The sequence below is a fragment of the Lawsonibacter faecis genome (assembly GCF_014287675.1).
GTDB classification, from domain to species: Bacteria; Bacillota; Clostridia; order Oscillospirales; family Oscillospiraceae; genus Pseudoflavonifractor; species Pseudoflavonifractor faecis.
This window is the reverse complement of the sequence record NZ_JACOPQ010000012.1, coordinates 56708-114378: the sequence shown is the minus strand read 5'-3', so window position 1 is coordinate 114378 and position 57671 is coordinate 56708. Positions and strand designations below refer to the sequence as shown.

Genomic DNA, 57671 nt, shown 5'->3' with positions numbered 1-57671 from the left:
CTTCTTGGGCATCACCTTACCGGCGGCGGCGAACTGCGCCACCTGGCCGATGTTGGAGGACTTGGAGGCCTGCCCGCCGGTGTTGGAATACACCTCGGTGTCGAAGACCATCACGTTGATGTCCTCGCCGGAGGCCAGGACATGGTCCAGACCGCCGAAGCCGATGTCGTAGGCCCAGCCGTCGCCGCCGAAGATCCACACGGACTTCTTGGAGAGGTATTCCTTGTTGGCCAGAATCTCGGCCGCCAGGGTGCAGGCCTCGCAGTCGCAGTGGGCAGCGCCCGCGGCTTTGAGGGACTCGGCGTGGGCCTTCATCTCACCCAGCTTGTCGCCGAAGACGCCGGGGGCGGCGGGGCTGGCCAGGAACGCCAGGCACTCGTCCACGGACATAATGGAGTCCTCAAGGACGGCGACGTACTTCTTGGTGGCCTCGGCGTTGGCAGTGCCGTCCTCCATGGTATCCAGCCACTCCTGAGCGGCGGCCTTCAGCTCGGGCACGGCGTAGTCAACGGCGATAAGGGCGCGGGTCTTGTCAGCCAGGCTCTCGCGGACGGCCTTCTGGCCCAGGTACATACCCAGGCCGTGCTCGGCGTTGTCCTCGAAGAGGGAGTTGGCCCAGGCGGGGCCGTGGCCGCACTTGTCCACGGTGTAGGGGGAGGTAGCGGCGGGGCCGCCCCAGATGGAGGAGCAGCCGGTGGCGTTGGAGATGTACATCCTGTCGCCGCAGACCTGGGTAATGAGACGGCCGTAAGCGGTCTCGGCGCAGCCGGCGCAGGAGCCGGAGAACTCAAGCAGAGGCTGCTTGAACTGACTGCCCTTGACGGTCTTGATATCGGCCACGTCGTCCTTGACGGAGACCTTGGCGACCATGTAATCGAACACGTCCTGCTCGGCGGCCTGGGACTCCTGGGGCACCATGGTCAGGGCCTGCACCGGGCAGACCTTGGCGCAGACGGAGCAGCCCATGCAGTCCAGGGGGCTGACGGCGATGGCAAACTCGTACTTGCCCTTGCCGGCGCCGGCCTTGAAGGGGACCTTCTTGGTCTGGGCGGGGGCATTGGCGGCCTCGGTCTCGTCCAGCGCGTAGGCGCGGATGGTGGCGTGGGGGCAGACATAGGAGCACTGGTTGCACTGGATGCACTTGTTCTCGTCCCAGGTGGGAACGCTGACGGCCACGCCGCGCTTCTCGTAGGCGCTGGCGCCCTGCTCAAAGGTACCGTCCACATGGTCCACGAAAGCGGAGACGGGGAGGCTGTCGCCGTCCATCTTGGAGACGGGCTCCAGGATGTTCTGCACCATCTTCACGGTGCCGGCGCGGCCCTCCAGCTCCACGCTCTTCGCCTCGTCCTCGGCAGTGGCCCAGGAGGCGGGAACGTCGAACTTCTTGAAGGCGGAGACGCCCAGATCAATGGCCTTGTGGTTCATATCCACCACGTCCTGGCCCTTCTTCAGGTAGGAGTGGGTGGCGGCGTCCTTCATGTAGCCGATGGCCTCAGCCTCGGGCATGACCTTCGCCAGCTTGAAGAAAGCGGACTGGAGAATGGTGTTGGTGCGCTTGCCCATGCCGATCTCGGCGGCCAGGTCGATGGCGTTGATGGTGTAGACCTGGATGTTGTGCTCGGCAATATAGCGCTTGGCCACGGCGGGCATGTGGTGATCCAGCTCCTCGTCGGACCACTGGCAGTTGATGAGGAACACGCCGCCGTCCTTCACGTCGCGGACCATGGGGAAGCCCTTGACGATGTAGGAGGGCACGTGGCAGGCCACAAAGTCGGCCTTGTTGATGTAGTAGGGGCTCTTGATGGGCTTGTCGCCGAAGCGCAGGTGGCTGATGGTCACGCCGCCGGTCTTCTTGGAGTCGTACTGGAAGTACGCCTGGACAAACTTATCGGTGTGGTCGCCGATGATCTTGATGGAGTTCTTGTTGGCGCCGACGGTACCGTCGCCGCCCAGGCCCCAGAACTTGCACTCGATGGTGCCCTCGGCCGCGGTGTTGGGGGACTTGTGCTCGGGCAGAGAGGTGCCGGTCACGTCGTCCACGATGCCGATGGTGAACTGGCGCTTGGGCTGGTCCTTCTGGAGCTCCTCATACACGGCGAAGACGCTGCGGGGGGGCGTGTCCTTGGAGCCCAGGCCGTAGCGGCCGCCCACGATGGTGGCCTGACGGCCGGCGTTGGCGAACGCGGTGACCACGTCCAGGTACAGGGGGTCGCCCTGGCTGCCGGGCTCCTTGGTGCGGTCCAGGACGGCGATCTTCTTCGCGGTCTCGGGGATGGCGGCCAGGAGCTTGTCGGCGCAGAAGGGGCGGTACAGGCGGACCTTCACCAGGCCGACCTTCTCACCGTGGGCGTTGAGGTAGTCGATGACCTCCTCGGTCACGTCGTTGATGGAGCCCATGGCGATGATGACGCGGTCGGCGTCGGGAGCGCCATAGTAGTTGAAGGGCTTGTAGTTGGTGCCCAGCTTGGCGTTGACCTTGTCCATGTACTCCTCGACGATGGCGGGGAGGGCGTCGTAGTACTTGTTGCAGGCCTCGCGGTGCTGGAAGAAGATGTCGCCGTTCTCGTGGGAGCCGCGCATCACGGGACGCTCGGGGTTCAGCGCGCGCTTGCGGAACGCCTCGACGGCGTCCATATCCACCATATCGGCCAGATCCTCGTTGTCCCAGATCTGGATCTTCTGGATCTCGTGGGAGGTCCGGAAGCCGTCAAAGAAGTTCACGAAGGGCACGCGGCCTTTGATGGAGGCCAGATGGGCGACGGCGCCCAGGTCCATAACCTCCTGGGGATTGGTCTCGGCCAGCATGGCAAAGCCGGTCTGGCGGCAGGCCATCACGTCGGAGTGGTCGCCGAAGATGTTCAGGGACTGGGTGGCCACGGTACGGGCGGACACGTGGAACACGCAGGGGAGCAGCTCGCCGGCGATCTTGTACATGTTGGGGATCATCAGCAGCAGGCCCTGGGAAGCGGTGTAAGTAGTGGTCAGGGCGCCCGCGTTCAGGGAGCCGTGGACCGTGCCGGCGGCGCCGGCCTCGGACTGCATCTCGATAACCTTCACGGTGTTACCGAAGATGTTCTTGCGGCCCGCGGCGGCCCACTGGTCGACGCTGTCCGCCATGGGGCTGGACGGAGTGATGGGGTAGATGCCCGCCACCTCGGTGAACGCGTACGATACGTGCGCGGCCGCGGTGTTACCGTCCATTGTCTTGAGTTTTCTCGCCATTTTGAACGATTCCTCCTTATGTCAACTTGTGCGAGGTGAAATACCGATTCAGCTATGGTATTTTATCACTAATGGTTCACTTTGTAAATTGAATCTTGCACCATTCGAGGTTTTTTTTAATACTTTTTTCGTTACTCTTGCCTTTAACCCATCATTAAAAAGGTATGAAAGTCAAATAATGGCCTTTCTCTCGTTGAAAAGCAGGCTCTCATGGACTATAATAATAAAATTACAGGTCCGTAATTTGGAAATCGCTTATTCAGCGCCGGCCTACCTTTTTTGCCGCTATCTGGAATAAACCAGCAAGCTTACGGATGCCCGCCCGCACATCCCCCGTCCCCGCACCTCAGTCAAGGAAGGAGGCCCGCCCATGGTCATCAAAATTCGTTCCCTCGGTCTCACCGGCGTGGAGGGGTACGAGGTCGCCGCTGAGTGCGACCTCTCCGGCGGACTGCCGGCCTTCGACATCGTGGGCCTGCCCGACGCGGCGGTGAAGGAGGCCCGGGAGCGGGTCCGCGCCGCCATCAAGAACTGCGGCTTCGCCTTCCCCGTCTCCCGCATCACGGTGAATCTGGCCCCCGCCGCGAGGCGAAAGGCCGGCACAGTGTACGACCTGCCCATCCTGGTGGGCATTCTGGCCGCCGGGGGCCAGCTCAGGGGAGATTTCTCCCGGGCCGCCTTCGTGGGGGAATTGTCCCTGGCTGGCGAACTGCGCTCCGTGGCCGGGATGCTCCCCATGGCCATGGCCGCCCGTCGCGTCGGGGTGGAGGAGCTCTATGTTCCGTCCGACAGCGCCGCCGAGGCCACCCTGGCCGGGGGGCTGAAGGTCTACGGTGTGTCCACTGTGGAGGAACTTGTCAAGCATCTCACCGGGGAGGAACGCCTCTCCCCCGCGTCCCCCTGGTCCCCGTCCGGGGACACCCCCGCCGCCCCCGACTTCGCCGATGTGAAGGGCCAGGAGCATGTGAAGCGGGCCCTGGAGATCGCCGCCGCCGGGGGACATAATATCTGCATGGTGGGCCCTCCCGGATCGGGTAAGTCCATGCTGGCCCGGCGGCTGCCCTCCATCCTGCCCGGCATGACGGAGCGGGAGGCCCTGGAGAGCACCGAGGTCCACTCGGTCATGGGCCTCACCACCCGGGAGCACCCGCTGCTGACGGAGCGTCCCTTCCGTGCGCCCCACCATACCGTCTCCCCCATGGGCATGGCGGGGGGCGGCTCCAACCCCCGGCCCGGCGAGATCTCCCTGGCCCATAACGGCGTCCTCTTCCTGGATGAGCTGCCCGAGTTCCAGTCCGACGTGCTGGAGGTCCTGCGCCAGCCCCTGGAGGAGGGACAGGTCACCATCTCCCGGGCGTCGGGCAGCGTGAGCTACCCCGCCCGCTTCATGCTGGTATGCGCCATGAACCCCTGCAAATGCGGCTGGTACGGCCACCCGTCCGGACGGTGCCGCTGCTCCGAGCCGGCGGTGGAGAGGTACCAGAGCCGTATCTCCGGCCCTCTGCTGGACCGGATCGACCTCCATGTGGAGGTACCGCCCCTGGAGTATGACGAGCTTTCCCGCCCGGCCCGCAGCGAATCCTCGGCGGACATCCGGGCCCGGGTCAACGCCGCCCGGGCGGTCCAGACCGCCCGCTTCGGCCCGGCCGGCCCGGCCTGCAATGCCCGGATGGACCAGAAGGAGCTGCGCGCATACTGCCGTCTGGACGACGCCTGCCAGTCGCTGATGAAGGGGGCCTTTGAGCGCATGGGCCTCACCGCCCGCAGCTACGACCGCATCCTCCGCGTGGGACGCACCATCGCCGACCTCGACGGCAGCGCGGACATCCAGGTTCGCCACCTGGCCGAGGCCCTCCAGTACCGTGCGTCGGACTATCTGAAAGGGTAGCCTCGCCGGGGAAAGGCCCTTTGCGTTGGAAGCGCCCCGCCATTCGCCCACGCACCTCTGCCGCCCTGTCGGGCGGCTCCCTCCGTTGCCGCCGCTTCATTGCGGACCGCCTGCGCGGCATGGCAACCCGCATCCTGTTTCTTCAAATATTCTAATTTTTCTGTCTTTGAGGAGGTTACCCCATGGTCACCCTGGCACAGCGTATTGAAGCGCTCCGCACCGAGGCGAATTTGAGCCGTCCCGCCCTCGCCGCCGCCCTACATTTTCCCAAGGGCGCCCTTGAAAAGTTTGAGACCGGCCGCCAGACGCCCACCAAGGAGCAGCAGGCCAAAATCGCCGCCTATTTCGGCGTGTCCCTGTTCTATCTCCGGGGCGAGAGCAACGACCGCACCCGCCAGGAGGATTGGATGGACATGGACGCGGGGGAGAAGGGCTTCGTCCCCGCCCCCGCAGCCGCGCCAAAGACGCCCAAGAGCACCGAGGCCCCGCAGGCTACCCTGCTGGACACCTTCCTGGCCGGGAAGCAGGCCCAGGACGCCCTGCGTACGATGGCTCTGGAGGTGCTTAAATCCCCCGAGGGTCAGGAAATTATTACCAATGTTGTCAAAAAGGAGCTGGCCCGCCGGGGCCTGTAGCAAGGCCGCCCATCCGATGCGCCCCGGCCTCCCCGCAGCCGGAGTTCGTCCCCGTATCCTTCAGGGCCGCGCCCCGCCGCCGTTTCCCCGTGGGAAAGGCCCTCTGCCGCGGGTGCAGGGTGAAGCGCGCGGCCCGCTGTCCTCTCTGCTTATTTATTTTTCTACAATGTTTAAGGGGTTTTTTATTTTGAACGAGATCATACTCATGAAGCTGGGCGAGCTGGTCCTGAAGGGCCTGAACCGCCGTTCCTTTGAGGATAAGCTCATCTCCAACGCCATGCGCCGGCTGAGGCCCCACGGGGCGTTCCGGGTGTACTCCAAGCAGTCCACCATGTACGTGGAGCCCAGGGATGACTCCTGCGACATGGACGGAGCGTGGGAGGCCATGAAGAAGCTCTTCGGCGTGGTGGGCCTCAGCCGCGCCCGGGCCTGCGGCAAGGACAAGCATGAGATGCTGGAGACCGCCAAGACCTACCTCTGCGACCAGCTCATGGCGGCCAGGTCCTTCAAGGTGGAGGCCAAGCGGGCGGACAAGTCCTTCCCCATGACCAGTATCCAGCTGGCCCAGTACGTTGGCGGCGAGCTGCACGACGCCTTTCCCCATCTCACCGCCGACATGCACCACCCCGACCTCACCGTCCACCTGGAGGTCCGGGACTACGCCGCTTTTGTCCACGCCGACCCGGAGCCCGGGGCGGGCGGCCTGCCGGTAGGCATCGGCGGCCGGGCGGTGAGCCTCCTCTCCGGCGGCATCGACTCCCCGGTGGCCTCCTGGATGATCGCCAAGCGGGGCATCGCCCTGGAGATGGTCCACTTCTACTCCTACCCCTACACCTCCCCCGAGGCGAAGGACAAGGTCATTGAGCTGGCCCGGCTCATCACCCCCTGGTGCGGCAAGCTGACCGTCCATGTGGTCCCATTTACCAAAATTCAGGAGGAGCTGCGCCGCGCCTGTCCGGAGGAGCTGTTCACCCTGCTCATGCGCCGCTTCATGATGCGCATCGCCCTCAGGGTGGCGGACCGGGTGAAGGCCGGGGCCATCGTCACCGGCGAGAGCCTGGGCCAGGTGGCCAGCCAGACGATGGAGGCCATGCGCCTCACCGGAGCGGTCTGCGATCTGCCGGTCCTCCGCCCGGTGGTGGGCATGGACAAGGAGGAGATTGTCCGCATTGCCCGGAAAATCGGCACCTTCGAGACCTCCATCCTCCCCTATGAGGACTGCTGCACGGTCTTCACCCCCCGGCACCCCCGCCTGCGCCCCCTCCCCGGCGAAATTGAGGAGGCCGAGGCCGTGCTGGACATCGACGCCCTGGTCCAGGAGGCGTACGACGGCATTGAGCGGATTCAGGTCAATATGAGCGAGGCATAAAGGGGACGAAGTGCAATTCCTGATTGCGCGGGGCCCCTGCCTATTTTATTTTATCGCCGGGGCGGAGTGAATCCGCCCCCGGCTCCGGCGCACCCGCGCCGGGGTCAGTATTGGCGGTTTGGAGGTCTTTACCATGTCCCACAACGCAGAACTGATCGCAGTCGGTACGCAGCTGCTCCTCGGCAATATCGCCAATGCCCCGTGCAATTCCTGATTGCCCGGGGGCCCCCGTCTATTTTATTTTATCGCCGGGGCGGAGTGAATCCGCCTCCGGCTCCGGCGCACCCGCGCCGGGGTCAGTATTGGCGGTTTGGAGGTCTTTACCATGTCCCACAACGCAGAACTGATCGCAGTCGGTACGGAACTGCTCCTCGGCAATATCGCCAATACTGACGCGCAGATGCTCTCCAAGGGCCTCTCGGCCCTGGGCATCAACGTCTTTTACCACACGGTGGTGGGCGACAACCCGGAGCGGCTCAAGGCCGCCGTGGCCCTCGCCAAGACCCGCGCGGACATCATCATCACCACCGGCGGCCTGGGCCCCACCTGCGACGACCTGACGAAGAACGTTCTGGCCGAGTGCTTCGGCAAAAAGCTGGTCTATGACGAGGAGTCCGCCGCACGCATCCGGGCCTACTTCGACCGGCTCCACACCAACCGCCCCATGACGGAGAACAACCTCCAGCAGGCATATCTCCCAGAGGGCTGCACCATCCTCTCCAACGACTGGGGCACCGCCCCCGGCTGCGCGTTCGAAGCGGACGGCGTCCACGTCATTATGCTCCCCGGCCCCCCCAGCGAGTGCGCGCCCATGTTCGAGCACCGGGCCGCCCCCTACCTCCGCTCCCTGTCCGACGGCACCATCGCCTCCCGCACCCTGCGGATTTTCGGCATGGGCGAGTCCTCGGTGGAGGCCCGGCTCCGGGACAGGATGAACTCCATGCAAAACCCCACCCTGGCCCCCTACGCCAAGACCGGCGAGGTGGAGCTGCGCATCACCGCCAAGGCGGATACCCTGGGCGAAGCCCAGGCCCTCATCGCCCCGGTGGAGAAGGAGCTGTGCGAGATGTTCGGCCCCCTGGTCTACGGGGCCGACGTGGACAGTTTGGAGCAGGTGGTGGCCATGCACCTCAAGCTCAAGGGCCTCACCCTGGGCTGCGCCGAGTCCTGCACAGGCGGGCTGGCGGCGAAGCGCATGACCGACCTGCCGGGCGCGTCCGCCGTCTTCAAGGGAGGCGTGGTGAGCTACACGAACGAGGTCAAGCAAAACGTCCTGGGTGTGCCCCAGGCGCTGCTGGAGGAGTACGGCGCGGTGAGCGAACAGGTGGCCGCCGCCATGGCCCGGGGCGCGCGGAAGGTCCTGGGCTGCGACCTGGCGCTTGCCGTCACCGGCGTGGCCGGGCCCGACCCGGACGACCGGGGCAACCCCGTGGGCCTCGTCTACGTGGCCCTGGCCGCCCCCGACGGCGTGCGCGTGCGCACCCTGCACCAGGGCATGGGCCGGGAGCGCATCCGTATCACCTCAGCCTCCCACGCCTTCGACATGGCCCGCCGCTGGCTCACCGGATTGCCTGACGGGGAATAATCCATAAGTCGCGGACGACAAAATAAATTCTAAATCTGTCATTTCCGGGGACATGCGCCCCAGAATTGACGCTTCTCATGACGGATGGGGCGGCTTTTTGCCAAGAATTGAGCCCCATCCGTCATGCAGCCTTCTGTCAAAGAAGCCTCGAAGGGCTTCTTTGACAAGCTCAAACGAGCGGCCTCCCCGGCAGGGGAGGCCGCTCGTTGATACTGTATGGAAAAATCTCGCTTACCCGCCCAGATACGCCTTCTTCACGCTCTCGTCCTCCAGCAGGTCTGCTCCCGTCCCGGTGGTGACGATTCGCCCGGTCTCCAGCACATATCCCCTGTCGGCCACGCTGAGCGCCATCTGGGCGTTCTGCTCCACCAGAAGGATGGTGGTACCGGCCTGGTGCATGGTGCGGATGATGTCGAAGATCTGCTCCACCAGGATGGGCGCGAGGCCCATGGACGGCTCGTCGAGCATGAGGAGCCTGGGCTTGGACATGAGGGCCCTGCCCATGGCCAGCATCTGCTGCTCGCCGCCGGAGAGGGTGCCCGCGATCTGCCTGCGCCGCTCCTTGAGCCTGGGAAAGAGGTCGTAGACCTTCTCCAGCCCCGGATCAATCTCGCTGCCCGGCCGGGTGAACCCGCCCATTTCCAGATTCTCCTCCACGGTCATCTGGAGGAAGACCGCCCGTCCCTCGGGCACCTGGGCCAGCCCCCGGGAGATGATCTTGTGGGCGGGCACGCCGCCGATGTTCGATTCCAGGAAGGTGACTGAGCCCGTGCGGCTGCGCAGCAGGCCCGAGACCGTCTTCAGAATGGTGGATTTGCCCGCGCCGTTGGCGCCGATGAGGGTGACCACCTCACCCTCGTCCACATGGAAGGAGATGTCCTTCACCGCGTGAATGGCCCCGTAGTATACGTTGATGTCCTTTACGTCCAGCATTGCCATGCCTACTCCTCCCCCTTGGTGCCGAGGTACGCCTTGATGACCTCGGGGTTGTTCCTGATTTCGTCGGGAGTGCCCTTGGCGATGATCTGGCCGAAGTTTAAGACGCAGATGCCCTCACAGATGCCCATCACGAGGCTCATGTCGTGCTCGATGAGGAGGACGGCGATCTGGAAGGTGTCCCGTATTTTGACGATGTTATCCATCAGCTCCGCCGTCTCGGAGGGGTTCATGCCCGCAGCCGGCTCATCCAGCAGCAGGAGGGAGGGGTTGGTGGCCAGAGCCCGGACGATCTCCAGCCGCCGCTGGGCGCCGTAGGGCAGGCTGCCCGCCTGGTGGGAGGCCAGGTCCTGCATGTCGAAAATGGAGAGAAGCTCCATCGCCCGGTCATGGGCAATTTTCTCCTCCTTCCAGTACCCCGGCAGGCGGAAGATGCCCTGCCACATACCGTACTTGATGTGGTTGTGCAGGCCGATCTTCACATTGTCCTCCACGCTGAGGTTGTTGAAAAGGCGGATGTTCTGGAAGGTCCGGGCGATCCCCATCTTGTTCACCTGGACGGTGGTCTTCCCCGCGGTGTCCACGCCGTCCAGCAGTATGGTGCCTCGGGTGGGCTGGTACACCTTGGTCAGCAGGTTGAAGACGGTGGTCTTACCCGCGCCGTTGGGGCCGATGAGACCCGCGATCTCGGTACGGCCGATGGCCATGTCGAACTCGTTCACGGCGGTGAGGCCGCCGAAGTCGATCCCCAGGTGCCTGGCCTCCAGGATGGGGGATTTATCCACGTCCCGCTCGGGAATGAAGTTGGTGGCGGGTACGGGGACCAGCTTGGTCCGGGGTCGTTCCGCTCTGCCCATTATCGCCCGCCTCCCTTCGCTTCGGCCTTGCGGCCGCGGGTGAGTTTCTCCCGCAGCCGGGCGAACAGGCCCTTGATGGTGGGGTTGTTGGTGGCCAGCATGACCAGGATCAGGACGATGGCGTACACCAGCATCCGGTAGTCGGAGAACTCGCGCAGGGCCTCGGGCAGGATGTAGAGCACCGCCGCCGCGATGATGGAGCCCCAGATGTTCCCAAGGCCGCCCAGCACCACGTACACCAGCACCAGGATGGAGGTGTTGAAGTCGAACTTGCTGGCCGCCAGGTTGGAGTAGTTCAGGCCGTACAGCGCGCCGGCCGCCCCCGCCAGGGCGGCGGAGGTGATGAAGGCCATCAGCTTGTACTTGGTGATGTTGATGCCCACGCTCTCGGCGGCGATGCGGTTGTCCCGCAGGGCCATAATGGCCCTGCCGGAGCGGCTGCGCACCAGATTGAGGATAATCACCAGCGAGAGCATGATGAGCACGAAGCCCGCCCCGAAGGAGGCGATGGTGGTGGTGCCCGTGGCGCCCTGAGCGCCCTTGATGATGGCGATGCCGCCCTCGGCCATGTTCAGGTCGTCGATGGTCAGGCTGCCGCTGATATTGAAGGCGATGTGCAGGCCCTTGGCGTCATAGCCCACCAGCAGGCAGTTGATGAGCTCCTTGATGATTTCGCCGAAGGCCAGTGTGACGATGGCCAGGTAATCTCCCCGCAGCCGCAGGACGGGCACCCCCACGATAAGACCCGCGACACCCGCAAACAGGGCGCCCACGATCATCGCCACCGCCAGACGCACGGGGGCGAAGGGGATGGCGCTCTGAAGGCTCATGGCGGTGATAACGCCGGTGAAGGCGCCCACGCTCATAAAGCCCGCGTGGCCCAGGCTCAGCTCGCCCAGGATGCCCACTGTCAGGTTCAGGGACACCGCCATGACGATGTAGCAGCAGATGGGCACCAGCATTCCGGTGAGGGAGCGGGTGAGCACGCCCTGGTCCCTCAGCATGGATACCACGATGAACGCGGCGGTGACGCCCAGATAGGTGGCGAAATCCACCTTGGTGGTCTTTTTCAGACGGCCCAGCCGTCCCATATTCTTCTTCATGCCGCCCACCTCAGACTTTCTCGGGCACGTACTTGCCCAGCAGGCCCGAGGGCTTCACCAGCAGCACCACAATGAGCACCGCGAAGAGGATGGCGTTGGCAAGCTGGGTGGAGATGTACGCCTTGGCCAGAGATTCGATGATGCCCAGCAGAATGCCGCCGAGAAACGCGCCGGGGATGGAGCCGATGCCGCCGAAGACGGCGGCGGTGAACGCCTTAATGCCCGGCATGGAGCCGGTGGTGGGCATCAGGGAGGTGGAGAAGGAGCAAAGCAGCACACCCGCCACCGCGGCCAGGGCGGAGCCGATGGCGAAGGTGAGGGAGATGGTGCGGTTGACGTTGATGCCCATGAGCTGGGCCGCCGCCTTGTTCTCCGAGCAGGCCCGCATGGCCTTGCCCATCTTGGTCTTGCCCGTGAACAGCGTCAGGGCGATCATGATGACGATACACGCGCCCACGGTGAGCAGCGTCACGTAGGAGATGGTGAGCCGCCCGCCGAAGAGGGGTAGCTGGCCGCTGACCACAGGGGTGTACCCCTTGGGGGACGCGCCCCAAATCAGCAGCGCCGCGTTCTGCAGGAAGTAACTCACGCCGATGGCGGTGATGAGTACCGCCAGAGAGGTGGCCTGCCGCAGGGGCCGGTAGGCCAGCCCCTCGATGACCACGCCCAGCACGGTACAGACCGCCATAGCCAGCAGCACGGACAGCCAGCCGGGCAGACCCAGATAGGACACCGCACAGAAGGAAATGTATCCGCCCACCATGATTACGTCGCCGTGGGCGAAGTTCAGCATCTTGGCGATGCCGTAGACCATGGTGTAGCCCAATGCGATAATCGCATACACGCTTCCCAAACTGATACCGCTGATCAGGTAGGAAAGAAACTCCATATCGTCACACCTCTTTTTCTAAACAAACACACCTTGCACACAGTACGTCTATGGCAGAAACCCGGGCGGCATCCCCTGCCGCCCACGTTTCCACCATAGAAAAAGCAGACGTTCCGCCGCAGCCGCGCTAAACTTCTCATCCCGCGCCGGAAAAACAGCGGATGGCTGCCGGGAGGAAACCTCCCGGCAGCCGTTCCGGTCAATCCTGTTTTTCGCCGCCCTCAGGGGGTGACGTACACGCCGTCCTTGATCACCACGGCGCGGGGAGCCTTGGATACCTCGCCGGTGGCGGACCAGGTCATGCCCTGGCCGGTGAGGCCGTCCACGGAGATGGAGGTCATGACGCCCACCAGGGCCTCACAGATCTCCTCGGCGGACATATCACCGGTGCAGCCGGCGGCATTGAGGGCGGCATAGATGATGTACACGGCGTCGTAGCCGTCGGCGGCGAACTGGTTGGGGGTCTCGCCGTGCTTCTCCTGGTACTTGGCGACGAAGGACTGGGTCTGGGCGTCCTCAGCGTCGGCGGAGAAGGGGGTCAGCAGCATGACGCCCTCGGCCAGACTGGTGTCGAAGCCCTCCATGGTCAGGATGCCGTCCATGCCGTCCACGCCGAAGAAGGTGGGGGCGTAGCCCATCTGGTTGGCCTGGTTGAGGATGACGGAGGCGGGCTGGTAGTAGATGGGCAGGAAGAGCACAGTGGCTCCGGCGGACTGAGCGCCGGTGAGCTGGACGGAGAAGTCGGTCTGGGTGTCCTTGGTGAAGGTGCCCTCGTATACCACCTCCAGGCCCTTGCTCTCAGCCTGCTTCACGAAGGTGTCGCGGATGCCCTGGGAGTAGGCGTCGTCGTTGCGGTAGATCACGGCGACCTTGCTGCCCGCCAGGTTTTCAGAGATGTAGTCGGCGGAGGCGACGCCCTGGTTGGGGTCGGTGAAGCAGACCTGATAGACGTTGTCCTTGCCGCTGATGACGTCCGTGGAGGAGGCGGAGGGGGTCAGGCCGAATACGCGCTCCTCATAGAGCTTGGCGGATACGGAGATGGCGGCGCCGGTGGTGACGGGGCCCACCAGGGCCTGCATGCCCCAGTCCATGAGGTTATTGTAGGCGTTGACGGAGGTCTCGCCGTCGGCCACGTCGTCCTCCGGCTTGAACTCGAACTGGACGGCGCCGCCCAGGGCGTTGATCTCGTCCACCGCGATCTGGGCGCCGTTCATGGCGGCCTGGCCGTAGATGGCCGCGTCGCCGGTCAGGGGGCCCACGCCGCCGATCTTAAAGGTGCCGGAAGCGGCGCTGGAGGGCTCCACGGGAGCGGAGGGCTCTACGGGAGCGGAGGGCTCCGCAGGCGTGGACGCGCTGGGGGATGCGGGGGTGGATGCCGAGGGGGAGGGGCTGGTCTCGCCGCCGGTCTTCCCGCCGCCGTCGTTGCCGCAGCCGGCGAGCAGGCCCAGAGTCAGGGCGCCGGCCATCACAAGAGCTAAAAGACGCTTTTTCATTTCAAGTACCTCCTTTAAGGTTGTTGACAATTATAAGTGCCGTCCTCAAAATTGTCAACCCCCTAATTGCACAACAGCATGCAATCAGGGTTCCTGTTTTTAATGGCTTTTCACCAATTATTCCACTATTTTCACCAATTTTCTCGTTTTGTAGGGTTATACCACGAGTCCCCCATTGGGGCAGAGCACCTGCCCCGTGAGAAAATCCGCCCCCTCCGAGGCCAAAAAGAGAATGCTTTCGGCCACATCCCGGGCCGTCCCGATCCGCTCCAGCGGGGTCTCCTCCCGCAGCGCGTTCAGGTCCCGGGGGGAGAGATGGGCATTCATCTCCGTGTCGATGACTCCCGGAGCCACACAGTTCACCGTGATTCCCGAGGGGCCTACCTCCTTCGCCAGAGCCTTGGAAAAGCCGATAACCGCAGCCTTTGCGGCCGAGTAGGCCACTTCGCAGGAGGCCCCCGCCTGCCCCCACATGGAGGACACAGTGATTATCTTTCCCGCCTTGCCGTGGATGAAGCGGGGCAGCACGGCGGCGCAGCAGTGGAACACGCCGTCCACATTCACCGCGAACACCCTCCGCCACTCCTCCTCCGTCATCTCCGTAAGCAGCCCCTCCCAAGAAATTCCCGCATTGCATACCAGAATGTCAAGTTGACAAAATATCTCCAACACATTGTCAACCATATTCCGGACCTGTGCGGCGTCGGACACGTCCGCCTTGACGGCCAGGGCAGTGTGCCCCGCGGCGGTCAGCTCGTCCACCAGCGCCAGGGCGGCGGCCTCGCTGCGGTGGTAGTTCACCGCCACTGCGTACCCGGCGGCGGCGAAGACGCGGGCGGTCTCCGCCCCGATTCCCCGGGAGGCGCCGGTGATAAGGACGGATTTCTGTCTGGTCATGGCACTCCCTCCCACCTTAATGAAGCGTCTTCAGCCAGGAGGCGGCCAGGGGCTGCCAGGTGGCCGCCCGCTCGTCGGTATACTCCGCCGTGCCGGCGGACTCGGCGGTGGCGATGCCCATGGCGTGGGGGCCTCTGTTATAAATATGCGTCTCCACGCTCACACCCTTGCGGCGCAGGGCCCAGGCGTAGAGCATGGTATTCTCCACCGGGACGGTGGCGTCCATGTCGGTGGACCAGAGGAAGGTGGGCGGATTTTTCGCCGTGACGCTCTCCTCCAGAGAGAGCTTCTCCAGCTCCGGGGGCAGCTTCTCCATGCCGGTGAGCCGGGTGAAGCACTCCCGGATTGCGTAAGCTCCGGCGGTGACGACAGGGTAGCAGAGGATGGCCGCGTCGGGCCGGGCCTCGCCCGGAGCGAGACCCAGGGTCTCATGGATGACGCCGTCGCCCCAGAGGTTTGCAAGGCACCCGGCCAGGTGGCCCCCGGCTGAGAAGCCGCAGACCGCTATTCTGTCCGGCCTGACGCCGTACTTTTCGGCGTTCCTCCGGATAAAGGCCAGGGCTGCGGCGGCCTCCAGAAGCTGCTGGGGCCAGCGGGCGGGCAGCACGCTGTAGTCCAGCACAAAGGCCTGGATTCCCGCGTTCAGAAACGCCAGCGCCACCGGCTCGCCCTCGGTGGGGGCGGTCACCTGATACCCGCCGCCGGGCAGGATAAGCACCGCCCAGCGCTCCCCGCCGTCGGCCAGAAGGCCGCTGCGGGGCCGCGCGTAGGCGGTGAGCCTGATCTCCGTGCCGCTCTCGGGAAGGCGGGAATGGAGTTCGGTGCGGCCAAACTGTTCATAGAGCATTGCTGATATCCCCTTTTTGGTTTTTCTGCCAGTATAACAGGTACGCAGGAATTTTACCACCCCGGGTTTCCGTCATCGCTGCTTCCCCCAGACAGAAAATAGAAATCAGTTTTTGCTTCTCAGAAAAAACTGTTGACAAACGGCGCACTTCTGGGTATAATAAACTTCGCCGTTTGGACGATTAGCTCAGCTGGTAGAGCATCCGCTTGACGTGCGGGAGGTCACAGGTTCAAGTCCTGTATCGTCCACCAAGCTAAGCCCCTGTAACCGCAATGGTTGCAGGGGCTTTTGTTATGGCTTTATCCAGTTTTGTAAAGCACGGCCCGTCACGGTTTCGGGCGGCATTGGGGGCCTAAAGCAGCAATACGGAAAGCAGCGGAACTCCATCTGCACAGGCAGTTCCCGGCGCTCTCTCCGCACCACACCGGAACACCCAGATTAGACGTCCGCAAAGGTCTGTTCATAAAATGTCCATCTTTCGCCCCAGGAGATGATGTATACTTGGACAAATCTATCCCGGATAATAGAAAGGTTTTGATAAAACGAAATACTCATTTATAGACAGGCTGGTTGCGCGGATTGACACACCCATGTTTGACTGCGGTACGGATAAAAACAGCAGCGAAGTAAACAGTATCAGCGTTTTGGTCTTGCTGCCGCGTTATCTTGTGGACACCTGGCGGGAACTGCGCGAGGCCATTCGGCAGAACAAGGCCGCTATTGACGATATGGTACGAGTCAGAGTGGAAAAGGAGTTGTGCCTCAGGGGGTTGAGCACGCCCTTCCGTCTGTTCTCTCTGCCAAAATGTACATTAAGGGCGGACTACATACTTGAGTATCATTACAGTTTAAAGCCCGTCTGATAGACTATCTCCCTCCCGGGAAAAAATACTTCTTGACAATCCGGCCGTGGGCGCGCATACTGGAGAAGTATTCTAAATGTACTGATTGATTGCTACAGATTTGTAAGTCAATTTCCATTTTGACTTATATTTCTGTGGCTTTTATTTTTGCACTGGAATAACATTTTTTAGGAGGTATCATCATGAATAATGGTACTGTGAAATGGTTTAATGAGGAAAAGGGATTCGGCTTTATCGCCAACGACGCCAACGGCAGCGAGGTGTTTGTCCACTTTTCCGCCATCCAGGGCAACGGCTTCAAGACGCTCTCCGAGGGCCAGAAGGTCACCTATGACACCGAGACCGACCCCAAGGACAGCCGCAAGCTGCGCGCGATTAACGTCTGCGCCGCCTGAGGCGCATAATTGTAAGATAAGCCCCCGTCCCGGATTGTGCTCCGGGACGGGGGCTTGCTCTATGCCTGCGCTCCTCCCCGACCCAGCAGCGCGGGTACGAACGCCGCCGCGCCGGTTCGAATTCTCTCTTGAGAGACGGATGTCTGCATGCTAATATTAGAAAAGAAGTACGGCCGTCACGGTGAACTTGACATCTTCTGATTGGGGAAACAGGTAAATGGACCTAAAAGAGAGAGCAAAGCAGCTGAAAACTGACATTCCCGCCCTGTATTTATGCCTAAAAAGCAAGGAGACCCCCGTTTTCCCAAAAATACTTGCTGCAATAACGGTTGCCTATGCCCTCTCCCCGGTAGATCTCATCCCTGATTTCATACCCGTATTGGGCTATCTCGATGATATCATTCTACTGCCCGCCTTAATTGCTTTGATCATCAGGCTTATTCCAAAAGAAACGCTTTGGCAGTTTCGGGAGGAAGCGAAAGGGCTATGGGAGAACGGCAGGCCAAAGAAATGGTATTTTACGATTCCAATCATAGCAGTCTGGTTGTGCATCCTATGGCTAGCGGTTGGATTGCTCTTGAATCCTTGACATGTAAGTAATGTGAATGGGGACAGGCGTCACATGCGCACCCAGCCCATCTGCTTGTGTCCCTCCTCCCCGGGCGGCACTCTAAGGTCGTCCGCCAGCCCGGTCACGCTCCCGTGCCTGTCCGCGCTGTTTTCATGTACTTGTTTGGCAGCCTGTGGTATACTTAATATCCGGGTTTCGAAAATATCCTTTATTTTAGATAGACAGAGAGCGTTGTGAGTGCCGTGTCATCTTACCAGATCGCATTTTTATTCTTCTGCTACTCATTCCTGGGGTGGGTGCTTGAGACCGGAACCGCCGCCGTGCGACAGCGGCGCTATGTGGACCGCTCCGCCCTCTTCGGCCCTCTCTGCGCGGTCTACGGCGTTGCCGGAGTCGTCATCACGGCGGGTCTGCAGGAGCTGAGGGGCAACTGGCTCTTCCTGTTCCTGGGCAGCGCCATCTATGCCACGGTGGTGGAGTGGATCGCCGGGCATCTGCTGGAAAGAATCACCCACACCCGCTGGTGGGACTACTCAGGCCGCCGGTGGAACCTGGACGGCTATATCTGTGTGAGCGCCTCCGTCCTGTGGGGCGTTTTAGGGCTGGCTGCAATCCAGTGGGGCAATCCGCTGCTGGTGTGGCTCTACGGTCTGCTGCCCGGCCTTGTCGGCAAGGTTCTTGTCTGGGTGCTGCTGGGTCTGCTGGTTATCGACGCGCTCGGCTCCGCCCTGGCCCTGAGCGGAACCGTACATAAGCTGCCCCCGGTGGAGGCCGTCGGAAACCGGCTGGAAGCGCTGGCCGTGCGGATGGGGCACTGGATTGTGGGGCGGGCCGAGCGGAGAATCGTCAGCGCCCACCCGGAGGCCCAATTCGTCCGGGCGGGGAAAAAGGAAAAGAGCACCGTATTCGCCCAGGGGTGCAGTTTTTATAAAATCGTGCTGTTGTTCTTCATAGGCGCCTTTTTGGGGGATATCACCGAGACCGTTTTCTGCCGGGTGACCGCCGGAGTCTGGATGAGCCGGAGCAGTGTGGTGTGGGGGCCGTTCAGCATTGTGTGGGGGCTGGCCATGGCCCTGGCCACGCTGCTGCTCTACAAATATAAGGACCGCTCTGACCGCTTCCTTTTTCTCGCCGGCACCTTCCTTGGCGGCGCGTATGAGTATCTGTGCAGTGTCTTTACCGAGGTGGTGTTCGGCACCGTCTTCTGGGATTACAGCGCCATCCCCTTTAACCTGGGCGGGCGCATCAATCTCCTTTACTGCTTTTTCTGGGGCTTTGCCGCCGTGGTGTGGTTCCGGGTGGTATATCCCCGCATCTCCGCATGGATTGAAAAAATACCCATGGTGGCCGGCAAGGTCCTCTCGTGGGCGCTGATCGTGTTTATGGTCTGCAATATGGCCGTCAGCTGTCTGGCCCTGGCCCGGTACAATACCCGGGCGGCGGGCCAGGGTGCCGGCTCCGCCTGGGAGGCATATATGGACGAACACTACGGCGACGCGAAGATGGAGCGGATTTACCCCAATGCAATTCAGACGGACTGAGCAAACGGACCCTCGGAACATATTAATCGTAAAAAGGACCTCTCCGAAGCTTCGGAGAGGTCCTTTTTACAATCGGTTGACGCACTGCGGGGCAGAGGGCTGTATCAGTCCCTACCCCAGGAAAATGGTCGCGACGCCGAAAACGGCGATGGAGAGTATCACCACGATTGCTCCGGCGAACACCACAACCTTTGTCCTCAGTCCGGCGTCCGGTATTTCGCTGCGCCCGTGGAAGATGGAGGCTGGGGCGGAGGCGCCGGGCAGGATCATGCCCAGGTTCGCCATCCACAGGAGGGCCGCGCCGGGCAGGACGGGATTCATGCCGGAGGCCAGGACGAACGGCGCGATGACCGGGATCATGGCGGTGCCGAACGCGATGTTGGAGCCTACGTTGGTCAGGATGAACATGACGATAATCGTGAAGATCACAATAAACACGGCGCTGCGGCCCTCGAAGATGGGGGCGAACAGGCTGGTGAGCCAGGGCATCACACCCGTCACCTCGCTGGACAGGGCGGAGGCCAGGGGGATGGTGGTCGCAACCATGAAGATGACGGGCCAGGAGACCGCGGCATCGGAGTGCTTGATGTCGTTAAAGACGATACAGGCCTTGCCGTCGCCGTCGCCGCTGGGCAGCACCATCAGCAAAACCGCTATCAGACAGTACAGGCCGCCCATGGTGAGGGTGTCGTTCAGGAAGGAGGCGAAGCCGCCGGTAAAGGACCCGCCATAGATGGACAGCAGCATGGAGATGACGAACGCGCTGATGATGCGCTTCATGCGGTGGGAGAGATGCTTGCTCTCATCGCCCAGCTTTTCCACGTCAAATTCCTGCATAATGCTGAAATCCACCTTGAAGACCTTGGCGCCCAGATAGACGTAGATGGTGACGAACAGGGTGCCGATGATGGCGGTCAGCAGGAACATGATGCCCATGTTGATGGGCGCGCCGAAAATCTCCTTCCAGGAGACCGACAGGCCCAGCAGCCAGCTCCGGTAGGGGATCATGCCGCTGCCCAGCATGAGGGAGACCATGATGCCGCAGAAGCCGTAGTACCGGAAGGTGCTGTTTTTCTCGTAGCCGCAGGAGTCCGCGATGTCGTTCCAGACCGCGTACAGCAGCAGGGACAACGGCAGGTCGTTCAGAATCAGGCAGGACCACATGAAGATGAACATGAAGCACCAGGTATAGAACTTGGGCTTCCCCTTAAACATCTTCTGGGACAGGGACCAGCGGACGAACCACTTGCCGAAGCCGTAGATAACGATGGCGCCGGCCACGAAATACTGGGTGAGCACCTGGAACACCACGGGGTGGCCCAGCATGGAGGCGATGCCGGCGCTCATGGTGGTGTAGCCGCTGATACCGAAGGCCACCATGGCGAGCAGGGAGGGCCAGACGATTTCGCAGGTGGAATAGCCGTAGATAACGCCGGCAAAGATGCCCAGCAGCCTCATCCCCACGGGGGTCAGGGTGGCAAAGGGCGGCAGGAAGCCAACGCCGAACATCAGGAGGATTGTTACAACAATATTTACGTACTTCATGGGCGAGTTCTTTTTTCTCAAAGTGCTTTCTGGATTAGCCAATGTATTAGCCATCGTTTATTTCCTCGCTCTCCTCAGACTTAATCTTGGATCCCGCAGGGACATGGAAAAACACACGCCGGGGGTCTCGGGTCAGCATTCATCCGCACACACTGTCCAAAATCGAAGGGGCTGCTCAAGGGCTGATGGCTCTGTTCCGGAGGTACTGAATTCAGTATAAGAGGCTGTGGGCCGATTGTCCAATCGCACCTTATGATGAGAACCCATCAGAAAAAACGCTAACCGTTTTCGGCCGTAAGCGGCCTTTGAGTCATCAGAATTTTTGCTTGCGCGGGAACAGAAAGAACCATTGGACGATACGCTCCCAAGGCTTTATTGTAAATACAGCGATTTGGCCCGCACACCCGAATCGCTGAAATTGCTCAGGGCCGGAAGGCTGCTGCAGGAGGAACGGCAAGCCGTATTATCCCACTGATGTTAGGAGAGCGTTGAGTTATGATCGAACGCATTACCGTAATCGGCGCGGGCGCAACCGGGCACACCGTCTCCGCGGTGATGACCATGCGCGGATTTGAGGTCACCTTGTATGACGACGAGCGGTTCGCCCGGCAGCTCGCGGCCGTGAGGGAGCTGGGCGGCATCCAGCTCCGGGGAAGGCTCCGGGGCTGCGCCGCCCCCGCCCGGGTCACCTCCGACACAGCGTCGGCAATCCGCGGCGCCCAGGCCATCTTTGTCCACGTACCCGCCGACCGCCACGAGGAGATCGCCCGCAGCATCGCCCCCTACTTGGAGGAGGGCCAGCACATCCTGATCATCCCCGGAAATCTGGGGTCCTTCATATTCAGGCGGGTCTTTCAGGAGATGGGTGTGACCGCCAAAGTGACCCTGACCGAGAAGGACGGGAACTTCTGCCCCTGCCGTCTGTCGGCCCCGGCCGAAGTGACCGTCGGCCTGCCGCTGAGCCTGAAGGGGCAGGTCTACTCCCTGCCCGCATCGGACACCGAAATCGTCCTCCGGGAGCTGGAGGGCGTCGTGGAGTACTCCGCGGGCCAAAACGTGTTTGAAGGGGCGATCAACGCCGGAAACGTCATCAATCACGTGGCCAGCACCATTCTCTCCGCGGCGGAGATCGACCACAAGGGCAATCAGTACTCCCTCTTCAAATACGCCTTTACCCCCTCCGCAGTCCACTGCATCGGCAAGATCGCCGCCGAGCGCAAGGCGGTCATTGAGGCTGCGGGACTCCCCTTCCACGGGGACCCCATGGGGACCATCCACAAAATTCACCATCTGGACGAGTACCCGGAGTTCCGGGCCTTTTACGAGTACATGGACGGCCCCTACGCGCTGGATCACCGCTATCTCCATGAGGACTGCGGCTGCGGCGGCGCCTTCGCGCTGTCGGTCGCCAGGCGGCTGGGTATGGAGATGCCTGTGCTGGAGGCGTTTTTGGGCGTGGCCGGAGCCATCAACGACCGCGACTACATCCACGGCGGCCGCACCCTGGAGAACCTGGGCTTCGCCGCCGAAATGACCCTGCCCGAGATTATCGCCGCCCTGTAATACGCTACTCCGGAAAGATTTGTATGAAACGGCAGAAGGAGCTTTACATGCAACGCACTGCAATTATCGGGTTCGGCTGTGCCGGATTCCACGCCGCCAAGTCCATGCGGGAGCATGGCTACAACGGCGAAATACATATTTACAGCAACACCGACACCCCGCCGGCCAACCCCATGCTCACCACCTACTATGTGACGGGTACGCTGGCCTACGGGGGGATGTTCCCCTTTGGGGATCTGGACACCCTGCGGGAGGAGTACGATCTCATTCTCCACCGGGACACGCTGGTGACCGCCCTGGACTCCGCACAGCGGCGGCTCACCCTGCGGGACGGCCGGACGGCCTTTTTTGACAATGTGGTGCTGGCCACCGGGGCCAGTGCCCTGGTGCCACCCATCCCGGGCATAGAGCGGCCCGGCGTCTTCTGTATGCGCACCGTGGAGGACGCCGAGCGGCTGCGGGAGCGGCTGGAGCAGGGGGTGCGCTCCGCCGTGGTCATCGGCGCGTCCATGGTGGGCATCAAGCTGGTGGAGCTTCTCCACAAGCGGGGCGTCCCGGTCACCCTGGCCGACATGGCGCCCCACATCTTCCCCACCGCCGCCCTCCCGGAGGTGGCGGCGGAGATCGAGCAGCGCCTGGAGGCCCAGGGCGTGCGCCAGCGCTTCTCCCGCCCCATCGAGGCCATTGAGCTCGCCGGTGACGGCCTGGAGGTCTGTCTGGGCGGCGGCGGGCGTCTACCCTGCGACATCGCCCTGCTGTGTATCGGCACCCGGGCCAACACCCAGCTGGCCGACGCGGGTATCCGGGTGGACCGCGGCATCGTGGTCAACGCTCAGATGGAGACCTCCGCCCCCGGCGTCTACGCCGCCGGAGACTGCTGCGAGGGCAACAACCTGCTCACCGGCCAGACTCAGATCATCGGACTCTGGGACAATGCCGCCCGGCAGGGAGAGACCGCGGGCGCCAATATCGCCGGCGCATTCCCCGCGGCCTCCTGCCCCGGCAACATCACCCACAACATCACCCATTTCATGAACATGGATTTCATCGGCCTGGGCGACGTGCGCATGACGGGCGACCGGCAGACCTTCCCCCTGTCCGGCGGACGCGGCCGGGTGGATTTGGTGGCCAGGGACGGCCGGCTGGTCTGCGTAAACATCCTGGATCAATACCGTGTCAGCGGCGTGCTCAAGCACTTCCTGCTCAAATCCCTGCTGGAGCCCGGCACCGAGCTGGGCCCCGTCGGCCGGGGCCGTCTGGAGCGGGAGGGCTTGCCCCATACGCTCATCGACTATCTGGAAGGACTGAATAAAAGCCATGGCTCTCATCATTGACCTGGACATCGACAAATGCTCTGCCTGCGGCGCCTGCGCCGTGGCCTGCATGGATCAAAACGACATCGACACCCAGCGCTGCGAGGCCCCGTTCCGGGTGGTCTTTGACCTGGAGCAGCCCGACGGCCGGGGACACTGCAAGTACACCTATATGGCCACTGCCTGCATGCACTGCGCGGAGGCCCCCTGCGTCACCGCCTGCCCCTGCGGCTGTCTGGCCAAGGACCCCGAAACCGGCCTGACTCTCTTCGACAACACCCGGTGCATCGGCTGCCACAGCTGCGCCATGGCCTGTCCCTTCGGCGCCCCCTCCTTCGGCGCGGACGGCAAGATGCGCAAGTGTGACGGCTGTGTCACACGCATCCGCAACGGCCTGGAGCCCGCCTGCGTACGCAACTGCCCAACGGGCGCCCTGCGCTGCGTGGATGAGGAGGGGTTCAAAAGGGACCACGTTGAGCACTCCCTCAAGAGGCTGGCGCAGCTCATTCAGCCCTGAGCGCGAAAAGCCGCCCCGGCCAAGGCCGGAGCGGCTCCCGAAAAAGGCGCTATGCCAACGCCCCCTGCTTCTCCCGCTCCTCCAGCTCGCGGTAGAAATCCCGGATGAACCCCACGAGGCGCTTCTCCTGGGTATTGAGTCCCCCCTTTTCATTGAGGACCAGGAAATTGCTCAGCTCGGTCTCAAACCCGGTGAGGCCCAGCAGGCGCAGGTCGCCGGAGGCCACATGGGGATCTTCATAGTACGACAGCCGGGGCAGCACGGCCACCATGTTCTCCGCCAGCACCGCCTTTTTAATGACCTCCATGCTGTTGAACACCGAGAACCGGCGCACATACTTCAAAATGCCCCCCACGGAGGAGGTGGACGAGATCGGGTGGGAATCCGTCACCGCCAGATGCTCCTCCGTCAGCTCCGACACGTCGGCAGACGCATTCCCCGCCAAATGGGACGTGCGGCTGACGCACAGACAGAAGTGGTCCGTATAGACCGGCTCAAAGGTAAAGCCGTTGTTGTGGGCGCTGTACTGGCTGTTGAAAAACTCGTGCCGGGCGGAGGCGCCCACCCCGATGTTGGCCATGCCGTTTGCAACGCTGCTGACCACCTTGGTGGACATTACCTCCCGCATGGAGAGGGTGGGCTCGTCCCTGCAGGCGCGCAGGCGGGCGGTGAGATACAGGCTCAGGATGCTGCAGGCGCTGGGATAGGCCACCAGCGGAATGTTCCGCCGGGTGGGCTCTGTGTCTGCGAAGAGGTTTAATAGCTGGCGGTTATTCTCCACCATCTCCTCGGCGATGGCGATGACCCGCTCCCCATGGGCCGTCAGCGCCACGCCCCGGTGGGTGCGCTGGAATATTTTCACGTTCAGCTCATTTTCAACGGAGTTGATGATGGCGCTCAGGGTGGTCTGTCCGATAAAGAGCTTCTTTGCCGCCGCTGAAATAGACTTTGTACGCGCCACCTCAAGCAGGTATTCCAGGTATTCCGTGCGCATCTGCCGCACCGCCTTTCGTTCTTTTCGCCTATTATATCCGTCATTTTGCCATCTTTCAATGAAATCTTTTTTATTTTTTTGTCAAACAAGCTGATTCTTTATATTTTCTGGAGGTGCAACCATGAAAAAGTACACCCAAATTCTGGCCGACTATCTGGCAGACCTGAAGTATGAGAATATTCCCGCCGAGGTGATTGAACGGGCAAAGATGGTCACCCTGCACACCGTGGGCGTGGCCCTGGGCGCGGCCAAGGCCAAGACCGTCCGCGAGGCCATTGAGGTCGCCAAGGTCATGGGTGAGAGCGAGCGGGGCGCCACCATCTTCGGCGACGGCTCCAAGGTCTCCGTCACCAGCGCCGCCTTTGCCAACGGCATGATGAGCGACTTTCTGGACTGGGAGGACTGCTCCTGGACCGGCCACCCCTGCTCCGGCGCGGTGCCCGCGGGCCTGGCGGTGGCCGAGGCCTACGGCAAGTCCGGCAAGGACTATCTGACCTCCTTTGTCGGCGGGTTCGAGGTCTACCAGCGCATCGCCATGGCGGTGCAGCCCACGCCCGAGCGCTTCGACGCGGGCTGGGGCCTCTACTGCTGGCAGATTTTCGCCCCCACCGCCGTGTCCGGCAAGCTGCTGAATCTGTCCGCCGACAAGCTCAACCAGCTCATCGGCACCGCCGCGGGCATGTGCCCCGTGGCCACCGAGCAGATCAACGCCACCAACACCGACTTCTACCACTACACCTACGGCCTGACCGCCAAGATGGGCGTGGAGTGCTCCCTCATCGTGGACAAGGGCATCACCACCCTGAGGGACGCGCTGGAGGAGTACGGCGGGTACTGGTTCGGCGTCTCCGACCAGTGCGACTGGGACTGGTTCGACAAGGAGCTGGGCAGCCACTACTACCTGATGGATATGCTGCTGAAGAACTGGCCCGCCAATATGTGGATTCAGGCTCCCCTGGACCTGCTGCACCGCATGGTCACCGCCAACGGCATCAAGGCCGACGACATCGAGTCCATCGAGATGTCCCCCTTTATCCCCAACCGCAGCGAAAACTGGCCCGAGGGCTACCCCTCCACCGTCCGCGCCCAGTTCTCCATTCCCTTCTGCCTGGCCATGTACCTGCGCGGGCCCCAGCTGGGCTGGGAGTGGGCCGAGGAGAAGTACCTCAAGGACCCCGTCATTCTGGAGATGGCCAACCGCTTCAAGGGCGTGGGCCGCGTGGAGCGGGTCAGCTCCCAGTTCGACCGCTTCCGCGAGGGCGGCTACCCCACCTACGAGATGAAGATCACCCTCAAGGACGGTACGGCCTACGAGGACTCCATCCAGTTCCCCAAGGGCCACCCCCAGAACCCCTATACCCGCGAGGAGTGTATCGAGAACTTCCGCGTCGCCACCGCCACCATCTTTACTGCCGAGCAGTGCGACAAGCTGGTGGACCTCATCATGAACCGCCTGGAGGATGTGGAGGACCTGTCCATCCTGGGCGAGTACCTGAAGGCGTAATGCCCGCGGGCGGCGCCCCCGCCCCCAAGGAGGAACAACCTATGGATGAACATCAGGTAGACGTCCTCTTCCTGTCCAGGCAGGAGGTGGAGTCCCTTCTGACCTACGCCGACGTGGTGCGCGCGGTGGAGGACGCCTTTCGGGCCGACGGCAGCGGCCGGATGCTCGTGCCGTCCAAGGAGGTCATGCGGGTGGGTCCCCACCGGGCCAACTGCATTTTCGCCATGCCCGGCTGCCTGGAAAGCCTGAACGCCTCCGGCGTGAAATGGACCAACTTCTACCCCGCCCAGCCCGACGGCTACCCCACCATCTGGGCCCATGTGCTGGTGCTCAGCCGGATGGACAACGGTATGCCCTACGCCATTCTGGACGCCACCGCCATCACCAATATGCGCACCGCCGGCGGCCACGCGGTGGTGGCCGCCAAGCACCTGGCCCGCAAGGGCGCCAAGACCCTGGGCGTTCTGGGCTGCGGGGCCCAGGGACGCTGCGCCGTCCGCTCCTTCGACGAGCATTTCGACCTGGAGCGCATCATCGTCTACAGCGCCACGCCCGACAAGCTGGAGCGGTACGTCCGGGAGACGGAGGGCACGCTGCGCGCCCGGCTGGAGATTGCGCAGAGCCCCCGGGACCTGGCGGAGTGCTCCGACATTCTGCTCACCGCCACCACCTGCCGCACCCCGCTCATCCGGGCCGAATGGCTGCCCGAGGGGTGCCTGGTGGACGCCATGTTCGCCTTTAACGACATTGAGCCCCAAATCAGCCGCTTCTGCGATAAGTGGGTGGTGGGCCACCGGGAATCCGACCGCATCGAGATTCTGGAGCACCCCAGCTTCGGCCATCTGCTCGACCCGTCGGACGTCTACGCCTCCCTGGGGGAGATTGTCTGCGGCAAGGTCCCCGGCCGGGAAAATGACCGGGAGCGGATCGTCTTCTCCCACATGGGGATGGGCACGCTGGACATCGCCGTGGGCGTGCATCTGGTGGAAAAAGCCCGCCGCCTGGGCGCGGGCCGGACCCTGCGCCTGACCTAGAATGACCCCGAAACGTCCGGGCGCATTTGTTTAAATAGAAACGGAGGATCTACGACATGTATGCTTGGAGAGCTGAAATCGGCCTCATTAACCCCGGCACCGGCGCTTCCATGGAGCGGGATTTTCACCGCTTCGTGCCCGACGGCGTGGGCGTCATCACCACCCGGGTCCCCTTCGGCGGCATGCCCAGCCCGGAGGGCCTGATGGAGATGGCCGACCTGCTGGAGGACTGCGCCAAGGTCTTCTCCACCCGCCGCCACGACCTGGTGATGTTCGGCTGCACCTCGGGCAGCCTCATCGGCGGACCGGGCTTCGATCAGGAGTGCATCCGCCGCATAGAGCGCGCCAGCGGTGCGCCCGGCCTCACCACCAGCACGGTGCTGATGGAGGGCTTCGCCCGCCTGGGCGTGGGCAAGGTGGCCGCCATCACCCCCTATCCTGACGACACCAACGCCATTGAAAAGCAATTTCTGGAGTCCCACGGCATCGGCGTCACCGGCATCCGGGGCATGCATCAGACCGAGAAGTCCATCGCGGACATCCAGCCCAGCTTCGTGTACCAGAAGGTGAAGGAGCTGGACCTCTCCCATTCCGACTGCATCTTCATCAGCTGCACAGGCCTGAACGTGCTGGACATCATCGAGACCATCGAGACCGACTTCGGCCTGCCGGTGGTCACCAGCAACCAGGTCACGCTCTGGGGCGCGCTGCGCCACGCCCGGGTCGGCGTGAAGATTCCCAGGCTGGGCAAGCTATTCACTCTGTAAGGGTAAGTGAGGCAAATATGGATAATATGGAAGCGCTGCTGAAAGCAAAAATTCCCTGCCCCGAGACGGGCATCGAGGTCAAACGCACCATCTGCGACATCTGCTGCCCCTGCACCCACTGCGGCATCGACGCCTATGTGAAGGACGGCGTGGTCATCAAGGTGGAGGGCACCAAGGAGCACCCCCGCAACAAGGGCAAAATCTGCACCAAGGGCCACGCCAGCCGCCAGTACATCTACCGCTCCGACCGCCTGCGCACTCCCCTGCGCCGGGTGGGCGAGCGGGGAGAGGGCAAGTTTGAGCCCATCACCTGGGACGAGGCCTACGCCGAGATCGCCCGGCGGCTGAACGCCGTGAAGGAAACCCTGGGGCCCGACTCCGTGGCCTTCTTCTCGGGTTATACCAAGTGGTACCGCCAGTTCCTCCACCGCTTCGCCTACTCCTTCGGCTCCATCAACTACGGCTCCGAGTGCTCCACCTGCTATAAGTCCGCCGTGATGGCATGGGAGGCCACCGCCGGTCTCTACGCCGCCGGCCCCGACATGGGCAATTCCAACGTGCTGCTGGGCTGGGCCCTGAACCCCTACTACTCCAAGCACCTGGCCCTGCCCCGACTCCAGGCCTTTAAGGACAAGGGCGGCAAGATCATCATTATCGACCCCCGGAAGACCCCTGCCACCGCCAAGCTGGCCGACATGCATCTGCAGCTCAAGGCGGGCACCGACGGCGCGCTGGCCCTGGGCATGGCCAAGCTCATCATCGACAACGGCTGGGCGGATCTGGACTATATTGAGAAGTACACCCACGGCTTCGAGCAGTACAAGGCCTACGTCAGCCAGTTCGACCTGGACCGGGTGAGCAAAATCACCGGTCTGGACCCGGATGATATCCTTGAGGCAACCCGGATTTACGCCACCAGCGGACCGGCCTGCATCCAGGAGTCCTCCGCCCCCCTGGCCCACCAGATCAACGGCTTCCAGAACTACCGGGCCATGATCTGCCTCAACGCCCTCACCGGCAATTTTGACCGTGCGGGCGGCTGCCTGCCTGAGACCATCACCTACTACGATCAGAGCGCCGGCTATCTGACCTATGAGCACGAGTACTACCGCAGCCGGGAGCCCAAGAGCGAACATCCCCGCATCGGCCAGGAGCGCTTCCCCCTCTGGTCCAAGCTGGTGGACGAGTTCCAGGCCATGGACCTGCTGCGCCAGATTACCGAGGAGAAGCCCTACCCCATCAAGGCGGTCTTCGCCTGCGGTATGAACGCCAAGATGTTTCCCAACACCCGCAGGTTCTACGAGGCCCTCAAGTCCCTGGACTTCTTTGTGGATGTGGATCTTTTCATGACGGACACCGCCAAATATGCCGATATTGTGCTGCCCGCCTGCACCTCCTTTGAGCGCGGGGAGTTCAAGGCCTATCCCGGCGGCTATGCCCAGTTTACCAACCCGGTCATTAAGCCCCTGTACGAGTCCAAGAACGACGTACAGATTCTCTCCGAGCTGGCCGCCGTCATGGATCTGGACGACGACCTGCTCCGACAGGGCTACGAAGCGGGCATCGCCTTCATGCTGCGGGACCTGGACGTCACCATTGACCAGATGAAGGGCAGCGACCTCCCCATCAAGGTTCCCGGCGCTCACGGCGATGTGGCGGGCGAGCTGCTGGAGCATGGCTTCCCCACCCCCAGCGGCAAGTTTGAATTCTGGTCCGAGGCGGTGGCTGAGTTCTCCCAGTCCCACGGTCTCGATCCCCTGCCCACCTACCGGGACCCCTTCGACGACCACATCGGAGACCCTGCGGAGTACCCCCTCAAGCTCATCACCGGCGCCCGCATCCCCAACGCCATCCACTCCCGGCTCCACGAGGTACCCTGGCTGCGCAGCCTGCGCCCCGAGCCCACGGCGGATCTGAGCCTGGAGGACGCGGAGCGGCTGGGCATCGCCAAGGACGACTGGATGGAGATCGTGACGCCCACCGGCCACCTCCGGGTGAAGGCCCACCCCACCTCCAAAATTCAGCCCGGAGAGGTCCATCTCTTCCACGGCTACCGGGAGGCAAACGCCAACGACCTGGTCAGCGAGGTCCATCTGGACCCCTACAGCGGCTTTCCCGGCTACCGTGCCAACCGCTGCGCCGTTAGCAAGGGATAACGATGCAAAAAGATATCCGCCGGAAAACCGGCGGATATCTTTTTGTTTCCGGGTGGTCGGGCGGCGGGTCAAATCAAATCCGGGGTGACGATCCCCGCCGCCTCCGCGAGTCCGTACTCAACCATAAAACCGCGGACGAATTCAAGGATGTGGCAGTAGCAGGCGGACAGCGTGTCGGCAAAGCCCTGTCGGTCGCCGCTCCGCAGGCAGGAAAATGCATCCAGGCTTTTCTGCGTCAGCAGCTCCGCGCTGGATGGCCCGTCGCTGTAGAAGGCAAAATAGTAGCCCCAGTGCAGCAGCCGATTGGTCGCCTGCAGAATCGTCTTCATGGGCCGGAGGGACTGGTGCCCCATGACCCACTGAACCAGAATGTCCAGCGGAATGCCGCCGCAGGACCGAAGCCGCTGCTCCAGCTCCCGCAGGGTCTCCCCGTCCATCCCTTCGCAGGCGAGCGCCGCGGCCGGGCGTATGATGACGGCCATCAGCTGCAGCCCGCTCAGATACCGCAGGGTATCTCTCTTAAACGTTTTGTTTTTCAGCACCCGCATCGTCGCCTTATTGTCCTGGAGGACGACCCGGGTCCCTTTCGCCGGGACAGTCTGGCCAAAGCCCAATTCGTTCAGCATGGACAGCGCCTTTCGGACAGTGGCGATACAGACGCCGTAAGCGTCCGACAGCGCCGCCTCCGTGGGCAGGAAGGCCCCGGCAGCGTACTCCCCGGTCCCGATTTTGTCAATCAAGTCCTGGGTGACCTGCATATAATAGTGGTCCCGCCCCCGCTCCGCCGCCCAGTCAAACCCCTTGGAGGGGTCCTCCGGCACCCCGCCGAAGGTCCGGGACATCTCGTCCAGATACGCCTGCACCGCAGATGTGACGGTGCGAAACACGGCGCCGAACCGGGCTGTAATCTCGTCCGCATCCCTTGTGGGCAGGGACTCCATTGCCCAGGCGACGGACGGAAAGCCGCCGCGCTCCGCCACCAGATCCACAAAGCGCTCCCGGCCGCGGAAAAGCGGCATTCTGGTATAGCTCCCAAGGCTCGTGAACAGGTCGCCGATCAGGAGGCTCCGCGACCCCTCCGCCAGAGCGTGGATGCACCCAGTGCAGATCTGACCGCGCTGTTCCGGGTCCTTTCCACGGAGCCGTGCAATATCCCGGGCCAGGCGCTTTCGCTCCTCCTCCCCACAGATCCGGGCGCAGAACGCCAGCAGCGGGGGTTCCAAAAGCTCCACCGTGCGGTATACCTCCAGTATGGCCGTCCTGCGCTCCAGAACGGAACTTGCGGCGGCGCTGAGCTCCGTCTGCCGGTGGACCACCACGGCCGCCTTCCTCTCCTCGGTTCGGATGTACCCCTTCTCCCGCAGCGCGCAAAGCACGTCCTTCACGGTACGGACGCCCACATGGTAGCGCTCGGACAGGCCGCTCAGGGAGGGGAGCTTGTCGCCGTACTTCAGGCGGCCGCTCAGGATTTGCTCTTCCAGGTCCCGGTATACATATGTAAACAGGGTCTGACGCTCTCTCATCTTCCATCCCTCCGCTTTTTTGCCCTCTGAGTATATCGAAATCAGCGCCGGAATGCAAGAATCATCTGTTGATGTACACAGATTTTATATTGTCCCGCCGCACAAAGAATGATAGGATTTTGGTATGGCCCTTTCCGTGCATTCCGGGCCGCCTGCCAATCTTACTGAGGATAATGTAGGGGATTTTTATATGCGGCCGATTGATCATATTATTTTCTACAAAAAGCCTATTCTTCTGGTGTCCATGATCCTGATTCTGATGACCTCTCTGATGCTGTGGAACGCATCCGACCTGAAGCAGGGCCTGGCCCGCAGTACGCAGGCTTATGTCACGGACGTCTCCTCCCAGCTGACCAGCGACATCTCTGCTCGGATCAGGGCCTGCGAGCAGTCCCTGGAGGTTGTGGCGGGCTCGGTCCCCTTTCTCCCCGACCGGGATACCCTGGAGGATTTCTTGGCGGACCGGGCGGAGATTTTGGGCCTTGACGCCCTTGCGGTCATCGTTCCGGACGGGGGCAGCGTGCCCCAGGGATTCACCCAGACGTACCTGGGCGCCCGGTCCGCCGCAGAGCAGGGCTTTCCGGCGCAGCCCGCCGTCGACTACCTGGAGGGACAGAGCCTCCTCTTCTCCGTGCCTGTGGATTTGGATCATTATCCGGGACTGACGCTGGCTGGCATCCGCAGCAAGGAGAATGTGCAGGCCCTCATCCAGCCCAGGAGCTACAGCGGCAACGGCCTGACCTGTATTGTGGACAGCACGGGCACCGTGGTCATCTCCCCCACCGACCTGAAGCCCTTCCTCCAGCTGGACGACCTCTTTCAGTCCGGCTCGGGTACGAAGGCCCACAGCCACATCACACAGATGATGGCCGACATGGCGGCCCGGCAGTCCGGCGTGTTCCAGTTCACCGCAGCAGACGGAAATGAGCTGTTCATGTCTTACCATGTACTGAACGTAAACGACTGGTTCCTGCTCACTCTGGTTCCGGCCGACCTCATCTCCGGCTATGCCGACGCCTATATTCTCCGCGCCCTGATGCTCATCGGCGGGTGCGTGCTCGCCTTCGGCCTGCTGTTCCTCGCCCTGTTCCAGTTTTACCGCACCAACCGCAGGCAGCTGGAGGCCGTTGCCTACACGGACCCGCTCACCGGCGGGATGAACGAGGCGGCGTTCCGGCTGGCGTATCAAAAGCTGGTCCCCGGCATGGCGCCCCATACACATGCCGTGGTCCTGATGGACATCAAGGGCTTTAAGCTCATCAACGAAAATTATGGCGTCTCCGCGGGCAACAAGCTGCTCCGGTATGTGCACCATACGCTGACCAGCCGCATTCAGGCGGGCGAGCTTGCCGCCAGGGCCAACGCCGACCAGTTCCTGCTCTGCCTCAGAGAGAGCGGCACGGAACAGATTCGGGCCCGGCTCGACGCCATGGTGGCCGCCGTCAACGCCCCCGACCGGCCCTCGGAAATTCGCTATCCCCTGACCATCCCACAGGGCGCCTGTCTCATCGACGACCCCGGCGCGGACATCACACTGATCGAGGCCCGCGCCCGGGCCGCGTGCAAGCTCCAGGGTGGGAAGTCGGTCTGCTCCTTTTACGACGCCGACCTGATGCAGAGGATGAAGCGGGAGCAGGAGCTCAATGTCCAGTTTCCCCTCTCCCTGGCCAACCGCGACTTCACCATCCATTTACAGCCGAAGGTGTATCTGCGCGACGGCGCTCTGGGCGGCGCCGAGGCCCTTGTCCGCTGGAACCACCCCCAGCTCGGCCTCATCTCCCCGGGTGATTTCATTCCCCTGTTCGAGCGCAACGACAACATCTGCCAGTTGGATCTCTATGTCTTCGAGGCGGTCTGCGCCACCCTGCGCCGCTGGATGGACGAAGGGCAGCCCCTTGTGACGGTATCGGTCAACCTGTCCCGGGCCCACTTCAAAAACCCCCGCTTCCTCGATCCTCTCTCCCGGCTGAAGGCGCAGTACCGCATCCCGGACGGCGCCATTGAAATAGAGCTCACCGAGTCCACCTTTTTCAACGAGCGGCAGCGGGAGCTTGTCCAGGCGTCCATCAGAGAGATGCACCGGCGGGGGTTCCTCTGCTCGCTGGACGACTTCGGCGTGGGTTTCTCCTCCCTGGCGCTGCTGCAGGAGTTCGATGTGGACGCCATCAAGCTGGACCGGCAGTTCTTCAATGAGATCGCAAACCCCAAGGGACAGACCATCATCGCCAGCTTCCTCTCCCTGGCCAAAAAGCTGGGTATCCACACCGTGGCCGAGGGGATCGAGAACCAGGCGCAGGCGGACTATCTTCTCGGTGTGGACTGCGACATGATTCAGGGCTACTATTTCTCCAAGCCCCTCTCCATCCCGGAGTTTGAGCAGTGGCGCCTCACCCGCCCGCCCCGGCACAATCCCGGCGGCGGCGCGGAGGCAGCCTGTGGTGCGAACGGCGCGGCCTCCCGGTAAAAACGCGGGGACCCGCACTGAAATAAAGCGGGAGGACGGCATTTTCCGCCGTCCTCCCGCTTTATTTTGCCGCCGGCGGCGTTTCTTCGCCATTGGGGATTGCAGTCGGCGGCATTTCTGCTACAATGGAGTCGGTACGAATAAAGACGATTTTTCTATTTTGACTTCTCTTTTGTAACCGTTTATTCTGAAAACAGACAAGCCGCGCGGTGCGCGGCGTCAGATGAACACAGGATGAAGCAAGGGAGGATATCAAAATGTCTATCGTTTCGTACCGCAGGGAATTCTCCGCGCTGCGGGGGCTGCAGTCCCCCAGGACTCTGGAGTACAGCCTGTTCGGCGGTGAGGGGGCCGCCCTGTGCGTCCGCCTCTCCGAGCGGACGGCGGAGGGCCGCGAGCGCACCTCCGTCACCGGCTTTGGCGGAGACGACTCCAGCGCGAGGGACCTGCTCGCCTATCTATATGAAAACGCCGTGCCCTTCGACCAGGGGCCGGACGTGATCGCGGACGCCTGGGCCGTACTGGGCGGAAGGCAGGGGGAGAGAGATGGAAGAGGCCGCAATCCGGCTGCTCATTGTGGATGACAACCCTGAGCTCTGCGACATCCTGGAGAACTACTTCAACCTGACGTCTGAGATTACGGTGTGCGGGGTGGCGCGGGACGGGGAAGAGGCCCTGTTCCGCATTGCCCAGAGCCAGCCGGATGTAGTGCTGCTGGACCTCATCATGCCCAAGCTGGACGGCATCACCGTACTGGAGCGGCTGGCCCAGGCGGAGCTGGCCCATAGACCGCGTTTCATCGTCACCTCCGCCATCGGGCAGGACGCCTTTACCAGCACCGCGCTGTCCCTGGGGGCCGACTATTACATGATCAAGCCCTACGACCTGGACGCCCTGCGCGCCAGGGTGCGGCTGGTGGCGGAGCGGCCCGCCGGGACCGCCGCACCGGGCTTCCCCATGGACGCGGCCCAGGCCGTGCTGGCGGCGGGCATTCCGCCCCATGTACTGGGCTACCGCTACTGCATCGCCGGCGTGGAGATGCTGCTGGAGTCCCAAGGGCCCTGCTCCATCGTAAAGGACGTCTACGCCGGCGTGGCGGAGCGCTTTGAGACGACCCCCGCCTGCGTGGAGGGCGCGGTCCGCAAGGCCATCCGCCGGGCATGGGAGCAGAACGGCGGTCAGTTTTCCGCCCTCCCCGGCCTGGGGGACACCGGCGCCGCGCCACCGGCCAACGGGCGGTTTCTGATGGCCCTGAGGGCCTGCATCGCCTCCGTCGGAAGGGGGAGGGGCCTTGGATAGTCTGGAGGAGCTGACCGGCAGCCTGGGCTTTGCCCCCCAGCAGTTCTGCGCCCTGGCCCAGCAGACCGGCGGCAATGGAAGCTGGCTCTACCTCTGCTCCAGCGGCCACTGCTGGTGCTCCTCCCAGGTCTACCGCATGTATGGCCTTCCCCGGAGGCCCGGCCTCACCCCGGAGGGTTTTTGGGCGCTGGTTTGTCCCGAGGACCGGGAGGCGGTCCGGGCCGCTTTTGATAAGCTGCAGCACGGCGGTTCCTGCCGGGTGGTCCACCGCGCGCTGGTCCGGGGACGATACAAGTGGTTGGAGCAGAGCGGTCGCTGCTACCCCGCCCAGGGAGGCCGTGAGTCCTACCTGGTGGGAGTGGTCCGTGACGTCACCCGCCTCAAGGAGGAGGAGGCGCGGCTGGCGGCCCGCCGGGCCGACCTGACGGCCGTGACGGCCTACCTTGCCGAGACCACCGACACCACCGACCTGCGCGCCATCGTCTCCAGTGTCAAGCGCACCATCCGCAAGCGGATGGACGTGGCCGTCATCGGCGTGTTTGCCCGCCAGGGGGAGCGGATCTCCCGGGTCATTCCCCGAGGGATGGACCCCCTGCAGGCCTTTCAATTTCAGAGCATTCAGGACTATGTGGGCTACCAAGCGGTGACGGAGGGCGCCCGCCAGGTCTGCCCCGTGGAGGACTACCCCAGTCCCCTGGGCAGGGAGGCCCTGAACGCGGCAGGGGGCAGGAGCATCATCTCCCTGCCCATCAAGCATGGGAAACGGACCGTCGGCGCCCTCACCGTGGTCATCCGCAGGCCCGGCGACCTGACACGTGGGGAGAACGAGTTCTGCCGCACCATCTGCGGCTATCTGTCCAACCAGCTTTACAGCGCCCTGCTCTATGAGCAGCTCAGGGAGGAGCTCGCCCACCGCAGGCATCTGGAGTCGGACAGGGAGACCATCTTCAACGAGAGCGTGGACTACATCACCGTCATCGACGGCCATGGCCGCTTTGCCCAGATCAATCCCGCCTTCGCCCGCCGCCTGGGCTCCACCCCCCAGGCTCTGCTGGGGCGCTCCATCTTCGACTTCATCCACCCGGACGACAGGGCCTTCGCCCTGTGCACCCTGCGGGAGATGAGGGCGCGGGGCGTGGTCCGGGGCTTTTGCAACCGCTTTGTATCTCTGGACGGCACGGTGGGCTACGTGGAGAACAACCTGAAATACATGGAGAACGGCAGCACCATCGCCATCGCCCGGGACGTTACGGACCAGCGCCGGATGGAGGCGCGCAACAGTGCCCTGGAAGCGTCCGTCAACCTGGAGCGGATGAAGAGCGAGCTGCTCGCGGGCATCTCCCACGAGTTCAAGACTCCGCTGAACATCGTCCTCTCCTCCCTGGATCTTATGCGTACAAAGAGCAGCATGGAGGACCCGGAGCGCTTCCAGCGGGACTACGCCCGTTTTTTCGGCTATGCCTACGAGAACTGCTACAAGCTCCTGCGGCTCACCGCCAACCTGCTGGACTCCAGCCGGATGGAAAACGGGTATTTCCGTCTTCGGGTGGGGCGGCACAGGCTGGGGGAGCTGCTGCGGGATATCGTGGCCTCGGCGGAGGTCTACGCCAACGCCTGCGGGGTGACGCTGTACCTGGAGCCCGTGCCCGACGGGGCCCTGTGGCTGAACTGCGACGCTGATTGCGTGGACCGCATCCTATTAAACCTCCTCTCCAACGCCATCAAGAACACGCCGGAGGGGGGAGCGGTCCGGGTATCCCTCCGGTGGGAGGCGGACGCCTGCCGCATCAGCGTGGCGGACGACGGCTACGGCATCGCGCCGGAGGTCCTGCCCCATATCTTTGACCGCTTTCGCACCGAGCAGCCCTCCCTCTCCGGGCGGCAGGACGGCAGCGGACTGGGTCTGGCGCTGACGAAAGCGCTGGTGGAGCTCCACGGCGGGGAAATCCGGGTGGAGAGCGCTCCGGGGCAGGGGAGCCGCTTTACCTTCTCCCTCTCCTGCACGCTGCCCCTCACCGAGGCGGGCACGCCCCAGGCCGCCGTCCGGCGGGAAGCCCTGAACTCCCGCGCCAGGGTGGAGCTTTACAGGTTAAAATAGCGGCATAAGAAGGCGGGGATTCTCAATACGAGAATCCCCGCCTTCTTATGCCGCGAACAGATTGCGGTTTAAGGGTTCCAATGACACGGCTGCGAAAGCCGGCAAGGGGACCTGTCCGTGTTTAATCTGCCTGCCTCCCGTAGTAGACCTCCAGAATCAGCGCCCTCATCTCCCCGGGGGTGGGCTTGCGGGGAGTAAAGGGGGTGCAGACATCGGCGAAGGCTTTTTCCACCAGGGCGTCCAGCTTGGCGCGGAAATCGGCCTCGTCCTTCACCACCTCGCACATGGCGTCGGGCACGTTGATCCGCCTGCGCAGGGCCAGAACCGCCTCCCGAAGGTCCCGCTCGCCCACCAGGGCGGCCAGCTCGTCATAGCGGGCCTTGGTCTCCGGGTCCGCGGCATTGAATTTCAGCCCGTAGGGCAGGACGATGGCGTTGGCCAGTCCGTGGGGCACGCCGTACTCCGCGCCGAAGGTGTGGGCGATGGAGTGGACGATACCCAGCGCACAGTTGGAGAAGGCGATGCCCCCCATGCAGGAGGCGGCCAGCATTTTGGCGCGGGCGTCCAGATTGTCCCCGTGCTCATAGCACTCTGCAAGGTTCTGAAATCCGTACCGGAAGGACGCCATGGCCATGGCGTCCGAGTAGGGGTTTGCGATGGGGGTGACGTAGGACTCGATGGCGTGAGTCAGTGCGTCCATGCCGGAGGCGGCGGTGAGGCTCTTGGGCATGGTGGTGGTGAAGATGGGGTCCAGCACCGCCACATCTGGGACCAGGCGGCCCCTCATGCAGCGGATGGAGTATTTCTTCTTTTTCACCGTGTCCTTGATGAGAGCGGCACGGGTGGCCTCGCTGCCGGTGCCCGCCGAGGTGGGGATGCAGCACAGCCGGGCCTTCTCCCGGAGATTCTTAATCTCATTGGGGGGCATCACGTCTTCCAGCTCCCGGTATTCGGGGTTCTCATAGAAGACCCACATGGCCTTGGCCGCGTCCATGGCGGAGCCACCGCCGAAGCCGATGACCCAGTCCGGCTCAAAGGCGGCCATATCCGCCGCGCCCCGGAGCACGGTCTGAAAGCTGGGCTCCGGCTCCACGTCGGTATAGCCCTTCCAGGTGAAGCCCGCGCCCTCCAGCACGTCGGTGACCATCTTGAGCTGGCCCAGGTCCTGCTGGATGGTGCCGCTCATGACAATGTAGGCCCGCTTGCGCTGCGCGGGCAGGTCCGCCAGGGTCCGCACCGCGTTCTCGCCGCAGTGCATATGGCCGCAGCCCAATTTAATGGAATACATAGGCAGTTGTCTCCTTTAATTGTAGACGATGCAGTTCTTGATGACCGCGCCGGAGGCGTGCTCCCGGATGGCGGTCTCCAAGTCGTCCAGAGGATACTCGTGCTGAATGAAATCCTCCGCCGAGATGACCCCCAGTTTGAGAAGCTCCAGCGCCGCCGCCACATGGACGGGCGTGGTGTGGAAGACCCCCTTGACGGTAATCTGGGAGTAGTGCAGCAGGGTGGCGTCCACATGGAGGACGCTGCCCGACCTGGTGCCGCCGAAGAGGAGCACAAAGCCCCCCTTCCGGGTCATCCGCACGCTGGTCTCCCAGACCTGGATAAGGCCTGTGGCCTCAATGACGATATCCGCCCCCCGCGCCCCGTCCGTCAGGGCGCGGACAGCGTCCACGGTATCCTCCACGCCTGTGAGATTCAGCGTCTTCCAGACCCCCAGCCGCTCCGCCGTCTCCAAGCGGCCCGCCACCATGTCTGTCACCAGAACCTTGGCCCCGCGGAGAACGGCCAGCCGGGCGAACATGAGGCCGATGGGTCCCGCGCCGTTGACCACTACGAAGTCTCCCAGGGAGATGGGGCAGTTCTCAATACCGTAGACCGCGCAGGAGAAGGGCTCCATGAGGGAGGCGGTCTTGTGGGAGAGGGTGTCGGGGATGACGAACATATTCTGGGCCGCAACGGGGGCGGGTACCTTCACATATTCGGCATAGCTCCCCCGGCAGAAGGTCAGGCTCTCGCACATGGAGGGCTGGCCGTGCTTGCAGTAGTAGCAGTGGTTGCAGGGGGCGGTATTGTGGCACGCCACCCGGTCCCCCTCCTTCACATGTGTCACCCCGGCGCCCACCGCGGCCACCACGCCGGAGAACTCGTGGCCGTAGGGGTGGGGCGGCTTGAGAAGCGGGTAGCCGCGCTTGAAGTTTTTCACATCCGTGCCGCAGGTGGTGGAAATTTTGTTGCGCACGAGCACCTCGCCGGGGCCGGGCGCGGGAATGGGGACCTCCATGATGCGGATATCTTCCACATCGTAGAGCATCGCCTGCTTCATCGTACCTGCCATCGCCTTAGTAGCCAACTGTGTCCCTGGCCTCGCCGGGCTTCTTGGCCTGGCCGTAAGTCTGCATCCGCACGCGGACGGCGGTCATCTCCTCCCCGGTGAGGACGGCGGGCGTACCCACGGCCATACAGCGCCACTGCATTTCGGCCACAAACTCCATATTGACGGCCAGGGAGAATGCCTTGGACATATTGGGCCCGCAGGCCACCAGGCCGTGGTTGGCCAGCAGCAGGGCCTTGCTGTCGCCGATGGCCGCGCCCACGCTGGCGGCCAGCTCCGGGGTGCCGAAGGTGGCATACTCGGCGCAGGGCACCTCGTCCACACCCGCTCCGGAGATGACGTAGTGCACGGCTTTGAGCGGCTGGCGCAGACAGGCGAAGGTGGTGCAGTAGGTGGAATGGGTATGTACCACGGCCCGGGCCTCGGGCCGGTGCTTATAGACGGTGGCGTGGAGGTTGTGCTCGCTGGAGGGCTTACGCCCGCCCTCGATGACGTTGCCCTCCAGGTCCATCACCACCACATCCTCGGGCGTGGTCTCAAAGTAGCCCAGGCCGGAGGGGCCGATGGCCATATAGCCGCTCTCCGGGTCGTAGCACGAGAGGTTGCCGCTGGTGCCCTTGGAGAGGCCCTGGCTGCTCATCTTCTTGCCGAATTCCACAATTTCGTTGCGTTCCTTTTCCATCAGCATGGCGCAGTTCTCCTTTTTATTTCATCATGTGGTTGAACCGGATATGTAAAACCATGTTCCGGCTTTTTTATGCCTTCAAGGCGCTCTGATTGACCACCATATCGCTTCTGCCCGCAGCCCAGTAGTCCTGGATGACCTTTGCCAGCAGCAGGGGGGACTTGGGCAGGGCGTCCACTACGTTGCCCGCGGTGTGGGGGGTCATGGTGAGGTTATCCAGGGCCAGCAGGGGGTCGTCGGCGGGAACCGGCTCCTCCCAGAACACATCCAGGGCCGCGCCGCCGATGGACCTGCTCTGCAGCGCCGCTACGAAGGCGTCCTTATCCAGCACGCCGGCCCGGGAGGTGTTGATGAGGTAGGCGGTGGGCTTCATCCACCCCAGCTGCTCCGCCCCGATGCTGTTTTTTGTCTCCGGGGTGAGGCGCATGTGGAGGGAGACAATGTCGCTCCGGCGGAAGAGCTCCTCCTGGCTCACCAGGGTGACGCGCAGGTCCTGTGCGTCCAGGGCCTCCTGGGAGACATAGGGATCGTAGGCCAGAATCTGCTTCATGCCGATGCCCGCCGCCTTTTTGGCCACCAGCTTGCCGATGTGTCCCAGGCCCACCAGGCCCAGCGTCATCTCGCACATGGAGGTGGTGTATGCGCTGTTCACATAGTCCTTGCGCCAGCTGCCTCCCTTGATGGCGGCGTGGGCCCGGGCGATGTTCCGGGTCTCGGCGAACATGAGGCCGATGGCAAAGTCGCTGGTGCACTCAGCGTTTCGGATGCAGTGGATAACGGGGATGTTCCGCCCGGTGGCGTGGTTTACGTCCACATGCTCCATGCCGCCCCGGCAGGTGCCGATGAGCTTGAGCTTTTTACCCGCGTCGATGAGGTCGGCGGGGACGGGGCAGAAGTGGGTGAGGAGGATGTCCGCGTCGGCAATCTCAGTATACGCCTCCTCAGGGACCTTTTCCGCCGTGGGGCCGTTTTTCTCCAGGTTCAGGGACTTTTTCTGGAACTCCTGGCGGTTCTCACAGGGCCAGAGGATGGCTTTGACGGTGTGCTCCCGCTCCCCGGCGATGGCGTGGGCAGCCTCCTCCAGGAGCTCGCAGGGGACGACGATGTCCCCGATGGCAACGATTTTCATGTTGGTTCCCTCCATTCGGGCTTTTTGAAAGGGGTATCCGTCCGGCCTCTCGGCGGCGGAACGGATACCCCTTGGCGTTCTATGCGGTTTATGCGGTCGCGGCGGGGGTATCGGCCTTGGCGCCCAGGGCGCAGCGCTCCAGGTAGTCCTGGAAGCGGACCTTGTTCTTCTTGAACAGGACGAAGAGGACCACGTACACGGCGACCACCGCGGCGATGACAATGGGGTTCATGGTCAGGAATGCCATGGTGATGAGACCGGCGGTGCAGTTGGACATGATGAAGCCGATGATCAGGGTGCCGCCCGCCAGCGCGGTGATGGCGGCGTCGAACCCGGCGTTGGCGGCGACCTGGGTGAAGGTGGCCGCCCAGTAGGACGCCATCATAATCTTGGCGCAGAAGACGATGCAGGCCATGATCCAGCTCTTGAGGATATTGCCGTTGGAGAGGGCCACGGGCACCTCAACCATGTAGGGCAGGGAGGGCAGCACCATCAGGGGGATAACAACGTTGCCGGGCAGGATGAAGGCGAAGAGAACGGCGAAGGGGATGACCAGCAGGCCGGTGGTCAGGGTAGCGGCCTCGCCGTAACCCAGGGCGTCGTTGACGGCAATAATAAACTCGCGGTTCTGGCCGTACTTGCTCTTCTTCAGCTTTTTGCGGGAGTAGTCGGTGAGGGCGGTGAAGCCGGAGGCGAAGAGGCCGGCGACCTTGGGGAAGATGGCCATGACGGCGGAGCAGGTGATGGCCACGTTGGCCACCTGGCCCCAGGCGGCCATGGTGCCGAGCTGGGCGATATTGCCCACCACGCCCAGAAGGATGCCGACGATGAGGCCGATGTACATGGGCTCGCCCAGGAAGCCGATCTTCTTCTTGATGGTCTCGGGGTCGATACGGACCTTATCCAGGCCGATTTTGCCCAGGAGGATATTCAGCACCAGGTACATGGGCACATCGCCCATGTGGTGGGGCGCGGTCATGGCGCAGTTGGGGTAGCCGTAGTAGATGGACCAGCGCTTCTGAACCGTCTCCGCCAGGAGGAGGGTCACCAGGTTCACGAAGAGCATCAGCACGAAGGCCATGACCAGATTGTTCATCAGCTGGTAGAACAGGGAGCCCCAGACAATGATGGAGTAGTTGTTCCACAGGTCGGACGGCATGAAGATATCAGTGACCTTCACCAGCCAGAGGACAATTTGGAAAATCAGGCCCACGCCGATAAACATCATGCCGATGTTGGTGGAGTATGCCACGCCGGCGACGGCCTGCCAGCCGATGTCCAGGGCGGGGAGGTTCAGGCCGGTGGTGTCGACGATCTGCTGCACCAGCGGCGATAGGATGCCGCCGAAGGCGCTGGTGATGAATGCCATGCCCTTCAGGCCGACGCCCACCAGGACGGCGGAGGAAAAGGACTTCTTTACGGGCGTACCGAAGATCAGGCAGATGACGAAGATGATAACGGGCATGAAGAGTTCTTTTCCGAAGGTATCAAAAAATACTTTTAGCCAGTCAAAAAACACAATTCCCGCTCCCTTTCTTTACTCTCAATCTCTCTTGTCGGCTTACATGGGTTTTATCACAGGGCCAGCTTGCCCACCACGTCCAGGAGCTCCTCCACGAACTCCTCCTCGTTGATGCCCACCAGGAAGCCGGTGGCGTTGAGGACGGGGATGCCGTAGATATCCTCCACGGGGCTGGTATAGGCGATGAGGTCGTAGCCGCCGGACTGGACCGCCACGGCCACGCCGCCGGGCGCCACCTCAGTGGCCTCCAGGTCGTAGCCCTTCTCCTCCAGGACGTCGGCCAGCTTCGAGGAGAGCATGGCAGAGCTCACGGTCCCGGAGCCGCACACGGACAGGATTTTTACCGGTCTCATTTGACTCGCTCCTTTCAAAAAATGTATTTATGATTCCTCCAAAGACGACAGGCAGCCCAGAATCTCCGCCTTGTCCTTTGAATCCCTGAGCCTGCGCAGCAGTTCGCCGTCCTGAATGATTTTCATCATCTTCTTCAGCATGGCGAGCTGCCGCTTGGTGTCCTGGACCACCAGGGGGATGACTACCTCACAGGAGAGCTTCTTCTCCTTCATGCCCATCATGGCGAATTCCACGGGCCTTCTGGGGATAATCACGCCCACGGCAGGGGCGTTCACCAGCTGGTTGTTGGTGTGGGGAATGGCCAGGTTGATGCCCTTTCCGGGCAGGCCCGTGGGATACTCCTTCTCCCGGGCCGCCACGGCGTCGCCGTAGCCCGGCTGCACATAGCCGTATTGTTCAAACAGGCCGGCCATGAGCCGGATGCAATCCTCCGCCGAACTCACGTCGGCGTCCAGCACGACCAGCCGTTCGTCAAGCAAGGTTCCTATTGTCTCCATCTCCTTATTCGTCTCTTTTCCTAAACAGTTGCGGCGGCGCCGCTCCGCCGCGGGGTGCGTCTCGTTTTATGGTGCTAGGATATCACAGGGTCCTGCGCAAAAACAGGCCAAGTTCTTTCACAAAATGCACACCTGATTTTGCAAAAACATAAACCGTTTTGTGCTAATTGTACGACAACATCAGTAGGTGATGATGAGCGCGGCGGCAAAGGCCGCGAAGGCGGCCGCCACGACGCGGATGATGACAGTGGTCTTTTTCAGGCCCAGGGCCTGGTAGCGGTCATACCGCGCGAAGACATAGGGGAACACCGCCGCCATCGCGCCGATGCCCAGCATGGGCACGTATTTCCAGCGGGTATCCGGCGTCAGGCCAAAGAGGAACAGGTTCGCCACCACCAGAACGGTGAGAATCAGGTAGAATGGCATACGAAACTTCTTATCCCGGGCCACGAATGCCTGGGCGTACTCATAGCACGCAGCGCCGCAGCAGGGCAGCTCGTGGCCGGCCCCTGGGTTGAGGATATAGTCCCGGCTGGCCGTCATCTTCCCGCAGCAGACGCACTTCTCCGGCTCAACCGGCTTGGCCTTGGTCTTCCCTTTCTCGCTCGTCTTCATAGACTCCCTCCGCTCTTTTCTGTCAATACCGCTCCAGCAGGGCCTTGGCCCCTGCGATTTCCCGCTGGGACAGCAGCTCTTCCACCAGGGGGGCCAGGGCTGCGAAATCCGCACTGCGGACCATGTGCTTAACCTTGCCTACCTGGGCGGGCACCACGGAAAACTCGTCCAGCCCCATGGCCAGGAGCAGGGGAACCAGGCGGTCGTCGGAGGCAGCCTCACCGCACATTCCAACCGGGATGCCAGCCGCGTGCCCGTTTTGAATCACCATATGGATGGACCGCAGCACCGACAGGTTGCAGGGGTCGTAGAGATACTGCACCCGCTCGTTCTGCCGGTCGGTGGCGGTGGTGTACTGGATGAGATCGTTGGTGCCGATGGAGAAAAAGTCCGCCTCCCGGGCCAGCACGTCGGAGAGGAGCACGGCGGCGGGGGTCTCCACCATGATGCCCATGGGCACCCTTTCCGCGTGGGGCAGGCCCTCCGCGTCCAGCTCCGCCAGGGCCTGGGCCGCCAGGGCTTTCGCCTCCCGCAGCTCCTCCAGCGTGACGATCATGGGGAACATGATTTTCAGATTCCCGTGGGCCGACGCCCGGAGGATGGCCCGCAGCTGGGTCCGGAAAACCTCCTTGCGATCCAGACACAGGCGGATGGCCCGGTAGCCCAGGAAGGGGTTGTTCTCCTGGGGCAGATCCATGTACCCCAGCTGCTTGTCCCCGCCGATGTCCAGGGTGCGGATGATAACCTCCTTCCCCCGGGCCGCCTCGGCGGCAAAGCGGTAGGCGGCGTACTGCAGCTCCTCGTCCGGGTAGTCCTTCTGATCCATGAAGAGAAACTCCGTGCGGAAGAGGCCGATACCGTCGCAGATCCGGCTGTCATATGCCTTGAGGCTCTCCGTGTCCCCGGAGTTGACGCACACCGCCACGGCGTGACCGTCACGGGTGATCGCCCGCTCACGGGCCGCTGCGGCCCATAGCGCCCTCTGCGTCTCCTCCCGCTCCTTCGCGGTTAAAAATGCCTCGCGGGTGGCCGCGTCCGGGTCCGCCACGGCCCGGCCCGCGCCGCCGTCCAGGTAGAGCTCGCACCCGGAGCCCACCGCCTCCAGGATGCCGGCCGCACCCACCACGGCCGGGATGCCCAGGGTCTTGGCCAGAATGACCGCGTGGGAGGTGACGCCCCCCCGCTCGGTGACAAAGCCGCCCAGGCGGCGCTTGTCGATGCGGATGGTGTCCTCGGGCATCAGGTCCTCGGCCACCAGGATCACCGGTGCGTCCCCGCTCAGGCGGATGTCCGGGGAGACGCCGTTCATCCGCCGGATGAGCTCGCCGCAGACGTTGCGGATATCGTCGGCCCGGGCCTTCATATAGGGGTCCTCCATGGCGGCAAATTTCTCGCACACCTTGTCCCGCTCCAACGCCAGGGCGTAGTCGGCGTTGATACCCCCGGTGCGGACCTGCCTGATGGTTTTTTTGAAAAAGAAATCGTCCCGGGCGATGACGGCGTAGGCCTTGATGATGTCGGCGGCCTCGGCCCCGGTCTCAGCCAGGGTCTTCTCATAGAGGGCGTCCAGCTCCTCGGCATAGCCGCGCCGGACGGTCTGGAAGCGTTCCACCTCGGCCTCCGGGTCGTCCACCTCCCTGCGCCGGGGGGCCACGTCCCGCCTGCTCAGGACCGCGGCGGGCAGGAGGGCCTGTCCCCTGGCCCCGGAGAGTCCCTGAATCTCTGTCATGGCGTTTCAGTCCTTTCCATCAATTGAGCGCATAAAACTGCTTCACCCCGTCCACGTGGCCGGGGGTGCTGAAGTACTGGTAGACCTCCTGCAGGGTGTTCCAGTGGGTGTAGCGGTCGGCGGTGGCGAGGCAGAGGATGACGCTGGCGCGCCGCCCGTCCCGGCAGAGGACCCCCTCCCGGGACACCAGGATGCGCACGTCCACCTTGGCCCCCACCTCCCCCTGCATGGGACAGTGGACCAGCACCACCTCGTCCCGGAAGCGGTACATCTGTACCCGGCGGCTGTGGAGCAGGTTGCCCATCTTGTCGGCCAGCCGCTCCCCCTGGAGGCTCTGAGCCCCCCGGAGCACCGCCTGGGCCCAATCGGTCCCGGCGGGGAGAGAGACCACGTTCTCCCGCCGGAGCTTCTCGGCAAAGGTCTCGGTGGTCTGTGGGAGTCCGCCGCCCCCGTCCCGGCGGTCGAAGTAGCGGAAGAGGTCGAAATAGAGCCGCTCGGCCTGAACCTGGCCCGTGGTGTTCTTCTCCACCAGGCACAGAATGTCCTGGATGAGCTTGTTGTGACGGGCCACAGTGCGGTTCTCCTTCAGTACCTCCATAATCTTGCGCTGGTTGCCCTCGGTGATGATGGGTCCGGTCTCCACTAGACGCCTGCAGCTGAGCTGGCGGCTCAGGGGCACCAGGGAGACCACCAGGGCATAGTCGTCCAGCTCCCATTTGCGCACCCGGTCCACGGTGATGACGCTGTACCGGAAGGAGAGGCCGAACAGGTCCTGGAGCTGTTCCTTCACCAGGGTGGAGGTGGCCATATTCCCCGCCCCGATGATGAGGACCTCCTCAGTGGCTGCGGCGTCCCCCTGGGAGACAAACTTCTCGTTGAGGTTGCTGGCAAAATAGATACACAGGTATGCCAGCTCGTCCTCAGAGATCTCCGAGAGCACCTTGGTGTCGATCTCCTTGATGGCCCTGCGGGTAAAGTCGTACACCGCCGGATACATCCGTTGGATGTCCCGGGTCAGGGGGTTCTTGTCCATAATGCCGTATTTCAGCCGGTAGTACATGGGGCGGATGTGGTGGCTGAGCTGGCCGTGGAGCCGCTCCCGGTTGGGGAAGGTAATGCAGGCGATCCGTTCAAAATTGTAAATCAGCTGCTCCGCCAGGCCCAGAATGTAGCTGTTCTCCTCCTCCTGGGTTGCGAAGTCGGTGGTCTGAATTCCCAGGAAGAGGGAGGTGATGTAGTAGGTCTCCTTGGGGGAGATGCCCATGCCCAGCAGACCCAGCTTCTGTGCGGAGAACTCCACCGACCGGTAGGACAGGGTCTTCATCAGGGCGAACTGCTCCTCGCTGTCCATATTGATCTCATGGCCCTTCCGGCTGCGTATCCAGGAAGCCTGGATCATCATGCTCTCAAAGCCGTTCTCGTCCAGAAAGCAGTCCCCCTGGATGTCCGACTCGTACTGCTTGATGAGGCAGCGGCACAGCTCCAGGAAGTCGATGTCGTTCCCGGTGATGGCCACCATGCTCTGCTGGAGGAAGGACTTCACCGCCGCGGTGCCCTCGGGGTTGTTGAGCTTGCGGAATTGGGCCCAGAGAAGCTTGCGGATGGTGGCCTCCTCCCCCTCGATCTGGTAGCCCACCTTGATGGCGCTGCGCAGAGAGAGGCTCCAGGCCTCCAGCTCCTCCCGGATCATCTTGATGTCCGCCAGGGCGGTGTTCTTGCTCACCTCAAAGGAGTCCATCAGGCGGCCGATGGTGACGGTTTCGCTGTTGAGAGAGATGTAGAGAATCTCCATGGCCCGCCGCTCGGTGACGGAAAAGAAATAGCTGCTGTTGCGCCTGAGCTGGCGGTCCAGGGCAGCCTGGTCGGAGATCTCCGCCCGGACCCGGGCGCCGCTGATGGCCAGCCGCCCCATCCCATGCTGGGCCAGATAATCGTTGATCTTCTCCACGTCGTAATAGAAGGTCCGCTTGGCGATCCCCAGCTTCTCCAAAAGCTCCGCGGAGGTCACCTCACGGTCCGCGTCCAGCAGACTGCGCAGGATATAGGTCTGTCGGCTTTTCAGTTCCATTGATTCCTCCGTTTCTGTTGGGGCGGAGGCGGGCGCTCCGCGTTAATCCGGCAGGTTGTGCAGGAACCGGGACAGGGCCGCCCCCGCCTCCGCCTCGTCGACGCCCTCCACCTGGAGGGTGATCTCCGTCCCGGGGAGCACGCCCCCCGCCAGCACGCTGATGATGCTCTTTGCGTTGATCTCGTCCTCCTCGGTGAGGATGGTCACGTCGCTACGGTACTGCTGGCTCAGCTCCACCAGCTGGGAGGCGGGCCGGGCGTGGAGCCCGGACTTGTTCTGGACCACAATCTTCTCTTCATACATGGCGATGTTCTCCCTTCTGACACTCGTGCGGTTCTTCCGCGTATTTTGTGGGTTTAGTTCAGTGTCATCATGGTAACACGGGCATCCCCTGTTGAACATTACCAAATGAATGCATTAAAAACACGCGCCGCTGTGCAAAAAAAGGGCCCGACGGCAAAGGCGGTCCAATTTTTTCACGCTCCGCTCTGCCCTGCCCGTGCAAATTCTGTACACCGGCCCACCCTTTTGCCCGGTAAACCAGTCCACTGCCGGGCGTTCCCGCTTGCAGCCACAAAGCCGCATAAAAACGGTGGTTTCGACTGATTAAATGAAATTCTGACATTGCAGCAATACGTTCTATTATAGTGCCCGCCGCACGATACCAAAAGAGAAATTTCTCCGTTACGCCGCAGCAGTCTTTCCCAGCGTGCCGATGGGCCGGATTTCAGGCAGGATATCTCCCGCTTTTCGTTGACAGCAGGCCGGAAATAGGATAAAGTAATGGGTGCTTTTGTGGGTATTTTCTTCCTTTGCGGAGGTTATTCTAATGTTTGACGGAATTCTGTTCGACCTGGACGGCACGCTCTGGGACGCCACCCCCGCCATCCGGGACGCCTGGAACCAGGCCATGGCGGACTGCGGCGGTCCCCAGCGCCCGCCCGTGACGCTGGAGGAGGTCCGCGCCTGTATGGGCCTGCTGCGCAGGGATATCTGTGCCCGGCTCTTCCCCGGGGCGTCCGAAGCCGTTTGGGACGCCCTCTCCTCCCGCCAGATCCTCCACCTTACGCAGGCGCTGGCGGCGGGCGGCAGCATTCTCTACCCACAGGTGGAGGAGACCCTCGCCGCCCTCTCCCGGAACGCCAGGCTCTTTCTGGTGAGCAACTGCGGCGACCGGTATCTCAACGCGTTTTACGACGGCCACGGCCTGAAAAAATACTTCTTTGCCGACCTCTGCGCCGGGCGCACCCGCCGTCCCAAAGCCGACAATATCGCCCAGGTGGTCCGCGAGTACGGCCTCAAGGCCCCGGTCTACGTGGGGGACACACAACTGGACTGCGACTCCGCCCATGCGGCGGGCATTCCCTTCCTCCACGCGGCCTACGGCTTCGGCGCCGTGGAGGGCGAGCGCGCCGCAGACAGCTTTGCCGGTCTTCCCGCCGCGCTGGCGGCCATGTGTCCGCCCTGACGCTGCCCGCGGCGGCTTTACGGAGGGCCCTTTTGATGTACGTCCCCGGGCAGGTTCAATCGCCCAGCGGCAAGAGTTTGGTCCGGCCGGCCGCCATCTCGTGCAGGCATGCGCCGGCACGGCAATCGGTTTCTCGGCCCAAACCCTTGGACGCGCCTAAAGGCGCGGGGTTCAGCGACGGCCCCGGCCTGTTTCTTGGAGGTTAGCTTTATGTCTCAATACGAATCTGAAATATCCCGGCGCAGAACATTCGCAATTATCAGCCATCCCGACGCCGGTAAGACTACCCTGACGGAAAAATTTCTGCTCTACGGCGGGGCCATCGCCCAGGCCGGCGTGGTCAAGGGCAAGAAGAACACCCGCGCCGCCACCTCCGACTGGATGGAGATCGAAAAGCAGCGCGGCATCTCGGTTACGTCCTCGGTCATGCAGTTCCAGTACGAGGGCTTCTGTATCAACATTCTGGACACCCCGGGCCATCAGGACTTCTCAGAGGATACCTACCGCACCCTGATGGCGGCGGACAGCGCCGTCATGGTCATTGACGCGGCCAAGGGCGTTGAGGCCCAGACCCGTAAGCTCTTCAAGGTCTGCGTCATGCGGGATATCCCCATCTTTACCTTCATCAACAAGATGGACCGCGAGGCCCGCGACCCCTTCGAGCTGTGCGAGGAGATTGAGCACGAGCTCGGCATCGACACCTATGCCGTGAACTGGCCCATCGGCTGCGGCAAGGACTTCAAGGGCGTGTATGACCGCGCGAAGAAGGAGATTATCCATTTCACCAGCAACGGCGGCTCCAAGGCGGCCACCGCCACCCAGGTGGCCCTGGGAGATCCCAACCTGGACGCTCTCATCGGCAAGGTGCTCCACAGCCAGCTCACCGACGACGTGGAGCTGCTGGACGGCGCGTCCTGCGACTTTGATATGGATCGGGTGCGCCACGGGAAGCTATCCCCCGTGTTCTTCGGCAGCGCCCTCACCAATTTCGGCGTGGAACCCTTTCTGGAGAGCTTTCTCCGCATGACCACGCCCCCCCTGCCCCGCACGGCCGGCGGGCAGGTGATCGACTCCATGGACGATGATTTCTCCGCCTTCGTCTTTAAAATTCAGGCGAATATGAACAAGGCCCACCGGGACCGGATCGCCTTTATGCGGGTGGTATCCGGCCGCTTCGACGCAGACAGGGAGGTCTACCACGTCCAGGGCGGCAAGAAGCTGCGCCTCTCCCGGCCCCAGCAGCTCATGGCCGCTGAGCGGGAGATCATTGAGGAGGCCTTCGCCGGGGATATCATGGGCGTGTTCGACCCCGGCATTTTCTCTATCGGCGACACCCTCTGCGCCCCGGGCAAGAAATTTCAATTCGACCCCATCCCCACCTTCGCCCCCGAGCACTTTCAGCGGGTGCGCAGCCGGGACACTATGAAGCGCAAGCAGTTTCTCAAGGGTATGGAGCAGATCGCCCAGGAGGGCGCTATTCAGATCTTCAAGACCCCTTACTCCGGCATGGAGGAGGTCATTGTGGGCGTGGTGGGCACCCTCCAGTTCGACGTGCTGGAGTACCGGATGCGCAGTGAGTACAATGTGGAGCTCTACGTGGAGGGCCTGCCGTACGAGTACCTCCGCTGGATCAGGACCGAGGACGGAGAGAGCGTGCGGGAAGACGACCTCATCCTGGGCACCGACGTAAAGCTGGTGGAGGACTACAAGGGCAACCAGCTTCTCCTCTTCGCCTCCCAGTGGTCCATCAACTGGACGGCGGAGCGGAATAAAAACCTGACCCTGTTCGAATTTGGCGGAGGCGCACAGGCCGATTGACCCGGCTGCCTTTCCGCTCCGCCGTCCAGACCGCCGCCAGTGCGGCGGAGCCCGCCGAGATTGACTCGCGGCGGGTGATAAATCAAAACCAAAAGGATAGCCGCGCCAGTATACTGGCGCGGCTATCCTTTTGCTCGGTTGACAGACGGGTATCCGGCAGCTCCGGGGCGGAGCCTGCCATCGCCGCCGGTTCAGCGGCCTTGCTGTGCGCAGGGGCATTCCCCCATTCCCTCTACGCCAGGCTGCGGCCAGCGGCGTGGCGGGCTTTCTGAATGGCTGCGGCCAGCAGGGGCGCGCAGACAATTGCGACGACCGCGTTGAACGTGGTGGCCGGGAGCTTGGTGACCAGGGCCGCGGCGGCCGGGCCGCTCTGGAGGCCGCCCAGCAGAAGGCCGTCCCAGGCAAAGCCCTTGAAGAGGTAGAGGGCGGCATAGGTCACCGCGCCCGCCACGGTGGCGGCCAGGTTGAAGGGGTAGCGCTTCCCCTCCCTGTGCCCGGACCAGGCGATGAGCCCCGCCACAAGGCCGTAGGCCCCCTTGGTCAGAAAGGTGATCCAGGCCTCGGAGATATAGAGCGGATTGGTCATATCATAAATGGCCGAGCCCAGACCCGAGGCCAGCCCGCCGCCCACCGGCCCCAGCAGGATGCCGGACAGGGCGCACATAATGTTGCCCAGGTGGAACGAGGTGGTGCCCACGTTCACAGGCAGGGTAATCCGCAGGGCGGAGCCCACGCACACCAGGGCCGCCATCAGGCCGGTCATCACAACCATCATCAGCTTTTTATTCCTGCTGCTTCCATTGTCGAGAACCATATTGCATTCCTCCCACAGTTGACGTTTTCCTGTTCTTCCTGTATTATAGTCCAAACTGACCCGATTAAAAGATTCAGTTTTTAAGTTTTTTGTGGGTCCAGATTGGAGGCTGCGGCATGAAGGAATTTGCATTTACCCCCGAGTGGGACGGCAGGACGCCCCTCTACGAGCAGCTCTACCGCTACGTGATTGACGAGATCCGGCTGGGCCGGCTGCGGGAGGAGGACAAGCTGCCCTCCAAGCGGGCTCTGGCCGCCCATCTCGGGGTGAGCCTGTCCACGGTGGAGGGGGCCTACGGCCTTCTCACCGCCGAGGGATATCTCCGCTCGGTCCCCCGGAGCGGCTACCGGGTCTGTCCCGTCCTCCCTCTGGGGGAGCTTCCCGCACCGCCCCCCGCGCCGCAGGAGGTGCCAGAGCCCGCCGCCCCTGTGCTGGACAACTGCTTTTCCACCGGCGCGGTGGACACCTCGGTCTTTCCCTATGCCTCCTGGGCGCGCCTGAACCGGGATGCCGTCCAGGAGCCTGAGCTCCTCCAGCGGGGGCATCCGCAGGGAGATCTGCCCCTGCGGGAGGCCCTGTGTGCTTTCCTGCACCAATACCGGGGTGTCTCATGCCGCCCGGACCAGGTGGTGGTGGGCGCGGGCATGGAGTACCTGCTGGACCTGCTGCTCCAGCTCCTGGACCCCGCACAAATCCTGGGTCTGGAGGACCCGGGCTACCACTCCCTCTACCGCTCAATGGAGAATTTCCGCCGCCCCTTCGTCCCCATTCCTGTGAACGGCGAGGGGCTGGACCCCCACGCCCTGGCCGCCTCCGGCGCGGAGCTGGTCTACGTCACGCCGTCCCACCAATTCCCTCTGGGCGTCACCATGCCGGCGGGCCGCCGGACCGAGCTGCTCCGCTGGGCCTACGAGCGGCCGGGACGGTATATCATCGAGGACGACTACGACAGCGAATTTCGCTACGCCTCCCGGCCCATACCCGCCATGCAGGGACTGGACGGCGGCAACCGGGTCATCTACATCGGCACCTTCAGCCGCAGCATCGCCCCCTCCATCCGCGTGGCCTACCTGATCCTGCCCGATGAGCTGCTCGCCGACTACCGCGCCCGTTTCGCACACGGGGCTTCCACCGTCTCCCGGTATGAGCAGCGGGTGCTGGCCCGATTTCTCTCCTCCGGGCAGTACGCCCGCCACCTGCGCCGGGTGGGCAACCTCTACCGGGGGCGCTGCGCAGCCCTCACTTCCGCCCTGGAGTCGGCCTTTCCGGACGGCAAAATCTCCGGCAACGACGCGGGGCTGCACCTTCTCTTCACTCTCCCCGGCCGGGAGGACGGGGAAATGGTCCGCGCCGCCGGGGAGGCGGGCTACCGGGCCCATGGCCTGGGTGAGTATTGCCGCGGCACCTCCCCACGCCCCGGCACGCTGGTGCTGGGCTTTGCCGGTCTGGAGGCGGAGCGCGCGGCAGCGGCGGTAAGCGATCTGAAAATTGCGATTGACCGCAGTTGAACGCGGGGCGTTCGTTTACCATCCTCAGGCGAAGGCGCGTGACGCGCCTTCGCTTTTTTTCGGCCTCCGCCACTCGGCCACGCACCTTTTTTCCCGAAGAGCTATAGAATGAATCAGATTACCGGGAAACGGGGGCGGAGATATGGCGCAGGAGACAGGGCAATCCACCGGTGGGCCGGACCGGGAGCTCCTCTGCCGCCAGCTGGGCATCACCGACACCTCTCTGGGCTTTCTGCTCATCATCATCGCCGCCACCCTCTTGTCCTACTGGTCGGTGGTCATTCAGCGCAGAGGGCTCTGTCTCACCATCCAAGACGAGACGGAGGAGGCGGCGCGGCTGCCAAACGTCTATCCAATCAGACGCAAGGCCTCCGCCATGATCATCGGGGCGCTGGGGTTTTTCCTCTGCCTGGCGCTCAGCTCAGCCCGTGAGGCGGAGGCGGGGGACGACTGCGTGGCCAAGCGCTCGGCCCGGGTCAACGTGTGGGCCTCCCTCTTCGTGCTGGTGGCCGCCCTGCTGCGGCTGGACGATCTGGACTTTGTGGCGTGCTGCGGACAGACTGCGGTCCAGGAGAACAGCCTTGAGGACGAAGCGGTTCTGGAGGACAGCACACTGCCGGATTGACCGGTATTCCGGAAGACAGGAGGAACAAACGTGGCATATTCAGACCTGGAGCTTTTGGCCCGCATTGTCAAGTGCGAGGCAGGGGGCGAGGGGGAGAACGGGATGCAGGCGGTGGCCTCGGTGGTGATGAACCGGGTCAATATTACATACGGCGAGTACGGACGGCTCCATACCGTCCGTGAGGTGGTCTTTCAGCAGCGGCAATTCGTCTGCGCCATGGAGACCGTGGGCGGGCAGTACAACGCCCAGAACCTCTACAATATGTCTCTGGAGCAGATCCACTGGGACATCGCCGAGTGGGCCATAGCGGGCAACCGGCTGACCAATCTGGGCTTTGCCCTCTGGTTCTTCAACCCCTACAGCCTCAACTGCCGCCCCAATTTCCCCTCCCGGGTGGGAGAATTCGTCATCCGCATCGGCGACCACTGCTTCTATAACCCCACAGACGCCTACGCGGACACTTAGATTTGGAGGTTACCCCTATGGCACAATTTTTCCCCGACGCGGTACGGGACATCGCGCTCAACAGCGCCAATCAGAACGGCGGGCTCAACACCCCGCCTCCGCAGGACTTTGACACGCCCGCCATGCAGGGCTCGCTCCAGCAGGCGCTCAGCGAAAACCTGGGGCAGTTCGTGGTGGTGGAATTTCTCATCGGCACCCAGACGATGGAGCAGAAGTCCGGCATTCTCTACGCGGTCGGCAGCAGCGTCCTGACCCTCTTTGAAGAGGAGAGCCAGACCTTTGTCATCTGCGACATCTTCTCCGTCAAATTCGTCACCTTCTATCTGCCCGGCCAGCGGCCCCAGCGCTACTCCGGCGTTTACGGCGGCGTCTCCTACCCCGGCGGCACTGTCTATACCCCGGGCCCCGTCTCTCCCGGTCCCGGCGGCGGCGTAACCCTCTCCGGAATCCCGGGCATCAACGGCTATCCCGGTATGATGGGGAGATAAGAAAAGGCCCGGCCCTCCATGGAGGGCCGGGCCACAGGTTGTCGAAAAATCCGGCCGGATTTTTCGACAGAAGGCTGCATGACGGAAATTTATTTGATTCCATCGTCTGCGCGACGGCGGAACTATGCGAGGCTTGCTCTGCGGAGGATTTTTTATACAAGCTGAGGCGGTTTCCCATGGATTCCATGGGAAACCGCCTCTTTTATTCGTCTCAGAATAAACCCGTAATTACCCGTAAGCCGCTAAATGCTCTCCGGGTCCTCCAGGTGACCGCCGAAGGCCTCGACCGCTCTGGCGTCCGCGGCCCTCTGCTCCTCGATGGCCTGTTTCAGTAACATGTCCTTGACTTTCATCAGGCGGATGGTGGAGGCGCGCTCGTTCTCATCCAGCTTCATGGAGATATACTTGATGGACTCCTCCATCTGAGGAATTTTCACATATTCCAGGGCGTTGACACGGCGGCGGGTCTTCTCAATCTCCTCGGCCAGGAGCTGGGAGGTCTTCTCAATCTGGGCCAGGCGGAGCATATCCTGAAAGACCCCGGCCAGGGCGTCCACAGCGTCGTCCAGCTCGCCGGAGGTGGCGGCGAAGCCGTAGGGGTAGATCTCCCCGCCGTCGTCGCTCCTGGTCTTGAACCGGTACTCGGGCACGTTGACGGACATGATGTTCTTAAACGTCATATCCAGCTCCACCGACTGCTTGGGGTACAGGAGGGACTGCTCCAGCATCTCCGAGGACATCAGGGCGGATGCCACGGTGAAGGAGCCGTGGGCGCGCATGAGCCCCTCCTCCACCTTTTTCCGCAGGGCGCGGTTTTCCCGCACCACGTCCAGAAACTGCTTCATCAGCTCGTCCCGCTTATCCTTCAGCAGCTTGTGGCCGCGCTGGGCGGTTTTCAGCCTACCCTTGAGCCGGGTGAGCTCCATCCGTGTGGGGTTTACGTTGATTGCCGGCAAATACGACACCTCCTCTCAAAAAATCGTGGGGCCTTGCCGGCGGGGCGGGATCTTGCCCGCCCCCCACAGGCGCAGGTTTCTCACTATTTTTGGGGGAGATACTTTTCAATAAACTCCGGCTTGATACGCTTGAGCTCGGCGGTGGGCAGGATGCTCAGCAGCTCCCAGCCCAGATCCAACGTCTCGATGATGGAGCGGTTGTCGTCGTTGCCCTGGGACACATACCGCTTCTCGAACTCGTCGGCAAACTTGGCGTACAGCAGGTCGGTGGGGCTGAGGGCGCTCTCGCCCAAGATGGACATGAGCTCCTTCATCTCCTTACCGGTGGAGTACGCGGCAAAGAGCTGGTTCATGGTGCCCGCGTGATCCTCGCGGGTCTTGCCAACGCCGATGCCCTTATCCTTCAGCCGGCTCAGGGACGGCAGCACATCCACGGGAGGGATGACGCCCTTGCGGTAGAGCTCGCGGGAGAGGATGATCTGGCCCTCGGTGATATACCCGGTCAGGTCGGGGATGGGGTGGGTCTTGTCGTCTTCGGGCATGGTGAGGATGGGGATCATGGTGATGGAGCCGGGGCAGCCCAGACGGCGGCCGGCGCGCTCATACATGGTGGCCAGGTCCGTATAGAGGTAGCCGGGGTAGCCGCGGCGGCCAGGAACCTCTTTCTTGGCCGCGGAGACCTCGCGGAGGGCCTCGGCGTAGTTGGTAATATCGGTGAGGATGA

The 57671-nt window shown here is 62.9% G+C and carries 49 protein-coding genes and 1 tRNA gene (2 of these 50 running past the window's edge); 25 read left to right on the top strand and 25 right to left on the bottom strand.

Annotated elements, in window-relative coordinates; genetic code table 11:
• Positions 1-3222, bottom strand: partial view of a pyruvate:ferredoxin (flavodoxin) oxidoreductase gene (gene nifJ / locus H8S62_RS14205; protein ID WP_186919930.1) — the 5' portion only. It extends 447 nt beyond the left edge of the window; only the first 3222 of its 3669 coding nucleotides appear in the window; its start codon is at positions 3220-3222; the stop codon falls past the left edge of the window.
• A 370-nt stretch (positions 3223-3592) separates the two neighbouring features.
• On the opposite strand from nifJ, the gene H8S62_RS14200 reads away from it, so the two are divergent.
• The 4 genes from H8S62_RS14200 (at position 3593) to H8S62_RS14185 (ending at position 8699) form a co-directional block, all read left to right on the top strand.
• Positions 3593-5110 carry a YifB family Mg chelatase-like AAA ATPase gene (locus H8S62_RS14200; protein WP_186919928.1) on the top strand — a complete coding sequence of 506 codons (1518 nt, stop codon included), beginning with the start codon at positions 3593-3595 and terminating at the stop codon, positions 5108-5110.
• 182 nt (positions 5111-5292) lie between these two features.
• Entirely contained in the window at positions 5293-5745 is a 453-nt protein-coding gene (locus H8S62_RS14195; protein ID WP_186919927.1) for a helix-turn-helix domain-containing protein, read from the top strand.
• A 187-nt stretch (positions 5746-5932) separates the two neighbouring features.
• On the top strand, positions 5933-7114 hold the full coding sequence (gene thiI, locus H8S62_RS14190; protein ID WP_186919925.1) for a tRNA uracil 4-sulfurtransferase ThiI: 1182 nt from the start codon (positions 5933-5935) through the stop codon (positions 7112-7114).
• Between the two features lie 325 nt (positions 7115-7439).
• Positions 7440-8699, top strand: a complete 1260-nt coding sequence (locus tag H8S62_RS14185; protein WP_155148303.1) for a competence/damage-inducible protein A — start codon at positions 7440-7442, stop codon at positions 8697-8699.
• Between the two features lie 231 nt (positions 8700-8930).
• Here the strand turns inward: H8S62_RS14185 and H8S62_RS14180 are convergent, their stop codons facing one another.
• The 7 genes from H8S62_RS14180 to H8S62_RS14150 all read right to left on the bottom strand — a co-directional run bounded on the left by H8S62_RS14180 (position 8931) and on the right by H8S62_RS14150 (position 15721).
• Positions 8931-9632: an ATP-binding cassette domain-containing protein gene (locus tag H8S62_RS14180; RefSeq protein ID WP_155148537.1), complete on the bottom strand. Its 702-nt coding sequence runs from the start codon at positions 9630-9632 to the stop codon at positions 8931-8933.
• 8 nt (positions 9633-9640) lie between these two features.
• The gene (locus H8S62_RS14175; RefSeq protein ID WP_155148305.1) at positions 9641-10492 is read right to left on the bottom strand and encodes an ABC transporter ATP-binding protein; all 852 of its coding nucleotides are present in this window, start codon (positions 10490-10492) and stop codon (positions 9641-9643) included.
• Entirely contained in the window at positions 10492-11583 is a 1092-nt protein-coding gene (locus H8S62_RS14170) for a branched-chain amino acid ABC transporter permease (RefSeq protein WP_155148539.1), read from the bottom strand. The genes H8S62_RS14175 and H8S62_RS14170 overlap by 1 nt, the downstream gene beginning before the upstream one ends.
• 22 nt (positions 11584-11605) lie before the next feature.
• Positions 11606-12484 carry a branched-chain amino acid ABC transporter permease gene (locus H8S62_RS14165; RefSeq protein WP_155148307.1) on the bottom strand — a complete coding sequence of 293 codons (879 nt, stop codon included), beginning with the start codon at positions 12482-12484 and terminating at the stop codon, positions 11606-11608.
• Positions 12485-12705: 221 nt separating this feature from the next.
• A complete protein-coding gene (locus H8S62_RS14160; RefSeq protein ID WP_186919923.1) occupies positions 12706-13977 on the bottom strand; it encodes an ABC transporter substrate-binding protein in 1272 nt (423 codons plus the stop codon).
• 156 nt (positions 13978-14133) lie between these two features.
• A complete protein-coding gene (ymfI, locus tag H8S62_RS14155; RefSeq protein WP_155148310.1) occupies positions 14134-14874 on the bottom strand; it encodes an elongation factor P 5-aminopentanone reductase in 741 nt (246 codons plus the stop codon).
• A gap of 16 nt (positions 14875-14890) precedes the next feature.
• Positions 14891-15721: an alpha/beta hydrolase gene (locus H8S62_RS14150; RefSeq protein ID WP_155148312.1), complete on the bottom strand. Its 831-nt coding sequence runs from the start codon at positions 15719-15721 to the stop codon at positions 14891-14893.
• Between the two features lie 175 nt (positions 15722-15896).
• Between H8S62_RS14150 and H8S62_RS14145 the strand changes: the two genes are divergently transcribed.
• The 4 genes from H8S62_RS14145 to H8S62_RS14130 all read left to right on the top strand — a co-directional run bounded on the left by H8S62_RS14145 (position 15897) and on the right by H8S62_RS14130 (position 19091).
• Positions 15897-15972, top strand: a tRNA-Val gene (locus H8S62_RS14145).
• Between the two features lie 794 nt (positions 15973-16766).
• Positions 16767-16979, top strand: coding sequence for a cold-shock protein (locus H8S62_RS14140; RefSeq protein ID WP_155148314.1), 213 nt, complete (start codon positions 16767-16769; stop codon positions 16977-16979).
• A gap of 217 nt (positions 16980-17196) precedes the next feature.
• On the top strand, positions 17197-17568 hold the full coding sequence (locus H8S62_RS14135; protein ID WP_186919921.1) for a YkvA family protein: 372 nt from the start codon (positions 17197-17199) through the stop codon (positions 17566-17568).
• Positions 17569-17783: 215 nt separating this feature from the next.
• Positions 17784-19091, top strand: a complete 1308-nt coding sequence (locus H8S62_RS14130; RefSeq protein WP_341481065.1) for a putative ABC transporter permease — start codon at positions 17784-17786, stop codon at positions 19089-19091.
• 111 nt (positions 19092-19202) lie between these two features.
• Here the strand turns inward: H8S62_RS14130 and H8S62_RS14125 are convergent, their stop codons facing one another.
• The gene (locus H8S62_RS14125; RefSeq protein WP_243141812.1) at positions 19203-20636 is read right to left on the bottom strand and encodes an SLC13 family permease; all 1434 of its coding nucleotides are present in this window, start codon (positions 20634-20636) and stop codon (positions 19203-19205) included.
• Positions 20637-21131: 495 nt separating this feature from the next.
• Between H8S62_RS14125 and H8S62_RS14120 the strand changes: the two genes are divergently transcribed.
• The 3 genes from H8S62_RS14120 to H8S62_RS14110 are packed head-to-tail and all read left to right on the top strand — an operon-like array spanning position 21132 to position 24029.
• Positions 21132-22199: an NAD/NADP octopine/nopaline dehydrogenase family protein gene (locus H8S62_RS14120; RefSeq protein WP_155148321.1), complete on the top strand. Its 1068-nt coding sequence runs from the start codon at positions 21132-21134 to the stop codon at positions 22197-22199.
• A gap of 47 nt (positions 22200-22246) precedes the next feature.
• Complete coding sequence (locus H8S62_RS14115) at positions 22247-23533, top strand: NAD(P)/FAD-dependent oxidoreductase (RefSeq protein WP_186919919.1); 1287 nt, start codon at positions 22247-22249, stop codon at positions 23531-23533.
• Positions 23517-24029 carry a 4Fe-4S dicluster domain-containing protein gene (locus H8S62_RS14110; protein WP_155148325.1) on the top strand — a complete coding sequence of 171 codons (513 nt, stop codon included), beginning with the start codon at positions 23517-23519 and terminating at the stop codon, positions 24027-24029. Before H8S62_RS14115 ends, H8S62_RS14110 begins: the two co-directional genes overlap by 17 nt.
• 49 nt (positions 24030-24078) lie before the next feature.
• On the opposite strand, the gene H8S62_RS14105 is transcribed toward H8S62_RS14110, so the two are convergent.
• The gene (locus H8S62_RS14105; RefSeq protein ID WP_155148327.1) at positions 24079-25023 is read right to left on the bottom strand and encodes a LysR family transcriptional regulator; all 945 of its coding nucleotides are present in this window, start codon (positions 25021-25023) and stop codon (positions 24079-24081) included.
• Positions 25024-25144: 121 nt separating this feature from the next.
• On the opposite strand from H8S62_RS14105, the gene H8S62_RS14100 reads away from it, so the two are divergent.
• Genes H8S62_RS14100 through H8S62_RS14085 form a run of 4 tightly spaced genes read left to right on the top strand, consistent with a single transcriptional unit; the run spans position 25145 to position 30484 of the window.
• Positions 25145-26527, top strand: a complete 1383-nt coding sequence (locus H8S62_RS14100; RefSeq protein ID WP_155148329.1) for an MmgE/PrpD family protein — start codon at positions 25145-25147, stop codon at positions 26525-26527.
• A 41-nt stretch (positions 26528-26568) separates the two neighbouring features.
• Positions 26569-27561 carry an ornithine cyclodeaminase family protein gene (locus H8S62_RS14095; RefSeq protein ID WP_186919918.1) on the top strand — a complete coding sequence of 331 codons (993 nt, stop codon included), beginning with the start codon at positions 26569-26571 and terminating at the stop codon, positions 27559-27561.
• A gap of 56 nt (positions 27562-27617) precedes the next feature.
• Positions 27618-28328 carry a maleate cis-trans isomerase family protein gene (locus tag H8S62_RS14090; RefSeq protein WP_155148333.1) on the top strand — a complete coding sequence of 237 codons (711 nt, stop codon included), beginning with the start codon at positions 27618-27620 and terminating at the stop codon, positions 28326-28328.
• 17 nt (positions 28329-28345) lie between these two features.
• On the top strand, positions 28346-30484 hold the full coding sequence (locus H8S62_RS14085) for a molybdopterin-containing oxidoreductase family protein (protein ID WP_155148335.1): 2139 nt from the start codon (positions 28346-28348) through the stop codon (positions 30482-30484).
• 68 nt (positions 30485-30552) lie between these two features.
• Here H8S62_RS14085 and H8S62_RS14080 read toward each other — a convergent pair whose 3' ends face one another.
• Positions 30553-32007, bottom strand: coding sequence for a GntR family transcriptional regulator (locus H8S62_RS14080; RefSeq protein WP_186919916.1), 1455 nt, complete (start codon positions 32005-32007; stop codon positions 30553-30555).
• Positions 32008-32197: 190 nt separating this feature from the next.
• Here H8S62_RS14080 and H8S62_RS14075 point away from each other — a divergent pair, with 190 nt between their 5' ends.
• From H8S62_RS14075 to H8S62_RS14060, 4 genes are all read left to right on the top strand, one after another.
• Positions 32198-34471, top strand: coding sequence for a GGDEF and EAL domain-containing protein (locus H8S62_RS14075; RefSeq protein ID WP_186919914.1), 2274 nt, complete (start codon positions 32198-32200; stop codon positions 34469-34471).
• Between the two features lie 257 nt (positions 34472-34728).
• Positions 34729-35055 (top strand): hypothetical protein, encoded by a 327-nt coding sequence (locus tag H8S62_RS14070; RefSeq protein ID WP_155148341.1) that lies wholly within the window; start codon positions 34729-34731, stop codon positions 35053-35055.
• Positions 35018-35770, top strand: coding sequence for a response regulator (locus tag H8S62_RS14065; RefSeq protein ID WP_186919912.1), 753 nt, complete (start codon positions 35018-35020; stop codon positions 35768-35770). Before H8S62_RS14070 ends, H8S62_RS14065 begins: the two co-directional genes overlap by 38 nt.
• Positions 35763-37868, top strand: a complete 2106-nt coding sequence (locus H8S62_RS14060) for a sensor histidine kinase (protein ID WP_186919910.1) — start codon at positions 35763-35765, stop codon at positions 37866-37868. Before H8S62_RS14065 ends, H8S62_RS14060 begins: the two co-directional genes overlap by 8 nt.
• A gap of 121 nt (positions 37869-37989) precedes the next feature.
• Here H8S62_RS14060 and H8S62_RS14055 read toward each other — a convergent pair whose 3' ends face one another.
• The 11 genes from H8S62_RS14055 to H8S62_RS14005 all read right to left on the bottom strand — a co-directional run bounded on the left by H8S62_RS14055 (position 37990) and on the right by H8S62_RS14005 (position 49108).
• Complete coding sequence (locus H8S62_RS14055; RefSeq protein ID WP_186919909.1) at positions 37990-39156, bottom strand: iron-containing alcohol dehydrogenase; 1167 nt, start codon at positions 39154-39156, stop codon at positions 37990-37992.
• A gap of 15 nt (positions 39157-39171) precedes the next feature.
• Complete coding sequence (locus H8S62_RS14050; RefSeq protein WP_155148349.1) at positions 39172-40197, bottom strand: alcohol dehydrogenase catalytic domain-containing protein; 1026 nt, start codon at positions 40195-40197, stop codon at positions 39172-39174.
• Positions 40198-40213: 16 nt separating this feature from the next.
• The gene (locus H8S62_RS14045; RefSeq protein ID WP_155148351.1) at positions 40214-40894 is read right to left on the bottom strand and encodes a class II aldolase/adducin family protein; all 681 of its coding nucleotides are present in this window, start codon (positions 40892-40894) and stop codon (positions 40214-40216) included.
• A 67-nt stretch (positions 40895-40961) separates the two neighbouring features.
• Positions 40962-42020: a 2-hydroxyacid dehydrogenase gene (locus H8S62_RS14040; RefSeq protein WP_186919907.1), complete on the bottom strand. Its 1059-nt coding sequence runs from the start codon at positions 42018-42020 to the stop codon at positions 40962-40964.
• An 88-nt stretch (positions 42021-42108) separates the two neighbouring features.
• Positions 42109-43539 carry a PTS galactitol transporter subunit IIC gene (locus tag H8S62_RS14035; RefSeq protein ID WP_256285006.1) on the bottom strand — a complete coding sequence of 477 codons (1431 nt, stop codon included), beginning with the start codon at positions 43537-43539 and terminating at the stop codon, positions 42109-42111.
• Between the two features lie 56 nt (positions 43540-43595).
• Positions 43596-43895: a PTS sugar transporter subunit IIB gene (locus tag H8S62_RS14030; protein ID WP_155148355.1), complete on the bottom strand. Its 300-nt coding sequence runs from the start codon at positions 43893-43895 to the stop codon at positions 43596-43598.
• A 27-nt stretch (positions 43896-43922) separates the two neighbouring features.
• Positions 43923-44375: a PTS sugar transporter subunit IIA gene (locus H8S62_RS14025; protein WP_243141814.1), complete on the bottom strand. Its 453-nt coding sequence runs from the start codon at positions 44373-44375 to the stop codon at positions 43923-43925.
• 198 nt (positions 44376-44573) lie between these two features.
• Entirely contained in the window at positions 44574-45008 is a 435-nt protein-coding gene (locus tag H8S62_RS14020) for a hypothetical protein (protein WP_186919905.1), read from the bottom strand.
• Positions 45009-45030: 22 nt separating this feature from the next.
• The gene (gene ptsP / locus H8S62_RS14015) at positions 45031-46737 is read right to left on the bottom strand and encodes a phosphoenolpyruvate--protein phosphotransferase (protein WP_186919903.1); all 1707 of its coding nucleotides are present in this window, start codon (positions 46735-46737) and stop codon (positions 45031-45033) included.
• Positions 46738-46756: 19 nt separating this feature from the next.
• Complete coding sequence (locus tag H8S62_RS14010) at positions 46757-48805, bottom strand: BglG family transcription antiterminator (protein WP_155148363.1); 2049 nt, start codon at positions 48803-48805, stop codon at positions 46757-46759.
• Positions 48806-48847: 42 nt separating this feature from the next.
• A complete protein-coding gene (locus tag H8S62_RS14005; RefSeq protein WP_186919901.1) occupies positions 48848-49108 on the bottom strand; it encodes an HPr family phosphocarrier protein in 261 nt (86 codons plus the stop codon).
• Positions 49109-49634: 526 nt separating this feature from the next.
• Here H8S62_RS14005 and H8S62_RS14000 point away from each other — a divergent pair.
• Together H8S62_RS14000 and H8S62_RS13995 are read left to right on the top strand one after the other, a co-directional pair.
• A complete protein-coding gene (locus tag H8S62_RS14000) occupies positions 49635-50273 on the top strand; it encodes an HAD family hydrolase (protein ID WP_155148367.1) in 639 nt (212 codons plus the stop codon).
• Positions 50274-50483: 210 nt separating this feature from the next.
• Positions 50484-52091, top strand: a complete 1608-nt coding sequence (locus H8S62_RS13995) for a peptide chain release factor 3 (protein WP_155148369.1) — start codon at positions 50484-50486, stop codon at positions 52089-52091.
• A gap of 232 nt (positions 52092-52323) precedes the next feature.
• Here H8S62_RS13995 and H8S62_RS13990 read toward each other — a convergent pair whose 3' ends face one another.
• The gene (locus H8S62_RS13990; protein ID WP_243141815.1) at positions 52324-52905 is read right to left on the bottom strand and encodes an ECF transporter S component; all 582 of its coding nucleotides are present in this window, start codon (positions 52903-52905) and stop codon (positions 52324-52326) included.
• 116 nt (positions 52906-53021) lie between these two features.
• Here H8S62_RS13990 and pdxR point away from each other — a divergent pair, with 116 nt between their 5' ends.
• From pdxR to H8S62_RS13970, 4 genes are all read left to right on the top strand, one after another.
• Positions 53022-54413: a MocR-like pyridoxine biosynthesis transcription factor PdxR gene (gene pdxR, locus H8S62_RS13985; RefSeq protein ID WP_186919900.1), complete on the top strand. Its 1392-nt coding sequence runs from the start codon at positions 53022-53024 to the stop codon at positions 54411-54413.
• Positions 54414-54555: 142 nt separating this feature from the next.
• Positions 54556-55038 (top strand): hypothetical protein, encoded by a 483-nt coding sequence (locus tag H8S62_RS13980; protein WP_186919898.1) that lies wholly within the window; start codon positions 54556-54558, stop codon positions 55036-55038.
• Positions 55039-55068: 30 nt separating this feature from the next.
• Complete coding sequence (locus H8S62_RS13975) at positions 55069-55503, top strand: cell wall hydrolase (RefSeq protein WP_173023847.1); 435 nt, start codon at positions 55069-55071, stop codon at positions 55501-55503.
• Between the two features lie 17 nt (positions 55504-55520).
• Complete coding sequence (locus tag H8S62_RS13970; protein ID WP_186919896.1) at positions 55521-55991, top strand: hypothetical protein; 471 nt, start codon at positions 55521-55523, stop codon at positions 55989-55991.
• 242 nt (positions 55992-56233) lie between these two features.
• On the opposite strand, the gene H8S62_RS13965 is transcribed toward H8S62_RS13970, so the two are convergent.
• Positions 56234-56947 carry a V-type ATP synthase subunit D gene (locus tag H8S62_RS13965; protein ID WP_186919894.1) on the bottom strand — a complete coding sequence of 238 codons (714 nt, stop codon included), beginning with the start codon at positions 56945-56947 and terminating at the stop codon, positions 56234-56236.
• A gap of 83 nt (positions 56948-57030) precedes the next feature.
• Positions 57031-57671, bottom strand: the end of a protein-coding gene (locus H8S62_RS13960) for a V-type ATP synthase subunit B (protein WP_155148405.1). It continues 736 nt past the right edge of the window; the window shows 641 of its 1377 coding nt (coding positions 737-1377); its start codon lies off the right edge, out of view; its stop codon occupies positions 57031-57033.

Excerpts from the sequence above, each read along its gene's own strand:
- H8S62_RS14020 (WP_186919905.1), bottom strand. The coding sequence starts at position 45,008 with ATGAAGACGAGCGAGAAAGGGAAGACCAAGGCCAAGCCGGTTGAGCCG.
- H8S62_RS14120 (WP_155148321.1), top strand. The coding sequence starts at position 21,132 with ATGATCGAACGCATTACCGTAATCGGCGCGGGCGCAACCGGGCACACC.
- H8S62_RS14110 (WP_155148325.1), top strand. The coding sequence starts at position 23,517 with ATGGCTCTCATCATTGACCTGGACATCGACAAATGCTCTGCCTGCGGC.
- H8S62_RS14175 (WP_155148305.1), bottom strand. The coding sequence starts at position 10,492 with ATGGGCAGAGCGGAACGACCCCGGACCAAGCTGGTCCCCGTACCCGCC.
- H8S62_RS14085 (WP_155148335.1), top strand. The coding sequence starts at position 28,346 with ATGGATAATATGGAAGCGCTGCTGAAAGCAAAAATTCCCTGCCCCGAG.
- H8S62_RS14010 (WP_155148363.1), bottom strand. The coding sequence starts at position 48,805 with ATGGAACTGAAAAGCCGACAGACCTATATCCTGCGCAGTCTGCTGGAC.
- H8S62_RS14005 (WP_186919901.1), bottom strand. The coding sequence starts at position 49,108 with ATGTATGAAGAGAAGATTGTGGTCCAGAACAAGTCCGGGCTCCACGCC.
- H8S62_RS14065 (WP_186919912.1), top strand. The coding sequence starts at position 35,018 with ATGGAAGAGGCCGCAATCCGGCTGCTCATTGTGGATGACAACCCTGAG.
- H8S62_RS14195 (WP_186919927.1), top strand. The coding sequence starts at position 5,293 with ATGGTCACCCTGGCACAGCGTATTGAAGCGCTCCGCACCGAGGCGAAT.
- H8S62_RS14075 (WP_186919914.1), top strand. The coding sequence starts at position 32,198 with ATGCGGCCGATTGATCATATTATTTTCTACAAAAAGCCTATTCTTCTG.
- H8S62_RS14055 (WP_186919909.1), bottom strand. The coding sequence starts at position 39,156 with ATGTATTCCATTAAATTGGGCTGCGGCCATATGCACTGCGGCGAGAAC.
- H8S62_RS14040 (WP_186919907.1), bottom strand. The coding sequence starts at position 42,020 with ATGAAAATCGTTGCCATCGGGGACATCGTCGTCCCCTGCGAGCTCCTG.
- H8S62_RS14095 (WP_186919918.1), top strand. The coding sequence starts at position 26,569 with ATGGATGAACATCAGGTAGACGTCCTCTTCCTGTCCAGGCAGGAGGTG.
- H8S62_RS14115 (WP_186919919.1), top strand. The coding sequence starts at position 22,247 with ATGCAACGCACTGCAATTATCGGGTTCGGCTGTGCCGGATTCCACGCC.
- H8S62_RS14080 (WP_186919916.1), bottom strand. The coding sequence starts at position 32,007 with ATGAGAGAGCGTCAGACCCTGTTTACATATGTATACCGGGACCTGGAA.
- H8S62_RS14070 (WP_155148341.1), top strand. The coding sequence starts at position 34,729 with ATGTCTATCGTTTCGTACCGCAGGGAATTCTCCGCGCTGCGGGGGCTG.
- H8S62_RS13995 (WP_155148369.1), top strand. The coding sequence starts at position 50,484 with ATGTCTCAATACGAATCTGAAATATCCCGGCGCAGAACATTCGCAATT.
- H8S62_RS14125 (WP_243141812.1), bottom strand. The coding sequence starts at position 20,636 with ATGAAGTACGTAAATATTGTTGTAACAATCCTCCTGATGTTCGGCGTT.
- H8S62_RS14140 (WP_155148314.1), top strand. The coding sequence starts at position 16,767 with ATGAATAATGGTACTGTGAAATGGTTTAATGAGGAAAAGGGATTCGGC.
- H8S62_RS14185 (WP_155148303.1), top strand. The coding sequence starts at position 7,440 with ATGTCCCACAACGCAGAACTGATCGCAGTCGGTACGGAACTGCTCCTC.
- H8S62_RS14030 (WP_155148355.1), bottom strand. The coding sequence starts at position 43,895 with ATGAGACCGGTAAAAATCCTGTCCGTGTGCGGCTCCGGGACCGTGAGC.
- pdxR (WP_186919900.1), top strand. The coding sequence starts at position 53,022 with ATGAAGGAATTTGCATTTACCCCCGAGTGGGACGGCAGGACGCCCCTC.
- H8S62_RS14105 (WP_155148327.1), bottom strand. The coding sequence starts at position 25,023 with ATGCGCACGGAATACCTGGAATACCTGCTTGAGGTGGCGCGTACAAAG.
- H8S62_RS14135 (WP_186919921.1), top strand. The coding sequence starts at position 17,197 with ATGGACCTAAAAGAGAGAGCAAAGCAGCTGAAAACTGACATTCCCGCC.
- H8S62_RS14100 (WP_155148329.1), top strand. The coding sequence starts at position 25,145 with ATGAAAAAGTACACCCAAATTCTGGCCGACTATCTGGCAGACCTGAAG.
- H8S62_RS14045 (WP_155148351.1), bottom strand. The coding sequence starts at position 40,894 with ATGCTGATGGAAAAGGAACGCAACGAAATTGTGGAATTCGGCAAGAAG.
- H8S62_RS13990 (WP_243141815.1), bottom strand. The coding sequence starts at position 52,905 with ATGGTTCTCGACAATGGAAGCAGCAGGAATAAAAAGCTGATGATGGTT.
- H8S62_RS14180 (WP_155148537.1), bottom strand. The coding sequence starts at position 9,632 with ATGCTGGACGTAAAGGACATCAACGTATACTACGGGGCCATTCACGCG.
- H8S62_RS14160 (WP_186919923.1), bottom strand. The coding sequence starts at position 13,977 with ATGAAAAAGCGTCTTTTAGCTCTTGTGATGGCCGGCGCCCTGACTCTG.
- ymfI (WP_155148310.1), bottom strand. The coding sequence starts at position 14,874 with ATGACCAGACAGAAATCCGTCCTTATCACCGGCGCCTCCCGGGGAATC.
- ptsP (WP_186919903.1), bottom strand. The coding sequence starts at position 46,737 with ATGACAGAGATTCAGGGACTCTCCGGGGCCAGGGGACAGGCCCTCCTG.
- H8S62_RS14090 (WP_155148333.1), top strand. The coding sequence starts at position 27,618 with ATGTATGCTTGGAGAGCTGAAATCGGCCTCATTAACCCCGGCACCGGC.
- H8S62_RS14170 (WP_155148539.1), bottom strand. The coding sequence starts at position 11,583 with ATGGGACGGCTGGGCCGTCTGAAAAAGACCACCAAGGTGGATTTCGCC.
- H8S62_RS14200 (WP_186919928.1), top strand. The coding sequence starts at position 3,593 with ATGGTCATCAAAATTCGTTCCCTCGGTCTCACCGGCGTGGAGGGGTAC.
- H8S62_RS13970 (WP_186919896.1), top strand. The coding sequence starts at position 55,521 with ATGGCACAATTTTTCCCCGACGCGGTACGGGACATCGCGCTCAACAGC.
- H8S62_RS14000 (WP_155148367.1), top strand. The coding sequence starts at position 49,635 with ATGTTTGACGGAATTCTGTTCGACCTGGACGGCACGCTCTGGGACGCC.
- H8S62_RS14165 (WP_155148307.1), bottom strand. The coding sequence starts at position 12,484 with ATGGAGTTTCTTTCCTACCTGATCAGCGGTATCAGTTTGGGAAGCGTG.
- H8S62_RS14150 (WP_155148312.1), bottom strand. The coding sequence starts at position 15,721 with ATGCTCTATGAACAGTTTGGCCGCACCGAACTCCATTCCCGCCTTCCC.
- H8S62_RS13980 (WP_186919898.1), top strand. The coding sequence starts at position 54,556 with ATGGCGCAGGAGACAGGGCAATCCACCGGTGGGCCGGACCGGGAGCTC.
- H8S62_RS14050 (WP_155148349.1), bottom strand. The coding sequence starts at position 40,197 with ATGAAGCAGGCGATGCTCTACGATGTGGAAGATATCCGCATCATGGAG.